Source organism: Gelidibacter sp., from assembly GCF_053579655.1.
This window is the reverse complement of record NZ_JBMDWE010000007.1, coordinates 57672-115342: the sequence shown is the minus strand read 5'-3', so window position 1 is coordinate 115342 and position 57671 is coordinate 57672. Positions and strand designations below refer to the sequence as shown.

The 57671-nt window shown below is 37.8% G+C and carries 47 protein-coding genes and 1 pseudogene (2 of these 48 cut by a window edge); 28 read left to right on the top strand and 20 right to left on the bottom strand.

Going from position 1 to position 57671, the window contains the following annotated elements; translation table 11 throughout:
- Positions 1-2038, bottom strand: the 5' portion of a protein-coding gene (locus ACOH2D_RS05760) for a phosphodiester glycosidase family protein (RefSeq protein WP_449534658.1). It extends 1748 nt beyond the left edge of the window; 2038 of the gene's 3786 nt are visible here — the first part of the coding sequence; the start codon lies at positions 2036-2038; its stop codon lies beyond the left edge, outside the window.
- Positions 2039-2559: 521 nt separating this feature from the next.
- On the opposite strand from ACOH2D_RS05760, the gene ACOH2D_RS05755 reads away from it, so the two are divergent.
- The 12 genes from ACOH2D_RS05755 to ACOH2D_RS05700 all read left to right on the top strand — a co-directional run bounded on the left by ACOH2D_RS05755 (position 2560) and on the right by ACOH2D_RS05700 (position 12339).
- A complete protein-coding gene (locus ACOH2D_RS05755) occupies positions 2560-2937 on the top strand; it encodes a hypothetical protein (RefSeq protein WP_449534657.1) in 378 nt (125 codons plus the stop codon).
- A 338-nt stretch (positions 2938-3275) separates the two neighbouring features.
- Entirely contained in the window at positions 3276-3578 is a 303-nt protein-coding gene (ureA, locus tag ACOH2D_RS05750; RefSeq protein WP_348038820.1) for an urease subunit gamma, read from the top strand.
- Between the two features lie 17 nt (positions 3579-3595).
- Entirely contained in the window at positions 3596-3967 is a 372-nt protein-coding gene (gene ureB / locus ACOH2D_RS05745; RefSeq protein WP_348038822.1) for an urease subunit beta, read from the top strand.
- A complete protein-coding gene (ureC, locus tag ACOH2D_RS05740) occupies positions 3964-5685 on the top strand; it encodes an urease subunit alpha (RefSeq protein ID WP_348038824.1) in 1722 nt (573 codons plus the stop codon). The genes ureB and ureC overlap by 4 nt, the downstream gene beginning before the upstream one ends.
- A 353-nt stretch (positions 5686-6038) precedes the next feature.
- A complete protein-coding gene (gene ureE / locus ACOH2D_RS05735; RefSeq protein ID WP_348038826.1) occupies positions 6039-6542 on the top strand; it encodes an urease accessory protein UreE in 504 nt (167 codons plus the stop codon).
- Position 6543: 1 nt separating this feature from the next.
- Positions 6544-7233 carry an urease accessory protein UreF gene (locus ACOH2D_RS05730; protein ID WP_348038836.1) on the top strand — a complete coding sequence of 230 codons (690 nt, stop codon included), beginning with the start codon at positions 6544-6546 and terminating at the stop codon, positions 7231-7233.
- Between the two features lie 15 nt (positions 7234-7248).
- Positions 7249-7887: an urease accessory protein UreG gene (gene ureG, locus ACOH2D_RS05725; protein ID WP_348038828.1), complete on the top strand. Its 639-nt coding sequence runs from the start codon at positions 7249-7251 to the stop codon at positions 7885-7887.
- A gap of 4 nt (positions 7888-7891) precedes the next feature.
- Entirely contained in the window at positions 7892-8689 is a 798-nt protein-coding gene (locus tag ACOH2D_RS05720; protein ID WP_449534656.1) for an urease accessory protein UreD, read from the top strand.
- Positions 8690-8696: 7 nt separating this feature from the next.
- The gene (locus ACOH2D_RS05715) at positions 8697-9395 is read left to right on the top strand and encodes a hypothetical protein (protein WP_449534655.1); all 699 of its coding nucleotides are present in this window, start codon (positions 8697-8699) and stop codon (positions 9393-9395) included.
- Between the two features lie 36 nt (positions 9396-9431).
- Positions 9432-10364 (top strand): urea transporter, encoded by a 933-nt coding sequence (locus ACOH2D_RS05710; protein ID WP_449534654.1) that lies wholly within the window; start codon positions 9432-9434, stop codon positions 10362-10364.
- 24 nt (positions 10365-10388) lie between these two features.
- Positions 10389-11444, top strand: coding sequence for a TonB-dependent receptor plug domain-containing protein (locus tag ACOH2D_RS05705; protein WP_449534653.1), 1056 nt, complete (start codon positions 10389-10391; stop codon positions 11442-11444).
- Between the two features lie 91 nt (positions 11445-11535).
- Positions 11536-12339: a DUF2490 domain-containing protein gene (locus ACOH2D_RS05700; protein WP_449534652.1), complete on the top strand. Its 804-nt coding sequence runs from the start codon at positions 11536-11538 to the stop codon at positions 12337-12339.
- A 16-nt stretch (positions 12340-12355) separates the two neighbouring features.
- On the opposite strand, the gene ACOH2D_RS05695 is transcribed toward ACOH2D_RS05700, so the two are convergent.
- Complete coding sequence (locus ACOH2D_RS05695; RefSeq protein ID WP_348036990.1) at positions 12356-13237, bottom strand: helix-turn-helix domain-containing protein; 882 nt, start codon at positions 13235-13237, stop codon at positions 12356-12358.
- 246 nt (positions 13238-13483) lie between these two features.
- On the opposite strand from ACOH2D_RS05695, the gene ACOH2D_RS05690 reads away from it, so the two are divergent.
- Positions 13484-13624: a hypothetical protein gene (locus ACOH2D_RS05690; RefSeq protein ID WP_348036988.1), complete on the top strand. Its 141-nt coding sequence runs from the start codon at positions 13484-13486 to the stop codon at positions 13622-13624.
- Positions 13625-13899: 275 nt separating this feature from the next.
- On the opposite strand, the gene mgtE is transcribed toward ACOH2D_RS05690, so the two are convergent.
- Entirely contained in the window at positions 13900-15210 is a 1311-nt protein-coding gene (gene mgtE / locus ACOH2D_RS05685; RefSeq protein WP_449534670.1) for a magnesium transporter, read from the bottom strand.
- A gap of 521 nt (positions 15211-15731) precedes the next feature.
- Here mgtE and ACOH2D_RS05680 point away from each other — a divergent pair.
- From ACOH2D_RS05680 to ACOH2D_RS05670, 3 genes are all read left to right on the top strand, one after another.
- Entirely contained in the window at positions 15732-16445 is a 714-nt protein-coding gene (locus tag ACOH2D_RS05680; protein WP_348036986.1) for a glycosyltransferase, read from the top strand.
- On the top strand, positions 16442-17065 hold the full coding sequence (locus ACOH2D_RS05675; RefSeq protein WP_348036984.1) for a lipid-A-disaccharide synthase N-terminal domain-containing protein: 624 nt from the start codon (positions 16442-16444) through the stop codon (positions 17063-17065). Before ACOH2D_RS05680 ends, ACOH2D_RS05675 begins: the two co-directional genes overlap by 4 nt.
- Positions 17066-17163: 98 nt before the next feature.
- Positions 17164-18810 (top strand): ArnT family glycosyltransferase, encoded by a 1647-nt coding sequence (locus ACOH2D_RS05670; protein ID WP_449534650.1) that lies wholly within the window; start codon positions 17164-17166, stop codon positions 18808-18810.
- Between the two features lie 566 nt (positions 18811-19376).
- Here the strand turns inward: ACOH2D_RS05670 and ACOH2D_RS05665 are convergent.
- From ACOH2D_RS05665 to ACOH2D_RS05655, 3 genes are all read right to left on the bottom strand, one after another.
- Positions 19377-21839, bottom strand: coding sequence for a glycoside hydrolase family 95 protein (locus tag ACOH2D_RS05665; protein ID WP_449534649.1), 2463 nt, complete (start codon positions 21837-21839; stop codon positions 19377-19379).
- Between the two features lie 224 nt (positions 21840-22063).
- On the bottom strand, positions 22064-24133 hold the full coding sequence (locus tag ACOH2D_RS05660; protein WP_449534648.1) for a family 20 glycosylhydrolase: 2070 nt from the start codon (positions 24131-24133) through the stop codon (positions 22064-22066).
- Positions 24134-24371: 238 nt separating this feature from the next.
- Positions 24372-25322, bottom strand: coding sequence for a ClpXP adapter SpxH family protein (locus tag ACOH2D_RS05655; protein ID WP_449534647.1), 951 nt, complete (start codon positions 25320-25322; stop codon positions 24372-24374).
- A gap of 181 nt (positions 25323-25503) precedes the next feature.
- Between ACOH2D_RS05655 and ACOH2D_RS05650 the strand changes: the two genes are divergently transcribed.
- Entirely contained in the window at positions 25504-25860 is a 357-nt protein-coding gene (locus tag ACOH2D_RS05650; RefSeq protein ID WP_348038223.1) for a winged helix-turn-helix transcriptional regulator, read from the top strand.
- Between the two features lie 164 nt (positions 25861-26024).
- Here ACOH2D_RS05650 and ACOH2D_RS05645 read toward each other — a convergent pair whose 3' ends face one another.
- The 7 genes from ACOH2D_RS05645 to ACOH2D_RS05615 all read right to left on the bottom strand — a co-directional run bounded on the left by ACOH2D_RS05645 (position 26025) and on the right by ACOH2D_RS05615 (position 32518).
- Positions 26025-26747: a YoaK family protein gene (locus ACOH2D_RS05645; protein WP_449534646.1), complete on the bottom strand. Its 723-nt coding sequence runs from the start codon at positions 26745-26747 to the stop codon at positions 26025-26027.
- A gap of 202 nt (positions 26748-26949) precedes the next feature.
- Positions 26950-28122, bottom strand: coding sequence for an MFS transporter (locus ACOH2D_RS05640; protein ID WP_348036798.1), 1173 nt, complete (start codon positions 28120-28122; stop codon positions 26950-26952).
- Between the two features lie 113 nt (positions 28123-28235).
- A complete protein-coding gene (locus tag ACOH2D_RS05635; protein WP_348036796.1) occupies positions 28236-29483 on the bottom strand; it encodes an amidohydrolase family protein in 1248 nt (415 codons plus the stop codon).
- A 195-nt stretch (positions 29484-29678) separates the two neighbouring features.
- Positions 29679-30296 (bottom strand): alpha/beta hydrolase, encoded by a 618-nt coding sequence (locus tag ACOH2D_RS05630; RefSeq protein ID WP_348036794.1) that lies wholly within the window; start codon positions 30294-30296, stop codon positions 29679-29681.
- Positions 30297-30307: 11 nt separating this feature from the next.
- Complete coding sequence (locus ACOH2D_RS05625; RefSeq protein ID WP_449534645.1) at positions 30308-31240, bottom strand: ring-cleaving dioxygenase; 933 nt, start codon at positions 31238-31240, stop codon at positions 30308-30310.
- 21 nt (positions 31241-31261) lie between these two features.
- Complete coding sequence (locus ACOH2D_RS05620) at positions 31262-31597, bottom strand: pirin-like C-terminal cupin domain-containing protein (protein WP_449534644.1); 336 nt, start codon at positions 31595-31597, stop codon at positions 31262-31264.
- A gap of 348 nt (positions 31598-31945) precedes the next feature.
- Positions 31946-32518 (bottom strand): MliC family protein, encoded by a 573-nt coding sequence (locus ACOH2D_RS05615; RefSeq protein ID WP_348036790.1) that lies wholly within the window; start codon positions 32516-32518, stop codon positions 31946-31948.
- Positions 32519-32847: 329 nt separating this feature from the next.
- Here ACOH2D_RS05615 and ACOH2D_RS05610 point away from each other — a divergent pair, with 329 nt between their 5' ends.
- Complete coding sequence (locus tag ACOH2D_RS05610) at positions 32848-33036, top strand: transposase (RefSeq protein WP_449534643.1); 189 nt, start codon at positions 32848-32850, stop codon at positions 33034-33036.
- Positions 33037-33428: 392 nt separating this feature from the next.
- On the opposite strand, the gene ACOH2D_RS05605 is transcribed toward ACOH2D_RS05610, so the two are convergent.
- The 3 genes from ACOH2D_RS05605 to ACOH2D_RS05595 form a co-directional block, all read right to left on the bottom strand.
- Positions 33429-34010: an ankyrin repeat domain-containing protein gene (locus ACOH2D_RS05605; RefSeq protein WP_449534642.1), complete on the bottom strand. Its 582-nt coding sequence runs from the start codon at positions 34008-34010 to the stop codon at positions 33429-33431.
- An 87-nt stretch (positions 34011-34097) separates the two neighbouring features.
- A complete protein-coding gene (locus ACOH2D_RS05600; RefSeq protein ID WP_449534641.1) occupies positions 34098-35438 on the bottom strand; it encodes an amidohydrolase in 1341 nt (446 codons plus the stop codon).
- A 274-nt stretch (positions 35439-35712) separates the two neighbouring features.
- Entirely contained in the window at positions 35713-36462 is a 750-nt protein-coding gene (locus tag ACOH2D_RS05595; RefSeq protein ID WP_449534640.1) for a phosphatase PAP2 family protein, read from the bottom strand.
- A gap of 348 nt (positions 36463-36810) precedes the next feature.
- On the opposite strand from ACOH2D_RS05595, the gene ACOH2D_RS05590 reads away from it, so the two are divergent.
- From ACOH2D_RS05590 to ACOH2D_RS05545, 10 genes and pseudogenes are all read left to right on the top strand, one after another.
- Positions 36811-37224: an HYC_CC_PP family protein gene (locus ACOH2D_RS05590; protein WP_449534639.1), complete on the top strand. Its 414-nt coding sequence runs from the start codon at positions 36811-36813 to the stop codon at positions 37222-37224.
- A gap of 119 nt (positions 37225-37343) precedes the next feature.
- Entirely contained in the window at positions 37344-41123 is a 3780-nt protein-coding gene (locus tag ACOH2D_RS05585) for an efflux RND transporter permease subunit (RefSeq protein ID WP_449534638.1), read from the top strand.
- Complete coding sequence (locus tag ACOH2D_RS05580) at positions 41120-42349, top strand: TolC family protein (RefSeq protein ID WP_449534637.1); 1230 nt, start codon at positions 41120-41122, stop codon at positions 42347-42349. The genes ACOH2D_RS05585 and ACOH2D_RS05580 overlap by 4 nt, the downstream gene beginning before the upstream one ends.
- 63 nt (positions 42350-42412) lie before the next feature.
- Positions 42413-44806, top strand: a complete 2394-nt coding sequence (locus ACOH2D_RS05575; protein WP_449534636.1) for a multicopper oxidase domain-containing protein — start codon at positions 42413-42415, stop codon at positions 44804-44806.
- Between the two features lie 57 nt (positions 44807-44863).
- Complete coding sequence (locus ACOH2D_RS05570) at positions 44864-45442, top strand: DUF3347 domain-containing protein (protein WP_449534635.1); 579 nt, start codon at positions 44864-44866, stop codon at positions 45440-45442.
- Positions 45443-45532: 90 nt separating this feature from the next.
- Positions 45533-45984: pseudogene (locus ACOH2D_RS05565) on the top strand (heme-binding domain-containing protein).
- A gap of 101 nt (positions 45985-46085) precedes the next feature.
- Complete coding sequence (locus tag ACOH2D_RS05560; RefSeq protein WP_449534634.1) at positions 46086-49091, top strand: heavy metal translocating P-type ATPase; 3006 nt, start codon at positions 46086-46088, stop codon at positions 49089-49091.
- Between the two features lie 9 nt (positions 49092-49100).
- Positions 49101-49688: a DUF2911 domain-containing protein gene (locus tag ACOH2D_RS05555; RefSeq protein ID WP_449534633.1), complete on the top strand. Its 588-nt coding sequence runs from the start codon at positions 49101-49103 to the stop codon at positions 49686-49688.
- Between the two features lie 59 nt (positions 49689-49747).
- Positions 49748-51496 carry an efflux RND transporter periplasmic adaptor subunit gene (locus ACOH2D_RS05550; protein WP_449534632.1) on the top strand — a complete coding sequence of 583 codons (1749 nt, stop codon included), beginning with the start codon at positions 49748-49750 and terminating at the stop codon, positions 51494-51496.
- Between the two features lie 721 nt (positions 51497-52217).
- A complete protein-coding gene (locus ACOH2D_RS05545; protein WP_348036040.1) occupies positions 52218-52394 on the top strand; it encodes a BF3379 family histone-like protein in 177 nt (58 codons plus the stop codon).
- Between the two features lie 511 nt (positions 52395-52905).
- Here the strand turns inward: ACOH2D_RS05545 and ACOH2D_RS05540 are convergent.
- The 4 genes from ACOH2D_RS05540 to ACOH2D_RS05525 all read right to left on the bottom strand — a co-directional run.
- Positions 52906-53958, bottom strand: coding sequence for a CNNM domain-containing protein (locus ACOH2D_RS05540; protein ID WP_449534631.1), 1053 nt, complete (start codon positions 53956-53958; stop codon positions 52906-52908).
- A gap of 637 nt (positions 53959-54595) precedes the next feature.
- Positions 54596-54991, bottom strand: coding sequence for a YkvA family protein (locus tag ACOH2D_RS05535; protein WP_449534630.1), 396 nt, complete (start codon positions 54989-54991; stop codon positions 54596-54598).
- Positions 54992-56143: 1152 nt separating this feature from the next.
- The gene (locus tag ACOH2D_RS05530) at positions 56144-57400 is read right to left on the bottom strand and encodes an MFS transporter (protein ID WP_449534629.1); all 1257 of its coding nucleotides are present in this window, start codon (positions 57398-57400) and stop codon (positions 56144-56146) included.
- Positions 57401-57671, bottom strand: partial view of a copper-translocating P-type ATPase gene (locus tag ACOH2D_RS05525; protein ID WP_449534669.1) — the final stretch only. Its footprint extends 1835 nt past the window's final position; only the last 271 of its 2106 coding nucleotides appear in the window; its start codon lies beyond the right edge, outside the window; it ends in the stop codon at positions 57401-57403. It abuts the gene before it with no gap.

The following is a 57671-nucleotide window of genomic DNA, read 5'->3' as shown; positions in this document are numbered from 1 at the left end:
CTTGCGTTAACCAAGAACGCGCTCCAGAGCCCGCAGCGCCCGTATTGAGCAGTTGTAGTTTGCCACGTTTTCCGGGGTAAAAAGCATGTTGATGCCCACTTATGTAAGTATGGACATTATAGCGTTCAAGAAGCGCGCGCAATCGCTCAGGATTCTCGAGGACATCGCCTTTAGAATCACGTTCCTGGGCCACGCTATAAAGCGGCATGTGACCCATCACAAAACGGAATTTAGCGTTTTTTGCTGCAGGAAGTTGAAATTGTTCCTCCATCCACTTTAAATTTTCTTCGGTAATTATAGGGGAGGAGGCTTCCCATGAAACGAAAAAAACATCATTTTTCACAAACGAATAATAATTTGGGAAGTGGCTGTCATCGACAAAATCGAGATCTGGCTTGTTGACACTTTGATTCCAATAGGCTCTGGTGAAATCATGTTCTATTTTATAAGAGCGGGGGCCATCGTGATTGCCCAAGGTAAAAGCAAAAGGAATTCCCTTTTTGTTAAGGGGTTCAGCGATATGTTTTGTAAAGCCATCCCACATTCTTTGTAAATGCTCGGTTTCTGAAATGCCCATCCCAGCAATCAAATCTCCACCTGAAATAACCAGGTCGGGTTTCCAAATGCGGGGAATCCTTTGAATGATGCTATCCACCTGCCATTCGTAATCGACAGCACCAAGTCCAGAATTGAGATCAGAAATTACCGCAATACGCAGGTCGCCACGCTGAGGTGTTTCAGGAATCTCGACGCTTGGAATCAGTCGAATGGCATCGCTGATAAATTGTTTTCCGCTAGGGCTTCGAATTTCCAAGAAGTCTTCTGGTTTTAACTGAAAATTTCCTAAAATGGTCCATTTTCCCAAGTTATTCAAATCCGATTGATCCACTTTTAGGGTGTCGGTTTTTGTTGAACGGTGCAGAATGTACTCGACTTCACTTGAGTTTTCAGCTGTATCTACGGTAAACCAAGCACCTAATTGATATTTTTTAGGGCTGAGGTCTGTAAAGTGATAATAAGCTTTATTCATTGGGTTTGCTACGGCGACTCGTGAAGCCGATGTGCCGTAATAATTAAATAAATTGCTGTCTTTCCAAATTCCGATTTCGGAATACGTAGCATCTTCAGTATCTAAATAAATGGGTGTCTGAGTCTTTGAAGACACTATTTCAGATATGATAAGTGCCCCTGCGTTTTTTCGCAACTCGTTGCGATTGCCACCAGAAATGTTGACCGGAACGTTGACGACTTCATTGGCCGCTATCATCGCCGATGAGCCGCCGCCGTCTAAATTAACCGCTGCTTTCGCTCCCAGTTTTTGCATGATTTCGGCCAGTTCTATAAGAGTGGCGCCTGCACTGGCTTCCTGGCGACCATCGACCACCAGAATTACCATCGTATGATCATTCTTATAGCCAATAGCCGACCGCGGATGACGAATGGTATGGCTGTTTGCAAAACCCTCTTCACTAGCTGTCAATTGAATTTGACCATTGATCAGTAATACAGGTCCGCCGCCCACTGCTTGGGAAGCTAGCCATTTTTGTGAAGGTTTTTTTTCATTGATAGTACTCAGCTTATAGACGAAATCTCCAGTCGAAGCGGGTGTTGTCCAGACCACTTCAGGTTTTCCGTTTTCCATGCCAAAGGCACCGCGAGGTGTTTTATGACTTCCTTTTGAAATGATTTCTCCGTCTTCGATGATTAAACTCACTGAAGAATCGCTCGCAAAATAGCCGCCATTTATCGCTAATATGCCATTGTTTTTTTGATAGGTTTCCGCTGTGGTTTCTCTATTGCTATGACTTCCTACAGAACGAAATTTTAAATTCTTATCGCGCAGATCTATTTCCGCATACATGGCTCTGAGCGGTTTTCCGTCGGGTAAACTGCCATAGCTGTCATATATTTTTATTGAAGACGGCAATTCGGTATTCAAATCTTTTCGGGGTTTCCAATTGAGGTTGATCTCTTGACTTTGAATGCTATCAGCCCATAAAAGGCCTAAAAAAATGAAGATGATTTTTGAGATGTTCATGAAATGACTGGATAGTTTTATTTGGTACATAGATGCTTTTTATACAGCTTATTAAATGGCTTTTAGCTTACTGAAAAACGAGGTGTTCAAATTCTATTTCTTTAAACAACGCGCTCCTCGCAATTAATTCGGAAGTTTTTAAGCGCCTAAAGATAAAGCGTTTTTTCGAGACGCTTGTGGTAAACCAATGGATGAAGCATTGGTCATAGATTTTTTAGTACTGAAAATCTCAATCTATCGTAGGTTTTATCTTTTTCAAGAGCGAAAGGATACTTATAGACTTTGAAAAGGAGTTTCTTAAATATTATTTAGCATTGCTTTACAATCCCTGACGCCACTAAAATTCACGAAATGATTTCTGGATAGAAATATAGAATATCTAAAAAACGACTTAATTCCAAAATCGGAAAGGAAAGTCAAGATTTGTGCTACTCAAATAATATGCGTTTAAAGTAATTTTACTATCACAAATAAGCTTTATCCTACGCTTTGCAATGGCACGAAAAAGTATTTTTTTATTAATGACGATCTACATGCTCGGTATCTTTGTTGGCGGCAACGTTTGCAATGCAGCTGAGATGAAAAATAGCATCGAAGTTCAAGTAAAAAGTGAGGTCATTAACTATGATGAAACTGCTGCGCTTATAGAAAATCCTTCTGAAGCCACTTACCACCCTAATTGTATTTTATCAGAAAACACTAATGAAGATAATCAATCTGATATCTCCTTTATAAAATTATCCCCATCGCCCACGGTTGCTTTTTGCAAGCGCTCAATTTCTAATGATCTTGTGGAACGCTGTAAATTGAAAATTGACGGATTACTAAAGGGGAATATGCCGCCGATATATAGTGTGTCGCGAACTATTCTCTTTCATAGTTTACAAATTAATTTCTAAATTTTTGTAACAGCACTTAGTGCTGGTTTAGCTTGACGTGATTTTAATTAAGATGTTTTTTAATCATAACATCACTTTAAGATTGCCACCGTACTAAATTCAGAATGACACCTTAGTTATTGTATTCAAGTTTTTTCTAAACGTTTTTTAGCAAAGTAGCTCTGAATACAGACTCCTGGTTTCTGAATATTAACGAATCGTTTATCTTATTTTCAAAGTTTTCATTTTAAGGGTTTTATCCCTAGGATTCTGTGGCTATTGACTTTTCGGAAATATGACTTGACAATACTACTATCGCAATTTTCAACCCATTTAATAATCAAATAAAATCCAATATTATGCATTTAACACCCAGAGAGATTGAGAAGTTGATGCTGCACCAAGCAGGTGAACTGGCTCAAAAGAGAAAAGCCCGCGGCTTAAAATTGAACTATCCTGAAGCCATTGCGCTTATTAGCAGTGAGTTGATGGAACGTGCCCGCGATGGTAAAACGGTTGCCGAATTGATGCAATACGGCGCGACACTTCTTCGCAGAGAAGATGTGATGGAGGGCGTTCCAGAAATGATTCACGATGTCCAAATCGAAGCCACATTTCCTGATGGAACTAAATTAGTAACGGTGCACAATCCAGTGCGATAATCTTAAAACATAGCATTATGATTCCAGGAGAAATTATCCTTAAAGACAAGGCCATCATTTGTAATGAAGGCCGAAAAACGATAAAAATAAAAGTCACCAATACGGGTGATAGACCTATTCAGGTAGGATCTCATTATCATTTTTTTGAAGTAAACAGAATGATGTCTTTTGACAGAGAAAAAGCATTTGGTATGCGCTTAAATATTATTGCGAGCACGGCGGTAAGATTTGAACCAGGAGAAGTGAAAGAAGTGGAGCTAACAGAGTTTGGTGGAGGCCAACGTCTTTTTGGTCACAACAATTTAGTTGATGGCGATCTATCGCCACAAAATAAAGAGACTGCAATGGAAAGATTAGAAGAAGGTAAATTTAAAAATGTCAAATCATGAGTTTAAAAGTAAGTAGAAAAAACTATACGAGCATTTTTGGTCCTACTGTAGGAGACCAAATACGTCTTGGAGATACCGACCTTATTATTGAAATTGAAAAAGACTTCTGCTCTTACGGTGACGAAGCAAAATTTGGAGGCGGAAAAACAGTAAGAGATGGCCAGTGTCAATCTTCAAAAGCATTGCGTGATGAAGGCGTGCTTGACTTTGTTATCTGTGGTGCAACGATTATTGACCACTGGGGCATTGTGAAAGCGGATATCGGCATCAAGGATGGAAAAATCGTCGGCGTTGGTAGAGCGGGAAATCCTGATATCACAGATAATATCACACCCAATATGATCATTGGTGCGGCAACCGAAGTACATGGCGGTCATGGGTATATTGTGACTGCCGGTGGTATTGATACCCACATCCATTTTATCAGTCCATCGCAAATGGAAACTGCTTTATACAGTGGTTTGACCACCTTGATTGGTGGTGGAACAGGTCCTGCTGACGGTACAAATGCGACCACTGTGACGCCAGGTAAATTCAATATTAAAAGAATGTTGCAGGCAGCAGAAGCTTTTCCTGTAAATGTGGGGTTCTTTGGAAAAGGAAACGTTTCAATTGAAGCTCCCATTGCTCAGCAAATTGAAGCAGGAGCCTTAGGTGTAAAAATCCACGAAGATTGGGGTGCCACTCCGGCGGTTATTGATGCGGCTTTAAGAGTAGCGGACAAATATGATGTTCAGGTGGCTATCCATACCGATACCCTTAATGAGAGCGGATTTTTGGAAGACACCATGAATGCTATTGCAGGACGTGTTATCCATACCTTCCATACTGAAGGCGCGGGTGGTGGTCACGCACCAGATATCATCAAAGCAGCGATGTATCCTAATGTATTGCCAGCATCGACAAACCCAACCAGACCTTTTACAAGTAATACTATTGATGAGCATTTAGACATGTTGATGGTTTGCCATCACTTGAGTCCAGAAATTCCTGAGGATGTTTCTTTTGCCGATTCGCGTATTCGTCCTGAAACAATTGCTGCCGAAGATGTGCTTCAAGATATGGGCGTGTTCAGCATCATGAGTTCTGACTCTCAGGCCATGGGCCGTATTGGCGAAGTAGTGATTCGTACCTGGCAAACTGCAGATAAGATGAAGAAGCAAAAAGGGTTTTTGGAAGAAGATAAAGATTCCAAAAACGACAATTTCCGCGCCAAACGCTATATTTCTAAATATACCATCAATCCTGCCATTGCTCACGGGATTTCAAATTATGTTGGCTCAATAGAAGCTGGAAAAATTGCCGATTTGGTTATTTGGAAACCAGCTTTGTTTGGTGTGAAACCAGAAATCATCATGAAAGGTGGTTTGATATCCGCCAGCAAAATGGGAGATGCCAACGCCTCTATTCCTACGCCACAACCTATCATCATGCGTAATATGTACGCCACTTATGGTAGAGCCTTGACAAAATCGGTGTTCAATTTCGTATCTCAGGTTTCTATTGACAAAAATATTGCCGAGGAATACGGATTGCAGAAAACACTTCTTCCAGTTTCAAACTGTAGAAATATTGGTAAGAAAGACATGATTCACAATAATGGGACACCAGAAATCATGGTAAATCCTGAGAATTATAAAGTAAGTATTGATGGTAAGGTGCTCACCTGCGAACCGGTAGACGTACTTCCGTTAGCACAACTTTACTTTTTGTTTTAAGACCTAGAGATTCTTCAGTTTCACTGCGGCAGTACCATTTGGCGTAGTGAAATCGGGGGAAGGTCGACCTAACCTTCTCCTTAAGAGTTTTATGGATGAGAACAAAATCAATTTGACTTTAATTTAAATCTTGTAATTGTGTGCGCAGTTTTTTCAGAGCTACAAGTGCAGGACAGCGTCCTAATGCGTTAGGATTCTTCAACCAAAAAGAACAAAACCAATAGTGAGAGCAGATGTGTGATTGACACAATGGGCGGAGCTGTTTTTTAAATGACGATGCCGTATTGTGGTTATTGACAGATCTGCTTCAGGTATTGGTGCTTCGAAAAACATCGCTTTAAAAAGAAAAAACAATGATTATACAACAGATCATAGGAAATATAAAAACACATCCGATTGTAGGCCTTGATGTTGATGTTCTCGAAATTGAATGGTTTGAAACTACGAAGCGCATTCAGCGCAAACGCACTAATTCAGGGATGGAAATTGCCATAAAGTTTATTCAGGAAGGACAACGCCTGCATCAAGATGACATTCTCTATCAGGATGATAAAAAAGTGGTGGTCGTTCACATCAAACCTTGTGAAGCTATCGTAATGACGCCGGCTTCTCTTTTAGAAATGGGAACCATCTGCTATGAAATCGGAAACAAACATCTGCCGTTATTTATTCAGAATGATCAGATAATGATGCCTTTTGAAATGCCGATGTTTCGCTGGTTGGAAGCCAGTGGGTATTCCCCAGAAAAAAAGGAAGTACAGCTTTTGCATTTGCTGAAATCAAACGTGACTCCTCATGGACATGGCGGTGGGTCACTTTTTACAAAAATCTTAAATATCGCATCTTCAAATGACTAATATAGAAAACACATACTTGGGAAGTTTGCTGCATCTGGCCGATCCGACCTTGCCAATTGGCGGTTATTCCCATTCCAACGGATTAGAGACTTACGTTCAAGATGAGGTCGTGCACAGTGTGAAGTCCACTAAGGTATTTGTCACCAACATGTTAAAGTACAACCTTAAATACAATGATGCGTCCTTCTTAAAACTGGCCTATGAAGCAACCGCTGCTAACGATTTGGAAACCATTATTAAACTTGATCAGGAATGCAGTGCTTTAAAAAGTCCGCGTGAAATAAGAGAGGCTAGTCAGAAGTTGGGCATTCGATTAATTAAAATCTTCCGACGCCAAAAAGCTTTTGATATCGTTACTCAATATGAAAAAGCAATCTACAGCAAAGAAGTAACGGCGCACTATTGTATCGCTTTTGGGATGTATGCACAACTGCTTCAAATTCCGTTGGCCGAAGCCTTATTTGCCTTCTATTACAACGCCGCCATCGGGATGATTACCAACTCGGTAAAGTTGGTGCCTTTAGGACAATTGGACGGGCAAGACGTTCTTTTTGAACTCCAGCCACTAATCAGTCAATTGGCAAAGGAAACATTAACCATTGATAGAGACCTTGTGGGGTTGTGCAATATCGCCTTTGATATTCGCTGCATGCAGCATGAGCGCCTTTACTCAAGATTATACATGTCTTAAAAAACAAATAGAATAATGGAAACAAGAAAATATATCAAAATTGGGGTCGCAGGCCCCGTAGGTTCAGGTAAAACTGCCTTATTGGAACGTTTGAGCCGAAAAATGTTGAACGATTACAATATGGGTGTGATCACCAACGACATCTATACCAAAGAAGATGCAGAATATATGGTGAAAAACAGTTTGTTGCCAAAAGAAAAAATCATCGGTGTTGAAACTGGAGGCTGTCCTCACACTGCAATCCGTGAAGACGCCAGTATGAATTTGGAAGCGGTGGACGAATTAGTATCTCGCTTTCCGGATATTGAACTTATTCTGATCGAAAGTGGTGGCGATAACCTTTCTGCAACCTTCTCTCCAGACCTTGCCGATGTTACGATTTTCGTAATTGACGTGGCCGAAGGTGAGAAGATTCCACGTAAAGGTGGTCCTGGTATCACACGATCTGATTTATTGCTGATTAATAAAATTGACTTAGCGCCCTATGTTGGTGCAAGTTTGGAAGTTATGGAAACGGACGCCAGAAGAATGAGAAAAGGCGCACCATTTGTATTTTCAAATCTTAGAGGAACTGAAGGGATTGATGAGGTTATTGGATGGATCAAAAAATATGCATTATTGGAAGATGTTGAAGAGCCTAACTTAATCCGTTAATTTCATGGTAAGCAACTTAAGAATAGAAGTAGAAGAGCGGGATGGACAGTCTTTTTTAAGAGATGCCTATGTAACGCAACCATTCCGGATTGTTCCTGTTGGTCAGTATGAAACTGATGGCGCGTCGTACTTAATGATTATGAGTTCGTCGCCAGGGATTTTAAGTGGGGATAAATACGATATTCAGGTGAATATCAAAAAGAAGGCACGTTTACAGTTGCAGTCGCAATCCTACCAACGTTTGTATAATATGGATCATGACGCTTCGCAGATTATGACAGTCAAAATGCACAAAGGCACTTCTTTTTCGTATGTGCCGCATCCTGTAGTACCGCATGAAGATTCGACGTTTAAAAGTCATAACAAAATATATATCGACGATGATTGCGATCTGACTATCAGTGAAATAATTACTTGTGGGCGCAAGCATTCTGGCGAAGCTTTTAAATATGCTCATTTTCAGAATCTTGTTGAGGTTTATCATCATGACCATTTAATTTTAAAGGATAATGTCCTGCTCAAACCAGAAATTATGCCGTTGGAATCTTTGGGATTGTTGGAAGGGTATTCGCATCAAGGCACGCTTATTTATCTCAATACCAGAAACGAAGATGTTTTGGATCATATCGAACACTTTTATAAAGAATTGGAAGAATTAGAAGGTGTTTCCTTTGGGATCAGTGAGCTTCAGGCAAAAGGATTTGTGATCCGGGTTTTAGGAAACGGCGGCGAGCAGATGTATGATTTCTTCAAAAAAGTGCAACGTGTACTTTGGGAAGAAAAGGTAGAAATAAAAATTTAATAAACCTATGGATTCAAATTTAATAGCATTATCGATCACGGCTATCAGCATTAGTTTTTTTCACACGGCTTCTGGACCTGATCATTATTTGCCCTTTATAGTGCTTTCGCGTTCGCGCAAATGGAGCATGCCCAAAACGATCATGCTCACAATTGTTTGCGGTTTAGGTCATATTTTAAGCTCGGTAGTTTTAGGACTTATTGGTGTGTTCGCAGGATGGCAATTAAATAAGATTACGTTTTTTCAAGACTTCCGTGGCAATATCGCAAGTTGGGCATTATTGCTCTTTGGCGCCATTTACCTTATCTACGGACTTTGGGCCGCCTACAAAAACAAAGCACACAAACACTTTGATGTGATGGGCGATGATGTATTTGTTTACACCCATAAACATGGCGAAGTGGTCATGCCCAAAGATCGTGTCAAAGTAACACCACTAGTGCTTTTTGCCATATTCGTAATGGGACCAAGCGAACCGCTTATTCCATTGCTATTTTATTCAGGACTTAATCGCTCCATAAGTGAAATCATGACCTTGATTAGTGTCTTTACGGTGAGTACGGTATTAACCATGCTCGGCATGGTGCTTTTGGGAGTTTATGGCTATTCGTTTTTCAAAACAGAAAAACTCGAACGCTATACGCCAGCTATCAGTGGGGCTGTGGTGTTAGTGTGTGGTGTGGGCATGGTCTTTTTAGGCTGGTAATTCAATACAATTCATAGCCATAGAATTTAAAAGAAAATGAAAATAATAGAAACCATCAAAATAATAGTGCAAACAATACTTAAGGGTATCGGGCAGATTATGCTTCAGGATAGTGCCTGGACGGGCTTACTGTTCCTAATAGCAATAGCACATGACTCTGTCCTTATGGGAGTTGTGGCTTTAGTGAGTACAATTATCGGAACGGCGACGGCTAAAATCTTGAAATTTGACGACACTAATATAAAAGCCGGATTGTATGGATTTAATGCAACGCTAATTGGCGTTGGACTCATATCTGTCTTCGAGTCTAGCCTGCTTATTTGGATTTGTATTATTTTAGGCTCCATACTATCCACCTTATTGATGGAGTTTTCGATTCGAAGAAAGCTTCCATTTTTCACATTTCCTTTTGTCGTAGTGACCGTAATTGCTGTTTTGGCCATAGATCATCTCAGCCTCGCTGGTCATAATACAATAGAAGTAGTAGAGGAAATGTTTGAACTGCAGGATCTTGTCGTCCCAGCGCATGCGTATAGTGAAGTCATTTTTAAAGGCACAATGGTCGCTGGCACACTGTTTTTTTTAGGTGTATTTGTCAACAATCCTACTGCAGCTTTATATGGGTTTGTTGCCGCTTTAATTGCAGGTACCATAGCGCATTTCCATCAGAATAACGTGAAATTAATCGATGATGGGATGTTTAGTTTTAATGCCGTTTTATGTGGTATTGCTTGTAGTGGCATCAAACCTCGGGATGGACTTTACGTGCTTTTATCTGTTGTCATTGCGACCTACTTTGATATTTTCATGATGAATCATGGCTGGATTACTTTGACCTTTCCATTCGTGTTATCTATGTGGATTATTGTTCCGCTAAAAAAGCTTGTGAGTAATTATGAAGAGAAAAGAAGAAGGGATAAAAGAAATTTTTTGATAACGAATCACAAAAGTGAATCGACGAATAAGTAATAGAAAAAACCAACCAATATGATAATGAGGATCTTAGCATTGAGCATACTGATGTTCATGAGTCAAAAAGGGTTTTCCCAAGAGAGAAATAAACAAGAACCCATAAAGACAGATTTAGATACCGTTTATTTAAGTAAAATTTTAATTCAAAATGAAGATTTTAGAAAACAGGTGTTACATGTCGATTTAAAAAACAACCCTGTAAATACGGCGCAGGATTTATTACGAAAGGTCCCCGGATTATTTATTGCACAACATGCCGGTGGTGGAAAAGCGGAACAAATTTTTCTCCGTGGTTTTGATAATGATCATGGCACCGACGTTAGTGTGACCGCCGATGGTATTCCTGTGAATATGGTGTCACATGCCCACGGACAAGGTTATGCTGATTTGCACTTTCTGATCCCAGAAACCATCAAGGATATCGATTTTGGTAAAGGCGCTTACTACGCTGACAAAGGCGATTTCAATACCTCGGGCTATGTCAACTTTACCACTTTTGATAAGTTGAAAAATAATCTTGTGAAGTTGGAAGGCGGTTCTTTTAATTCGATGCGCGCAGTAACGATGATTAATTTGCTAAACAGGGATGTGGAAGATAAAAACTTTTATGTAGCGAGTGAATTCAGTTATTCTGATGGACCTTTTGATATCAAACAAAATTTCAATCGTGTAAATATTATGGCAAAATATAGTAAGTGGATCGATAACAAACAGTATCTGTCTATCCTAGGATCAACATTTAGCTCGGGGTGGAATGCATCTGGACAAATTCCGGAAAGAGCCGTAAAAGAAGGACTTATTAGTCGTTGGGGTTCCATTGATCCTACGGAAGGAGGAAGTACGTCGCGATCCAACTTTGCTATTAACTACAGAAATATACGCAACGATGATGAAGAAATATCAAGTAATTTGTTCTATTCGAAATATGATTTCAACCTCTTTTCAAACTTTACATTCTTTCTGAATGATCTTGTTTATGGCGATGAAATTGAGCAGACCGATAACCGTTCCATTTACGGTTTTGATAACAAATACATCCGACGCTTTGATTTGGAAAACAGTTCCAATCCGAAATGAGCCTAGTGCTATTTCAGAATTATGCTATGCACCAGGAACACCACTTACAGTAAAGGCAGGAATAAGTTATAAATTCTAAATTTTAGAACTCATGAAAAAAATATGTTTTCAAAACAAAACATTACTATTAGCGGTCATTTTTATGGCCGCTTTTTCCAATTCATACGCACAATTAAGTCCTCCGGGATTGGGGAAGGCAAAAACCGCCGCTTGGTTTGCGTTTGGTATCAAGCAGTCCTTAGATTCGCTGGAGCACAAAGTTTCCACAACCTATGTAGGTTTGGGATATAAAAGCGATCCTGATAATACCAACCCATTTACAAAAATGGGCATTTTGGTTTTGAATGAGGAAATCTCCAACCGTTTTCATAAAAACTGGGAATATTCCTATGCGCTGAGTTATAGACGTTCCAATCTTTACGATTCGTCTGCGCCCTATGAGAAATTATCCCCGGCAATCGAACAGGAATTTCGAGTTTATGGACGTTTTTCTTATATCACGGGCACGGATCACATCACATGGAAAAATACGATTAGACAAGAGTTTCGGAAATTCTATAATCCTGATTTCACTAAAACTGATGAGAATTTTCAGTTGCGCACCCGTTTAAAAACCCAATTGAATTTTGATCTTGGTACCCAGAAAATCCATCATATTATTGGAAGTGCCGAAGCCTTGTTTGCCATCAGTAAAGAGAATTATCCAAAAAATAACTATTCAAATTTCCAATATAAAGAAGCGCGTTTGGGACTTTATTATACCATCACGCCGCAGGATATTCCATTCACCTTCGATTTGGGATATATGCACAATATCATCGGAAAATCAAATGTGGTGGACGTCAATTATTTAGCAATTGATGTGGTTTGGAAAAATCCGTTTGGCAAAAAGTAAAGGAGCAGAAAAACGTCTAAGAAGATCTTGACGAACGGTATTCAGTAGGTGTCAATCCAGTAACTTTTTTGAACAATCTCGAGAAATAGGAGCCTGACTGATAATTGAGCTCAAAAGCGACTTGTGCTATTTCTTTTGAACTGTCCTGCAAAAGGATCTGACTATGAAGAATACTGATTTCATTGACCCATTGTTTTGGCGGTTTTCCCGTGGTTTCCTTCACGCATTTATTCAGATAATTATCAGAAAGATTTAATTTTTGCGCATAAAATCCAATCTCTTTGTGATCTACGTGGTGCTTATGAACGAGCTCACGAAAACGAAAAGAAATCGAGCTCATATGAGATAAAGCCTGATAGTTTTTATTTTCAGCACGTATAATTTTCAATAAAATGGATTCAAAGAGTAAGATACAGATGGTCTGGTTGGATTCAATATCCCGCAATTCTTCTTCAAGTAATCCAAAAATTCTAGTAATCCAACTTATGGTTTTCTCTTTGACAATCAAAAATGGAGTGGTATAAAAAAAGTTGAGATCCTTGCTGTTCAGAACGATTTTATCAACAATTTCATTTTCATAAACCACAAAATAGCCTTCCACGTCATCGGAAAGTTCTAAAGTAGCAGTGTAGTTTCCTTGTCTTATATTGATTGCGCCGTTGGCTTTAACCTCAAATACTGAGTTTTCCAGTTGTTGTTTTATCCAGCCCTTCGTCACGAAAATCAAAAAATTAAAGGACGTTTGATAGGGCGTGACGGGAATTACAATGTGCTTAAGATATCTTTCAATGCGATAACTCTGCAGGCTTGAAAAATTAAAAAGATCATGCCGCGAGACATTGGGCAAAAACATTTTTTTGTAGTCGTAGTTACTTATCAATCTTGAATTTGTTTTCATGTCTGAGCAGCTTTTCTCCCAAATTTACATAATACGATGCGTAAAAGGTATTACAAGTGCTAAATAATTGAGAATAGGTTGGTTGATGCCGTCTTGATTGTTGTATCTGGTTAAATACAAATCGGAATTTAAATTTGATGACCGTAAGTTCATACTTTTTGGTAGTGCTTGTGCGAAACGATTTTAGATTTAACCTAGAATAGAATCTCGTCATCAACCAGAATTATATCAAAAGCACACCAACAATTGGCGGGAGTTATTTCCGTTTCAGGAGCTATTTTAGACAGGTCCTTAATCACAACGTTTAATACTGTTCCGGGTGTGTTTTATCATGGCACTGCCAATCCTGTTGTTCCGTTTGCCATCGGTGCGCACCATCTTGCATGAGCAATGTAAACGGTTATTTAGTGGCATATGGCTCTAAAGGCTATTGTTGAAAAATTGGAACCGCTAAATGGTAGTTTTTTATTTCACAGCTATTTGAACAGGAAACCTGACATTTTAATCTTCCTCCTGAAGATTTGCACCAGGCTTTTATTTTTATCAATAAAGTTGTGTTTGATAACGAGTTTTATCAAGCAAAGATTTTAAATAGGTTCTGAGTTTTTGATTGTTTGGCTTGTGTGAACCTTAGTTTATATGTGTGTTTGCAATAGTTCTTCTCAAAGCAATTTCCCAGAAAGAAACATGGCTGCAATTGAAAAATAAATTACCAATCCGGTAACGTCTACTAAGGTTGCTACAAAAGGCGCTGATGCGGTTGCCGGATCTAAACCGGTTTTCCTTAAAACGAACGGAATTAAAGATCCTGAAAGCGTTCCCCAAAGCACAATAAAAACCAATGAAGTAGAAACACTCAATGCCACTGGTATCCAATAACGCCCGTAGTCATAAATGCCTGTTTTTTGCCAAATTAGGATCCGTATAAAACCAATGACTCCAAGAATAGTACCCAGCAGTAATCCCGAAAATATTTCTTTTTTCATCACATACCACCAGTCTTTGAGTTGTAATTCTCTCAAGGCCATGGCTCTAATAATCAATGAGGCCGCTTGGGAACCAGAATTACCGCCACTTGAAATAATGAGCGGTACAAACAAAGCTAAAACGACCGCTTTTTCTATTTCTCCATCAAAATGGGCCATTGCCGATGCGGTGAGCATTTCTCCTAAAAACAAAATCACCAGCCAACCCGCTCTTTTCTTTACCATTTCCAGCATCGGGGTTTTAGTGTAGGATAGATCCAAGCCCTCAACACCTCCAAATTTGTGAATGTCCTTGGTATCCCGATCTTTCATTTTGTCTAAGATGTCGTCAAAAGTAACAATGCCTACTAAAATATCATTACTCGTGATGACGGGCAAAGCAGAGCGGTCATATTTATCAAATATATTGAAGGCATCTTCAATGTTAATATTGGTATGGATAGCAATAAATCTCTTGTCCATAAGTGTGGAAATTTGCGTATCTGGCTCTGCCATTAGCAATTGACCAATCCTTAAATCATCGATCAGATGGTTGTCTTCATCAACGACATATACAAAATTGAGCGTTTCGGCTTTTCTTCCGAATTTTTTAATGTGGTCTAAAACTTTCGCCACGGTCCAATTGGGCTTCGTCTGTACATAATTGGGCGTCATTAATCGGGCGATACTATCTTTTTTATAACCTATTAAATTTAGGGCAATATCTTTTTCTGAATCCGATAAAAGATTTATTAAATGCCTGATAAGTTCATCCGGAAAATTTTCAAAAAGAGCCGTCCTATCGTCAGGATTCATATTGTTAATGAGCTCTTCAAGCTCCTTGTCGCCAAGGCTTTTTACAATTTCATGTTTTAACGAATCGTCCAAATAACTAAAGACTTCAGTTCTTTTATCTTTAAGCATTAAGAACGCCATATCTCTTTCCTTTCGGTTTAACAAAGCAAGATGTTCTGCGATATCAGCGGGATGTCTATCTTGAATTTGAATCATTTTGATAGTTTTTAAAGTCAAGTCTTAAAATAGGGCTTCAGGTAAAATTTTCCTGATAGGTATCGGAATTTCGCTGTTAATTGATCAATCGTATTTGGAGTATGATACTATAAAGATAAATGTAATCTTATTTCGATGTTCAGTTTTATTGCTTTTTTTGTGGCTTTGACTAGTGCTTAATTATAATTTGTCGCAAGAATTATCTCGATCAAACTGATATGAAATCTACACACTTGCGCTATAACAGGTTGATAGTCTACATTTTTAGGAGCTAAATGGCCGTTGACGAAATGATTTATAATAATCTTCTCTTAATAATTCAATTGTATTAATTTCATAAGAACTGAAACACAATCTCATTAAAAATATAACGAATACTTATAGGTCACTCATCGGTTGGAATTGATGGAAAGTTCCAAAAGACTTCTTAAAAAAGTATGTATAAATTTCGCTACACTTTTAGTTTTCATTAGAATCAATTACTTATCTTAACATTGTGTAAATCATCATGAAATTTTATGAGACACTCAATGACCATTGTAGTACCCGTCTATAACGAAATGGGCAACCTCCTTCGTCTCAGTAAAGAATTACAGAAGTTTATCGATCAATCAGAAATTAAATCGACTGTGATTTTTGTAAATGATGGTTCCACCGATGATAGTTTGAAAATCGTTAAGCAATTATGCAATGATAACTCAAGCTTCAACTATATTGATTTCGATAAAAATTATGGCTTAAGTGCGGCAATTAAAGCTGGTTTTGATTTTGCTGAAAGTTCTCATATAGCTTATATAGATGCGGATTTACAAACAAGCCCGATGGACTTTAATCTCTTGCTCCCATTTATTGATGACTATGATTTAGTCACTGGTGTAAGAATTGATAGAAAGGATAGCGTTATAAAGAAAATATCCTCTAAGATAGCGAATGGTATTCGACTTGGATTTACTCATGATGGTATAGACGATACTGGCTGTCCGCTCAAAATTATAAACTCAGTGTATGCAAAGCGCATCCCTATGTTTAAAGGACTGCATCGTTTTTTACCTGCTATGGTGCTCTTGCAAAATGGAAAAGTGAAACAAATTCCTGTTAGGCACTTTCCAAGAATCTCAGGAGAAACAAAATTTGGACTTTGGAATCGAATTATTGGCCCCTTAGCAGATTGCTTCGCATATTTATGGATGAAAAAAAGGTATATCAACTACCAAGTTTCAAGTAGAGGATGAGTCATTGGCTTATATATAGCATTGGTTTTTGTGCACAATTTTTGTTTTCAAGCCGTTCGATTTTACAATGGATTGCTTCCGAAAAAAAAAAGAAAGTATTGACACCTGTATTGTTTTGGCAATTGAGCTTGCTGGCTTCTTTTTTACTTTTTATATATGGCTATTTGCGTAATGATTTTGCAATTATGTTTGGTCAGATATTTACCTATTTTATTTATATAAGAAATATGCAATTACAGGATAGTTGGCGATTGTTCCCTAAATTATTTCGATGGTTTCTTTGTGGTTTCCCACTTTTGATTTTGTTTTTTGGATATAATAATCAAGTTTACGATAGGGAATTGCTTTTTAATAATTTAGAGATCCCCTTTTGGCTTTTATGGTTTGGTATTTTAGGGCAAGTGGTTTTTACATTGCGGTTCGTTTATCAATGGCTGTATTCTGAAATAAGAAAAAAATCATCCTTGCCTATGGGTTTTTGGGCTATGAGCTTATTTGGTTCTGTTTTGATATTAATATACGCCATTCTGCGAAAAGACCCTGTCTTGTTTATTGGGCATGCCTTGGGTGTTTTTCTCTACGGTAGAAATATTATTATTATTCGTAAACAGGAAATCTGATGGCGAATTCATGTTCAGTATTGGCATTGACAGAAGAACTTTATATAATCTTTAGATTCTAGTCAGAATTTTAAATTTTCAAATTAAATGTTTAAGAATTGAAAAAAACCATCGACTCTTATTTTTTATTATTCGTTTGTTGTGCATTCGGTGTTCTAATTTTAGGATTGGGTAATTATGGTCTCGCGGAAACAAGTGAAGCGAGATATGCTGAAATCAGTCGTGAAATGTTTGTTTCGGGCGATTATCTTAACCCAAAACTACTAGGTGTCTTTCACTTTCATAAACCACCAATGGTTTACTATATCACCACCTTGGGCTACCGTATTTTTGGTGTAAATGAATTTGGTGCCAGATTTTTTTTGCAGGTGGCCATTGCCGTTCAATTGCTGCTTATTTATGGTATGGCTAATTTGCTTTTCACAGATAAAAAAATAGCATTTGTTTCTGGTATAATATATTTTACAATGCCTATCGTGATTATTTCAAGCAGAAACCTTACAACAGATGCTTTTTTGACCACTTTTATATTGGCCTCAATTTACTGTTGGCAATATTATACCATCAAGTTAAAGGTGCTTTTTTTATATCTTTTTTATGTATTTGTGGGCTTGGCTCTACTGACCAAAGGTCCTGTGGCATTACTGTTTATTCTGACCTACATCATTGCTTATAAATATTTTTTTAAAAAGAAATCCAACATTAATGTCCATCATATCATTGGTTTTCTTTTGTGCCTTACAATTGGCGCAAGTTGGTATCTTATGGTAATTGCCGACAATCCGAAGCTGTGGGATTATTTTGTGGAAAAACAATTAGTCGCACGCATGAATTCTAAGGCCTACAACCGTTCAAAGCCCTTTTGGTTTTATTTACCTTTAATTGTCGGGTTGTTGTTCCCTTGGTGGCTTGGGATCCTTCCAAAGTTGAAATCAAGATTCAGCCAGCTTTCAGGAATGAACCAACAGAATAGGCTTTTGTTGATGGCGGCCTTTGCGCTGTTCATCTTATTTTCGATGTTTAGTACAAAGCTCATCATGTACATTTTACCTGTTTTCTGGATGTTGGCGATATTTATCGCTTCACAATTGCAAACTATGCCTTTAGTATCCAGAAAGATTATTACAATTGGGTTTTTGTCTTTTTCCGCCCTTTTGTGTGCTGCATTGGTTATATTTTACGGGTTGGATTTGGAGAGTGTCCATGTTTCAATATTGCCGGTCATTGTTGGTTTTCTGGCCTTAGTAATAGCGTTGGTTGTCAATTTTTTTATTCAAGATAGCCACCGCTTAAAACCTGTTTTGTTGGCTGCTGTTTTTAGTGTTTCCCTACTGTTGATTTCAAGTCAAATATTCAATAAAAACAACTCATTGATAAATTCTACAAAGCAAATTGTGGACTTCACAAAATCGATGTCTGGCGATAATAAAAACACCATTTTTGTATATGACTATCTCTTAAGTTCGATTCCATTTTATACCGATGCCGAGTTTATAACCCTCAAATTCAATCACGATACTACAGAAAGAGAGATTCAATTTCAAAACGACGATAGTTGGAAGGAGCATCTTTGGGATATGAATGATAAACAGATCGTTAGCAAGGTAAATGAACGTTTTAAATATAAAAACACCTATCTATTTGTGAGAAATGCCAAGGACTTGGATCAGGAGTTTTATTTTTTAAAGGAAAATTTCAAAAGAAAAAAAATGTTTCCAAAATGGACTATTTATTACAATGATTAAAACTTAGGATTTACTTGATATTCTCTTTAAAATAAATTTAGATATATATTAAAGATCACTATTGTCCGGAAAAGAATTATGACACTTCGACAAGATCAGTAACCGCCGCTCCGCTGATAGAACCAAGACTAAACACGTAATTAATTGAAAATATGGGCTGTAAAATTCATAATTAGAATGGATTATGATGTTTTAGAAATAGTTTTCAAAAACCGAGAAATGAAGGGGATTGAGGATCAAAAACGTTGAAAGAACTTTATTGATCACTATTCTCAGAAAATCAACGCAACTTTAATCGGACAACAATGATTAAAGATATAAAATAGCGAAACATCCTTTTTGATAAGAATACTTATTCTATATCTGTTGTTTGCCATATCATAGGAATTGCAATTATTTTGGGTAAACTCTTTGCTACATATTTGGTAGAACTGAATGATTTAGTTGAACATAATTACATTCAACTTCGTTTTTTCGCTATGGAAATTATCTTCCTTTTTTAATATCCGAAAACTCTTCTTATCTTTTTCATAAAACTGGAGCTCCTAAAACCATGGTTTGGTCGTTTAATTTCGGGAACTGGAAATCTCGTCCATTATTTTTCCATTCTTAACAGGAGAATATGTCATTCCACTTTTAGTTTGTAAGACCATTTCTCTCCCTGCATAACGAAGTTTGCAGATCCCGCCGTTTTTGGACATAACTTTTAGATCCATAAGTTTTCCAGATTCCCATTTTATATCAACTATAAAACCTCCTCTTGCAGCCAAACCTTTTACCTCTCCATGCGCCCAATCTTTAGGCAACGCAGGAAGTATTGATAATTCATCGGATTGGCTTTGAAGTAACATTTCTGCAATTCCTGCCGTACTCCCAAAGTTGGCGTCAATTTGAAAGGGTGGATGAAGCCCAAACAAGTTCGGACTTAAACTTTCTGAAATGACTTTGTGCAAGTTGATTTTTGCTAGTTCTGCATCTCCCAATCTTGCATATTGATTGATCAGCCAACTTGCACTCCAACCCGTGTGTCCGCCACCATTTTTAATTCTAAAGTCCAAGGATTGACGTGCGGCTTGAGCCAATTCGGGTGTTTTGTTGACGTCTATTTGATATCCAGGATGCAATGCGAATAAGTGAGAAATATGACGATGTCCGGGCTCCACTTCTTCAAACTCTTCATTCCATTCCATTAAGCGTCCATCACTGCCAATTTTTGGTTGTGATAATTCTTTTTGTGCAGCCTTTATTTTAGTTAAGAACTGGTCGTTAATATTTAATGCTATTGAAGCGTCAATATAATTTTTAAAAAGTTGCCAGATGACCTGTTGATCATGTGCTGGCGCCATACATATTTGGCTATGGCTGCCATCTGGTGCCACAAAAGTATTTTCTGGAGAGGATGAAGGGCCAGAAACTAATTCTCCTGTTTCAGGATCTTTAATTAGCCAATCCATATAGAATTCAGCGGAAGCTTTTAATAGGGGATAGGTTTTTTCTAAAAACGCCTTGTCTAAAGTAAAGTAATAATGTTCCATAATGTGAGTGCTTAGCCATGCGCCCCCACTGATGTGCATTCCCCAACTCGAATCCTCTCCAGGAGAGGTGTAACCCCAAACATTTGTAACCGGATGTAAAATCCAACCTTTGGCATTGTAATGCACTTGAGCTGTTTTAGCGCCCGGTTCTTGAATAGACGCTAACAAATCAAATAAAGGCAAATGCATTTCACCTAAATTGGTTGTCTCGGCTGGCCAGTAGTTCATTTGGACGTTCACATTGGTATGATAATCTCCATTCCATGGCGTTTGGATTTTATCTGTCCAAATTCCTTGTAAATTTGCAGGTAATGTACCTGGTCTGGAGGAAGATATTAACAAATACCTTCCATATTGGAATAGTTTTTCAATCAGATAGGGATCTGAAGGGTTGGTTTTAAAATTTTGAAGACGAACGTCTGTGGGTATGGTATCGGGTTGGGATGTCAAATTTAAACTAACTCTCTTGTAATAATTTTGATAGTCTTTTTTATGAGTATCTAAAAGCACATTATAGCTTTTTTGTTTGCTTTGTATTAAGTTGGTATGAGTAATTGTTTTGTAATCTCTGCCTTTATAGGTAGGATAATCTAAAAGGTAGTCGGTTGAGGCGCTCAAAAGCAAAGTCACTTCATCGGCATTTTCCACGGTAATTCCAGCGTCAGAATAGTCAATATGACCTTTTTTATGGACAGCAGTTAACCGCGTCATGTATTGCAATCCTTCACCTCCTTTGCCATCGGATAATGTGCCCTGCATAATCAATTGCTCATTTGAGGCCGTAGTTGTGAATTTTTCTGGTCTGGTAAGCTGGCCTTTAAAAGAAATTTTTCCTGGTTGATCAGCAGTCAGTTTAACCACCATCACTTGATCAGGTTGGCTTATAAAGATCTCTCTTTTAAATCGAACTCCGTTTTGAGTGTAGCTTATCCTTACCACGGCATCCTCCAAATCCAGTTCACGATGATAGTTTTCAAAAGAAGTGTCATTATCAAAATCCAACCACAAATCTCCTAAGGTTTGAAACGAGCCATAAGGTATATTAGCACCGTTGCCACCTGTTCCGACACCTTTGCTGATTTGGGTTTTCTGCGTTAAAGCGCTAGCTTCTTTGTATTTTCTTTCAAACAGCAACGTTCTAATAGTTGCTTGGGCCGGATAGGCATAAGGATTGTTATTATCATCCTGGCTTCCTGACCACATGCTCTCCTCGCTAAGTTGTATCCGCTCTCGATTAACATCGCCAAAAACCATAGCGCCCAACGAGCCGTTACCCAAAGGCAAGGCCTTTAACCACTCTGGATCCTCCTTCAAGCGGTGTGGCTCATTAATTGCTGGTGCTTTAGCAGGCTGTTTGTACCAGAGTTTAATAGAGGGTGAAGAGACAGTGTTTTTAGAATGTAGGCTGTTTTTATCTGAACAAGAAGTTGTGGTGAGGATAACCCCCATAAATAACAGAAAAAATATTTTTGAAGTGATTTTAATAATATTCATTTTGCTAATAGTTGATTAGTTTTTATCTAGATGGCGTCTGTTTGGTAATCTTATTTTTTTCAACACCATTCATTCCTCAATGTAAGATTTTCAATGCACATGTTTTGTAACCAAAATCCGAGCCGAAACTAAGTTTTTTAGAGCGCAAAAGAAGGTTGGTCTTTATTTTTAACCATTTATGCCTCTTATTCTATACTTTGTTCATTTAAGATGGCGTATCGATTTTATGGCGTAATGTAGGTTAATTTTAGGTTTTTGATCGCTCCTGAAAACCCATTTTTTTGATCACCTATTTTTTCGAGAGGGAAGGCCAGTGTTTGTTGAAAATTAAATCCATTTGGAATGCCTTCCGTTTTTTTGTAAGCCGTTAACTGTTCTTTTTGCTCACCGTCAACATAAAGTGTAACACTTTGGTAATCGGCCATCAAACGAATGGTTTGCCAACTATTACTTTTAGGAATAAAATTAAAGGTATAGGTATAGCCGTCACGTGAAAAGCCTAATTTACCTGAACCTGCTGTGTTTAGTGTCACATTTCCGTAGTTGCTTTGGAAGAGGACGGCATTTGTTTGGTTGTTATTTTTTGGTTTGATCTCAAAAGAAACGTCATAGTTGTATCCTAAATTGGTGCCACCTAAGTCCAATACTTTAGTGCCATTAAAGTGAGCGGGCATTTTGCCAACTTTAGAGGCTATTTTATTTAATTCGACCTCTTTGTAACGGCCGCTTAAGTTTACTGAAGGGCCTTCAGAAGACGTTTCAGCTAACAGAAGATAGTCTTCAAGTGTTTTACTTGGCGCCACCTTCCAGTTTTTGGTACTGAGTACTTTTAGTGCAGGGATAGTACGGTAATGCACGTCTAATTGGGAAATTCCGTTGCCAGAGATGTCATTCCAGACGGCAAAAGTGGAGCCTAAAAGTCCTTTTTGAAAATTCGGCAAGGTTAACACAGTATTTACTTTTTCTGGTCTATAGTTGGTATAAAGCCAATTAATGTCTAGGAAATCTCTGTAGTAACCTGCGGCTGGTACAATATAAAGCCAACTGTCTGGTGTAGAAATGATCTCAAACCCATCCGTCAACATTTTTTCAGCGTTCACCCAATCTTTACTCCAAGCATTCATGACAGCTTTACCTACCGGTTTTACCTCAGTTGATGGCGTATCTTTTAACCATTCCAAGCCGCCCCATAATCGTGGCGTTTTTCCTAATTGAGCAATATGATTTAGATAATGATTGGTAAATTCGCGAAAACGCTTGGCTTGCGCATTATCAACATCCCTACCGTTGCCTTCCTTAATATATTCATCGGTGCCTATATGGACATCCGGTCCGATAAAAACAGGATTTTCACCTTTTATATATTCATCAAAAAGTTTATCAAAGAAATCATAGATGACAGGAAGTTTTTCATCATCAAGTATGGCCAAATGATCATCTGCATAAGGTGCAGACGCTTTCAAGGCCGGGTTATAGCGTGTAAAAGCCAAGGCATGTGCAGGAATATCTATTTCTGGAATCACATTGACTCCGTAGGTCATTCCTAAGCGTTGCAGGTTCCGAAACTCTTCTTTTGTATAATGACCATCGTCAGCAGCCAAACCGGGATAGGTATCACTCTCCAATCGAAAGGCTGCATAAGTCTTTGACCAATCATTGTCATAATAGGCTTTAAATGCGTTATCATTTAAATGAACATGAAACTCATTCATTTTATAATAGGCTAGAATTTTCACATAATCTCTTAAATAGTCAATAGTAAAAAATTTTCTACCAACATCGAGCATAAATCCGCGACTTGGATAGTCAGGATAGTCGGTTATTAATCCAGATGGTATATTATTTTGATGGTTTTCAATCAGTTGGATCACTGTTCGCGTAGCCCAAAATACGCCGTTTCTGGAAGCGCCATTAATAGTTATGCCTTTGATAGAATCTAACTCCAGGGTATAGGCTTCACTATTTTTAAGCGGAGTTTGACTGTAGGTCAAAAGAATTTCGTTTTTTCTAACTGATTTTGTTTCATTGGTAACTGAGATGGTCGCTACAGTTGTAAACATGCTTGCGAGCTCCTCTTTTAATTGCGTGGCAATAAGCATTAAACTGTCGTCTTTATTGGTGTTTACCTTTATTTCTATAGAGGGAGGTAATTCATAAAGACCATTGCTAAAATCAAATTGTTGTACTTCAGGGATTACCTTCAGTTTGCTTTCCTGGGCGTAAATTTTATGTGTAGAAGCAGCAATAAACAGTAGGCATAAGTAAGCGTTAAAAATGTGATTAGGAAATTTCATAGTAGGGAATGATCGTTATAAAAGTAGAAACAAATATAAGTTAAATCAATAGAGTTCACCGATGATCCCTTTGAAACTTAATTAGACGCTCATTCCCGTGAAGATTTAATTGTATAGTTAATTGATCCTTGGTGAAATATAGGCAGAAAACAAAACAGGGTCAATATGCGAAAAATAAGAATTGATGAAACTGACTTCCTGAAATAAACTCCTCAAAAATCATGTTTTTTATAGCCCTTTAATTGGAGGAATGGAATTTAGCGTTTGTGTTCAATGTCCACATAGAACCATTTTTGGTTGTCAATTTTTCCAATTCTCCATTTTCAGAAAGTTTGTTTAATTGTTTTTCACTTTCGACCCTTGGTGAGCCGGACAGTTCGGAAAACTCTTTTGCCGTGAGGGAAGGATAGATGGAGAAGAGTGTTTTCCAATCTTTACTATATTCACTTTTGCTGACATTCGGATTCAATTTTAAAATGGCCATTTCGTAAAAGGCATAGGGCCTAGTGCCATATACGGTTTCTTGATTCCCGGTTTCGTCAATAAAGAATATAGTTGGAAATCCTCTTACGCCCATTTCTTTTGCTAATTTTAAGTCTTCATGGAACAACGTTTTTGCTTTGCCTTCAAAATCAGTTTTTAACTGTTCGACGTCAAGTCCTACTATTTTGGCAGCAGTAGCTAAATGTTCCCATTTAGCGATGTTTATCTTTTTCAGAAACACCATTTCCCGTATTTCCCGCATAAATAAAATGGCTTTTTCTTCATCCTGCATTTGTGCGGCTTTAAAAGCGATGGATGGCGGATAAGAAGACTCTAAAGAGTCTTCCAGCCATAAATCTCCATCTATAGGCATATCATAATGCACACTCACTTCATCCCAATGAGAAGCAACGTCTGAAGGTTTACCAATGCCTCCACTGTTGTAACTCCAATCTGGCAATAAACCTCCCATTCTATATTCTATCTCGATGGCATTGCCATATTCCAATTTAAGTTTGCGCAATTGTGGTTCTATGCCCCAGCATGATGAGCAAATAGGGTCTGTAAAATAAATTAGCTTTATGGATTTTTCAGCGGATTGCATTGTGCTTTTAGAAGCTGCATCTGTATTTTCAACAGTTGTTTCACACATTCCGGTTTCTATGTCGCATATAAGTGGATTGTTTTTTGATGTTTCGTTACTCATGATTTTTTGTATTTAAGGATTAATTTCAGTCAACATTTTCTCCAAACTCCTGCTCATTAACTGATTGCTACAAATATAAAGAAAATAAGTGTATATTTGACACTGAATTCCTTTTGGAAAGTGGTTTCCTCTAAGAAACTACCTTGAAGGTGTTTTACATTTAATTCAGAATTTTTAATAAATGAAAAAGGAATCAGTTATAAACGATAATCCTGTTTGTCAAATTAGGATGCAAGCCATTAGCGATACGATGAGCATTTTATCTGGAAAATGGAAATTCCATATTTTAGGAACCCTTATAGAAGGCAACAAATTGGGATTTATGGATTTGTTGAGAGAGATTGAGGGCATTGGGAGCAAAATGCTTTCCAAAGAACTTCAGGATTTAGAATGCAACCATCTCATAAGCCGAACAGTTAAAGACACTAAACCCATTACAGTGAAATATGCCATTACCAAACATGGTGCAACACTTTCGCCACTTATCGAGGAGTTGGCAAAGTGGGGGGTAGCCTATCGAAAATCCGTTCACGGTTAATATGAATTTAGTTTTAGAACATTATCAAATCTGCTTCTATAAGAAAGCTTAAAACGCAACAGTTTCCTAAGGATTATTTTAATGACTCTTCAGCTATTTGTTCGGAACCACGGGAAATCAGATTTGCCTTTTGTAAAAGCCGATAATTGTTGGAACCAATACGATTATTGGCGAATCTTTTTCTGCAATAACCTTAACTTCAATTTGATGTTTTCATAAATAATGCCCAAAATTAAAGTAACCGAACCGATAATTAAGGTGTAGATCCCCATTTTGGTATAAGCGAAACCACCTATAATTCCACCGATAAAGAAGAAACTAATGATGGTAAGTCGCAGCTTTATAATTTTGGTCAATTCCTCTCTTGAGTCTTTATCTGTATAAAAGAATAATTGTGAGAGCTCGATCCCCAAATCGGTAAAAAGGCCAGTGAGGTGGGTGGTTCGTACAACCGCATTTGAAATTCTTGTGACTAATGCGTTTTGTGCCCCCATGGCAAAGAGCAAAATGCAAGCAATTAAATCAGGATTTCCCGGAAGCAAGTATTTTCCGAAAATTCCGAGAAATAAAAGGATTAAACTTTCTACAAAGGTGGGAATGATGTACACGTAATCAGAATCCCTACGCGAGATCTTTTCTATGGCGAAATTGGAGAGAAATGAGCCGGCTAAAAAGAAAAGGATATACAAAAAGTAAACAAGGCTGTGCCAGGGGTTTAGACTGTAAACTTCATCGACCAAAAAAGCAAAATGTCCGGTCACGTTTGTCGTGAGTTGGGCCACGGCTAAAAATCCGGTTACACTAACCAATCCAGCAACAAAAGATAATAGAGAAGCGATTTGTAAGTTGTGGCGGGCTGTTCTTTGTTTACCTTGTCGTATAAACATTTATTCCAACTTTAATTTGTTAAGGTAAGCGAAAAGTAAAATACAGTTTATGCCGGTTAGGTCAATTTTTCCCACATTCAAATTTTCTTTAAAAATAATAAAATCCAATTAAATTCCCGTTAATCCCTCAGTTGGTTTGAGAGGCAATCGACGGGGTATTAATGATCAATTTTACGTACAATTATCAATTAAAAAAATATATTCAACTTAAAGTCTTTTTTGAGAAATAGGCAATAATCATTCCTGGGATGGATAAAGCAATTGCAAAATAGACCAGGCTCATTGGCGAATATATTCCGAGCAACAATCCTGCTACTGAAGAAGCAATCATAATAGATAAATTGAATACCGAAGACTGAACCGAAGTAGCTACATCTTTTGCAGTTTCTACCTGTCTGCTCACGCCAGCTTGCAACAAGGTTACTAATGGACCAAATGAAAGTCCCCATAAAAAGAAAGCAAAATGTCCCAAACCTTTTGTTCCACCGAAAAGTGGAAAAATAGCCATAGAGATCATTAGAATGGCAAACATTAATATGGTGAGGAGCCGCAAATGCTTATCGGTATATTTTATGGCCAACAACACGGAAATCAATGACCCGATTCCAAAATACAATAAGGCACTTTCCACACCTCCAGCCAACTGAATTTCATCAACAAGACTTGTGATATAAACATAAACCCCATAATGTGCAATGACACCAAGTAGTGTAAGTAGTAAAATAAGTAAAACCCCAGGTATTTTTAATAGCGCAAATGGGGAAGAACTTTTAGTCAGTTTCTCTCCTGGTGCTGAAGGCAAAGCAAAAAAGCTAATTAACGCAATCAGGATAATAAAACATCCAAGACCTATGAATTCTGTTCGCCAGCCATATTCATTGCCGATGGAAGTCATAATTGGCATTCCAATACTAATTCCTAAAGTTGTTCCTGCCATAATTACTGCGATGGCTTTTCCGTGATCTTGTTTATCTACCAATCGCATTCCATAAGCAGCAATCATCGGCCACATAACCCCAGCGCAAATTCCACCGATAACTCTTAAGATTACAATAATCGTATAATCATGTACAAGACCTGCAATAATATTAGAAATAGCAAATCCACCAAGCAAAGTGAGCAGCAAATATTTTCTGTTAAACTGCATGGTCATTGAAATAAGCGGGATTGCAAAAATAGCTGAAGCTATCGCGTAGTAACCCACTAAGTTTCCAGTTTGCACTTCGCTGATACTCAAATCGCCCATCATTAGAGGAAGCACGCCAGAAGGCATTAATTCTGACAGTATTCCCACAAAAGTTACCGACGACATTAAAATCATTATCAGCCACGGAAAAGCTTTTTTGGCTTGTTTAGTGATATTTTGATTTCTCATAACTTTGTTTTTTATAAATTTTGGAAATATAGTAAGTACTTCACTTCAATTATTTTCAATTTTTTTACTGAAATAATCAATAGTGAAGTACTTAAAAAAGCTTTTAATTTAGATTAAAAACTTAAAGGAATATCATATTCCATTTCCTTTTTACGGAATAAGAAATTACCATTACGCACAGATGCTAAAACATCTACTCTTCTGCGAATAGCCTCATAAACTGAAGTTTCATTTAATACAATAAAGTTTGCTGCTTTTCCTACTTCAAGACCATAGCTGTCTTGAATATTTAAACACCGAGCCCCATTATAAGTGATTAAATCAAAACTTGTTTTTATTTCTTCTGGAGACATAGTTTGAGCCAGGTGGATTCCATTGTCAAGAATATTCATCATGTTTCCATTCCCCATTGGATACCATGGATCATTTATTGAATCTTGGGCAAAAGCAACATTGATTCCCAGCTCTATAAACTCTTTAACTCTGGTTAATCCACGGCGTTTTGGATAAGTATCTTGACGACCTTGTAGATAAGCGTTTTCTGTAGGACAAGCAATAAAGTTCATTTTGCTCTTTTGGAAAAGATCCATCATTCTAAATGCATAAGAATTATCTGCGGAACCAAACGAACAGGTATGACTTGCAGTGGTTCTGGTGCCGTAATCTTCCATAAGGACGAGAGCATTCAGTAATTCCACAAAACGGGAGTGTGTATCATCCGTTTCATCACAGTGAACATCGATCATTTTGTCGTATTTTAAACCAAGACGAACAATATCGTGAACGGATTTTTCCCCAAATTCCCTAGCAGGTTCGTAATGCGGAATTCCTCCAACAGCATCAGCTCCCATTTTCAATGCTTCTTCCACTAATTCAAGTCCGCCTTTATAAGTGTACATTCCTTGTTGTGGGAAAGCAACAATTTGGATATCCACTGTATCTTTTAGATCTTCCTTCATTTCCAACATCGCTTTTAATGCTGTGAAATTAGGATCTGTGACATCAATATGTGTTCGAATGTGCTGTACACCTTGAGAAACCTCATCCTCAATTCCCTTCATCGCTAATTTCTTTACACTTTCTACCGTCAAGGTTTCTTTGAATTTTGGCCATAATTCAATAGCTTCAAACAAAGTACCTGAGCCGGCACCTTCTTGTCCTAGTTCAGATAAGGTGTAAACATAATCCAAGTGCAAATGTGGATCTACATAAGGAGGTAACACCAGCTTGCCGCCGAGGTCTATTTCGTCATCACATTTTGGTAAATTAGTTCCAATTTGAGTGATTTTTCCATTTTCTACAATCATTTCCGTTGCAGCTTCGTTGCGATAAAATTTCGCATTAAAAAACTTCTTCTTCATTTTAGATTAATTTTAATTTATTAATATATTCCGTAATTGTTCATGTTTAAAAACCAAACATGGCTTCCGCTCTTAAGCTCTAGATAGCTGTGCTGAGCAAAGTTATGGCTATATTTTCTGTTTTATCCTGATTTATATCAGTGTACCCGATATTTTAAAAAAAATTATTCCTCACTAAATATTTCTGTGATTAAATTATTTAAAAATGAATTTATTCACTTCTTCTATCTCCTCTTGGGAAATAGTATGAGGTCGACCATCATATACCTCTAAGGAGACTTTTGCATTCATCTTTTGCAGAATGGCGACACTTTCATTTACACGTTCTAGCGGTACATGCGGATCGGGATTTCCAGTTCCGATAAATATGGGAGTTCCGTTAAAGTCGCCGGAATAATTCTCCGTGTTTAATTTATCGCCAATAAGTCCCCCGGTAAATGCCGCTACGCCGCCAAATTTCTGCGCATTACGGGCAACAAACTCCAATGTAAGACAAGCGCCCTGCGAAAAGCCGAGGAAGTAAATGTTTTCGGCGGAGATTCCGTGGTTAGTTACCTCATCTAAAGTTTCTTTCAATATATTAAGAGCAGATGAAAGCCACGGCTCATTTTGCTCTGGTTTGGCCAAAAAGGAATATGGATACCAAGTGTTATTTGTGGCCTCAGGGGCAAGTAAGGCGTATTCAGATACATTGAAATACGGAGCAAGACCAAGAATATCACGGGCATCCGCTCCACGACCATGTACCATAATTAAAACCTTCTCGGCCTCTTTTAAAGATTTACCTGCCGTTTGTATATTTTTCTTGTGCATTTTTCTTGAAATTACATTTTAAGTTTTGGCAGTGCTTTTTCAATCTTAGCTCGCATCGCTTTATATTGATCTGGTAATTGCAGTGAACCTCCCAGGTTTTCTACCGTTTCATCCGTTGCGAATCCGGGATTGTCGGTCGCGATTTCAAATAGTATACCACCCGGCTCACGGAAATAAAGCGAAAAGAAATAGTCTCGGTTTATTTTCTCGGTGATGTGAAGACCTCTAGCCATAATTTTTTCTCTCATCGACATCAAGTCCTCTTCATCTTTAACACGAAAAGCCACGTGATGGTTTGTACCTCCCGCATTTAAACCTCTTTGGGCCTGAGGCATTTCCAATAAATCTACTAAAGCTGCGTTTTCTACAGCATCCGTTTTATAGCGATATAAATTGCCTTCTTGTGCAATTTGTTTGTAACCGAATACTTCAGTTAAGATTTCCGCTGTGGCTTTAATGTTATTCAGGGTCAAGGTGACCGTGTGAAATCCTTTGATTGCAACTTCAGACTTTATTTCAGCGCTTTCAAGCCCGTTTCGCCCATCTTTATTTATCGTTTCAATTATAGTGAGCCACAATCCATCAGGATCCTGAAAAGAAAGTTGTTTTTCTCCAAATTGTTCATTAAGGTTGAAAGAAATATTGAGATTTTCAAAACGGGCTTTCCAGAAATCCAAGCTTCCTTTTGGTATGGAATAGCCGATATCTGTGGCCATACCGGCACCGTTCTTTCCTTGCCTCACATTTGCCCACGGAAAAAAGGTAAGGATGGTTCCAGGTGAGCCAACTTCGTTCCCGTAGTAAAAATGGTAGGTTTGTGGATCGTCAAAATTAACGGTCTTTTTTACCAGACGAAATCCAAGTGTTTTGGTATAAAAGTCGTAGTTACGCTGCGCATCGCCAGCAATGGCGGTGATGTGATGTAATCCTAATATTGTATTCATAATTTTTTAATTAAATTTCTTTTAAAATCTTGGTGTTGGGTAGGGAAAGTATTCTGTTTCATCTCCTTTAATTTTAGCAAACGATTGCTCCTTACATTTTGGCTTGGCTTCTTCAATAAGTACTTTATTTGATGAAACAAAGTTCCAGTCAATAAATCGTTCCTCAGGAAAAGGTTCGCCACCAAAAATATAGATGGTGTTGTTTTCCTGAATGGTGAATTCGCAAAGTGTGCTGTCTTTTGCCGCTAATAATTGTTTGGGGTCATAAACATTTCCTTCGCTTTCAATGGCACCTTCAAGAATATATAAACCAGATCCGCCATAAAGTTCGTCACCAATATTCACCGTCTGTTTCAAGCATAAACAGTTTACTGCATAATGCTGCCTTCAAATAAAAATGTTAGTGTAGAAAGACCAATGTGCGGATGTCGCAAAACATCAAAATTTTACCGTTTACTTAATTTAACTGGGCCCATATGATCTATGTAAATGAACGGCCGAGTAATTTATCTGGATCTTCTAGGGGCACTTTATCATCAGAAACGATTAACACGGGTATGATCCTGTTTTGAAAATGTTCATTTTTTTTCAAAAGATCTGCCCTTAACAATAGATCTTCAGCAAGTTTCATTTTTTTTATGGCTTGATCTGATATTTTTTTGCTTTATTTAAATAGTTGTGGGAAAGGAATTTGACTCCACAGTTCTAATTCTCAAAAACGGTGTCTCGGCCTTTGGTCAGGATATAATGATCTCCTTTTCCTCTCAACTCATACGCGTCGTTTTCATACCAAATTCCAGATGCGGCTTTTTTCTGTTCCAAATCAATTTGTTCGCCGCCGTTTAAATAGGCCTTAACCGTCCCGGCCGTGTTGTTAAAAGTCATTGTTAAAACATCGCCCTTGTCACTTTTCACTTCTACGTTTACCTTATTGTCCTGATGTTCGAAAATCACTTCGCCGTCTTTTTTAAGCCAGATATCGTTTCCTTTTCCGCGCAAGTCATAGTGCTCATTTTTATACCAAATACCCGATGCGGCCATTTCCTGGTTCAAAGCAATGCTTTCCCCATTAAAATTTACGGTTGCCTTTCCTTTTGAATTGTCAAAAGACATTTCAAGGGTTTCGCCATCTTTATTGGTCAGTGACTGGGTAACCACATCATTAGAAATTGTTTGCTCTGTGGCGGTAGAATCGATGTTTCCTTGTTTCTGCTTATCCTTACAGGAAATAACTACTGTTGTTGTTAGCATTCCGATTACAAAAAATCTTTTTATCATTTTCTCGTTTTATTTTTAAGGTAGTTGAATTATAAAATTAGCTCTTAAAAATTAAAGTTATAAAAAACTTGTCATCAAAGCAGGTCAATTAAATAAACATTAACCATTTTAGCGGCTTTTTTACTTCTTTATTAATTCTTTTTTTTTATTTAGCCTGCGCAGGTAGTTCCATAGAGATTTCTATTAAAAGTATTTCAGAATTTTTAAGGGCTCCCAATTCAAAAGAATCGGATTAGGGCGATGTTCAGAGCAGTAAGGCATGTGAAATTCTTCCTCTACAGATTAACTAAATTATATGCATAATCTGTGATGCTCCCTAAGTATATTCCATGATCTTCCATACCATCGCAAGGTCCATACAAATGCATTACCAACCTATTTTGAAATATTTTAACAACAGAAGCACCAATGCTTCCGCAAAATCTTTCAATGCTAAAATCAAAGAATTTAGGGTGGTGTTTCGAGGAGTAAGAGATGCAAAATTCTTCCTCTATAGATTGACTAAATTATATGCTTAATTTGTGCTACTCCCCAAGAATATTCCTTGATCGCATAATGGTCAGTCGATATGCAGTTTGTTCGATAATTAATTGTTTTTTAAATTACCAAATATCTATGTCTGTTGAAGCAATGGGGTATACTCTCAAAATTGATTCAATAGCAAAATTGAATTGGTAGATTGTATAATTTTCTTAAAAATGCCTTAACTAAACTAATTTGGCCAAGGGTTTGTGGCAAATTAGGTACATTTTTTATTACGGCGAAAGGTAAATTTATAACCTTGAAGGAACAAGTTGTTTTGATAAAGTATAAAACTCACATTCATAAACATTCGATTTATTAAAATAGGATCTACCAGATTTTTTAAGCGAACTACTACATTATACTATGAATTGCTAAATTCAATTTATTAATCCATTATACGGACTATTTCATGAAACCCTCTTGCCTTTGCGTGTTGCAGTGGAGTGATTCCATCAAAATCAGGTATATCCATTCGTGCTCCTGCATCTTTTAAGATTTTTACAATTTGCTGGTACTTTTTGCTCCCGTCACCTAGAATAACAGCTTCCATTAAGGCAGTCCATCCCAATCTGTTCACATGATCTATGGGGTAATTTTTGGTGTTAGCTAATAGTTTTACTGTTTCTACGTGCCCACGCTCGCAGGCCGGTATTAATGCTGAACCATTGTAGCGATTAAAAATATCAAAACGTGCTCCATGGTCTAAAAACACTTTTAAAAGTTCAGTTTGTCCCGTAGCACCTGCATAAAGGAATGGACTATCTAAGTTTTTAGCTTGCTGGTTGACATCTGCTCCATGTTTTACCAACAATGTTGCCATTTCTATATACTGTTTCTGTGTGGCAATAAGCAATAAAGAGTTGTTTTGTGAATCTGTGGTGTTGACGTTTGCGCCATTTTTTAATGCAGCTTCTACACCAATTAGATCATTTTCATGAACTAAGTTTAATAGATTTGACGCGGTCATAGTGTCTGTTCTTTCTGTATACTGTGACGAACCACAGTTAAATAGGAATAATATTAATATAGTAATCGTTTTCATATAAAATAATGATTAGAACACAATTTTTCCATTGTGAATTAATGATTTTACTGGAGATATCCGTGATACAGCTTCTGCAGAGCAACTAGCGTCAATTAACACAAAATTTGCAAGGTCTCCTGTTTTTGGCCATTGTTGACTACCATTATCATCTAAAGGAATTGGTCCTGCCGTTGCTAGTTTTAGCATTCGCGATAAATCAAATTCTGTTGCTCGTCCATATAATTTAGCGGCTAGATTAGCTTTTTCAAGGACACTTCCGGTACCAAAAGTATTCCAATGATCGACGATACTATCATTACCAGTAGTTACACTGACACCGTGCTTTAGCAAAGTAGGAATTGGCATTATAACTCCCGCAAAAGGAATGGAAGAAACAATCCCTATTTGCGACTCCGCAAGTTTCTCAGCTATTTCTTCTTGTTTGTTTTTATCTAATTTTCCAAGAACAAAGCAATGACTCAAATACGTTTTCCCTTTGAGCTTGGTGTTCTCATTGACTTTTTTAATAAGGTACTCAACTGTATCTAATCCAGATTTACCTGATTCGTGTAAGTGGATATCAATACCTTTATTATTATCTAAAGCAAGTTGAACGGTAAAATCGATTGTTTTTTCAATGGCGCCGTCAATGGTAAAAGGGTCCAACCCACCAATGAAATCGATGTCCATTTTGGCAGCTTCCTTAAGATATGGAACAGAATCCGTGTAAAACACACCATGTTGCGGAAAAGCTACTAATTCTGAATCAAAACCATTCTTTTTATTTTCTAGCGCTACCTGCAAATTTTTTAAAGACTGCAATTTTGATGTTGGATCAATATTTACATGACTTCTAGCAAACGACGTTCCTTTAGATTGCAATAATTCAATAAGTTTCTCGGCTTTGTAAGTTGAGTTTTTCAACATTTCGGGAATAATTTGCTGTTCCAGAGCAATCATTCCTTTAACGCCATCACTTCTCTTTTTTACCGCTTGCCATTTATCTCCGTAAAATGTTTTATCCAGATGGATGTGCATATCTCGGAAAGCAGGAAGCATTAATAATCCTTTGGCGTCAATAGCGTCTGCCGTGGGTGTGTTGCTTGATATACTTTTTATTTTACCTTCGGCGATTTCTACAGTAAAAAGATCTGTTTTTGTCCCGTTAACTTCTCCGTCTTTATAAATGAAGCCAGTTTCGAGTCTCACATTTTTTAATATATGGACATTGAAGGTTTTTTTTATATTTGGCTCGGTTTCAAGAGGAGCAGCGTTTGCAGTGTTCAAAAAACTTGAGCCCACGGTTAGGCCAGCGACTCCAATAGCAGAGTTTCTTAAAAAGTTTTTACGTGTTATGCCTGAATTTTTCATTTTTTTTTAATTTCTACAAATTTACCACTAAAATAAAAGCGAAGTGTAGAGTAATCATTCCAACGCTTGTAAAATTTATAACTGATTGCGAAAATCAGTGGGGAATATGCTAGTTTGAGTTTTGAAGAAATTAGAGAAATAAGCAGGGTCCATATACCCTAACTCAAAGGCGACTCTTTTTAGTTCCACACCTCAATACAGTACAGCAGGTGTGATCATTACTTTTTAATTTTTCTGTTTTGGACTTTTCTTTTTTTTAAGTGATTTTTTATTTTCAAAATGTCATTGATAATCCCAAGCCATATTCTCTTCCATTATAAAAAGGCATCACAATGCCGTTGGTATTTTCGTGGTCTTTAAATAGTGCATTCTTAATAAGGGGATGAATCCAATAAGCAATTTTTGTACTTAAAATTCCCATTCCAGCTCCTGCGGCCACATCAGTGAACCAATGCCTATTATTATACATTCTAAAAAGTCCAGTTCCCGTGGCTACTACATACCCTGAAATGCCATACCAAATGGAAACATCTTTGTATTCTTGGTATAAAAATTCAGCACCCATAAAAGCGGTTGCGGTGTGTCCAGAAGGGAAGGAGTTGGTGGAAGAGCCGTCGGGTCGTTCAACATTGCCAGTTTTTTTTAAGATATTTACCGTACCACCCATAATGAGATAGGCTGTCCCTAAAATGAGGGTTCTGTCCTTAAAATTATTTTTCCCTTTAATACCTAGGGCATTTAAACCGTATACGGAAAGAAATGGAGCGTACTGAGAAAAGTCGTCAATTGTTATTTTATTGTCAATGCTTTCCGTTATTTCGTCCCTGGTTTGTGTGTTTATTAATTGCAGGGTATGACTTTCGAGACCTACAATGCCATACCCAATCAGGACGGTGGGAACAATTAAAGACTCATATTTAAATTTGAGCTGTTTGTTGGGTTGTAAAGAGTCCATTTTTGTGTTTTGACAAAAAGCGGTTGAAGTTCCTAAAATTAGAAGAATCAAAAGTTTTACATTATTCATAGCGGTGGTTCAAATGCTGACGACGGTCAAATTTAATTAATATTAGTTATAGATTGTTTCCTTGTTCTATTATTGTGACTTGAAGTATTTGGTTGTGCTTTCTGGCACTATTCCTTCGGTTCAATATAATTGACCACATGTCCTATACTTGTTGTTTCCTGGCATAAATATCTCGAGTTCACAGGTTTGAGGAGGGGGATGGTTCAAGCATTAATAAATTATAGTGAATATTATGATGATCCCTTCTGATTTTTTATGGAATCACTTTTATAAAAAAAAATAACTTAGCTCATAATTTATTGTTAATAGATGGCGATGACTTAAAAAAATATTAACTTTGTATTTCCTATGAAACAAATATCCCATAAAATAATGTCCTTGTCAATGGCATTTGTAGTGTTATTCTCTACAATGTCATTTACTATTGATATGCATTATTGTGGGGATAGTTTAATGGATTCTGCCATTTTTCATAAAGTAGAAACCTGTGGCATGGATATGGAAAAGCCTGCATCAGAAAGCTGTTCTGTGACTAAAAAGGATTGTTGTAAAAATGAACAAGTGGTTGTGGATGGCCATGATGAATTGCAGCTTTCTTTTAACAAGATTTCATTTGAGCAACAACTGTTTATTGCCTCATTTGTTTACTCTTTTATTAATCTTTTTGAAGGGTTCAATGAAAATATCATTCCTTTTAGAGATTATAAGCCTCCCTTTCTCATACGGGACATACAAAAGCTACACGAGACTTATTTAATTTGATTTTCAGACAGTAAAAAGTTTGCCCTGCGGTATTTCCGTTTTGGGCACGTTTTGTTGTGTTCAATATTCTGATTTAATCAGCATGTTACACGAAGTTCAACTGTTTAAAATCAATTACAATGCTAAATAAAGGCATAAAATTTCTCATAGAGAACAAGCTGGTGGCGGTTTTGTTGCTCGCACTTTTTTTAGGTATGGGTGTCGTCAATGCGCCCTTTAACTGGGATACTGGCTTTCTCCCAACCAATCCCGTGGCTGTTGATGCCATTCCTGATATCGGCGAAAACCAACAAATTGTTTATACCGAATGGGAAGGCCGTTCCCCACAAGACATCGAGGATCAAATAAGTTATCCCCTTACCACAACCTTATTGGGTATTCCTGGAGTAAAGACGATCCGTAGTTCTTCGATGTTCGGTTTTTCGAGTATTTATATCATTTTTGAAGAGGATGTGGAATTTTATTGGAGCCGTAGTCGCATCCTGGAAAAACTAAACTCTTTGCCTTCTGGATTACTTCCCGATGGCGTCAATCCTTCTTTGGGGCCAGATGCCACTGGATTGGGGCAAATTTATTGGTACACCTTAGAAGGGCGCGATAAAGATGGGAATGTCACAGGAGGATGGGATTTGCACGAGCTCCGAAGCATTCAGGATTACTATGTGAAATATGCGCTTTCTTCAGCAAGTGGTGTTTCTGAAGTCGCTTCTATTGGTGGCTATGTTCAGGAATATCAAATTGATGTCAAGCCAGAATTGATGCGTCAATATAATATTGGTCTGGCCGAAATCGTGAAAGCGGTTAAGGAAAGCAATAAGGATATCGGCGCCCAAACCATGGAAATCAATCAGGCTGAATATTTGGTGCGCGGTCTGGGATATATCAAATCGGTTGCTGATATTGAAGATGCCGTGGTGACTTCTGAAAACTATGTTTCCATCCGGATTAAGGACATTGCCAAAGTAAGTTTGGGACCTGCTCCGCGACGAGGGATTTTGGACAAGGAAGGTGCGGAGGTTGTGGGCGGAGTCGTCACAGCGCGCTATGGTGCCAACCCTATGGAAGTGATAAATAATGTAAAAGAAAAGATAGCCGAGCTTAAAGCCGGTTTGCCTTCCAAAGAACTTTCGGATGGCACAATTTCTCAACTTACTGTCGTCCCTTTTTATGACCGATCCGAACTTATTCAGGAAACTCTGGACACGCTTGACGAAGCATTAAGCCTCGAAATACTCATTACCATATTTGTGATTATTGTGATGGTCTTTAACCTGAGAGCATCCATACTTATTTCCGGACTTTTGCCTGTTGCGGTACTCATGGTGTTTATTGCGATGAAATTCTTTAATGTCGATGCCAATATTGTGGCATTATCTGGGATTGCCATTGCCATTGGAACGATGGTCGACATTGGAATTATTCTTACAGAAAACATCATAAGGCATTTGGATGAGGAGAAGGAACGTCATGCTGAAACCGGCATAAAAGAGCCTATTAATACGATTGTCTATAATGCAAGTGCCGAAGTTTCAGGAGCCATTCTTACTGCCGTACTGACTACGATTATCAGCTTTATTCCGGTGTTTACTATGATCGGTGCGGAAGGAAAACTATTCCGCCCTCTAGCATTTACCAAAACAATGGCCATTACAGCCTCGTTTATGGTGGCTTTATTTCTTATTCCGCCATTTGCGGCTTATTTATTCCGCAAAAGAAGCATTAAAAAAGTTACTGGTAATCTGATTCAAGGGCTGCTGATAATTCTGGGCATTACAGCCATCATTTTTGGATATTGGTTGGGCCTTATTTTAATTGGATTTGGCATCACCGGTTTATTGAAGGACGAGAAGATTGCTTCTAAGATTTCAGACAAAATCACCCTATCCGACAAGCGTGCCAATACCATGAACATATTCATTGCGGCGTTTGCCGTGGTCTTCCTGTTGGCGGAATTCTGGCGTCCGCTTGGCGTAGATAAGAGCATCTTTTGGAACCTGTTATTCGTGGGCCTGATCTGTTTTGGACTATTAGGAAGCTTCTGGTTGTTTCAACATTACTATACGCGAATTCTGCGCTGGGCCTTACGGAATAAGCTATTATTTTTATCGCTACCAACGCTTATCGTTGTATGTGGGGTCTTGATTTGGCAGAATACGGGTAAGGAATTTATGCCATCCTTAAATGAAGGATCCTTTTTATTGATGCCGACCTCGATGCCGCATTCGGGCGTGGAAGAGAATAAACGCATATTGCAACAATTGGATATGGCAGTAGCCAGTATTCCAGAGATTAAAACAGTGGTCGGGAAGGCAGGACGTACCGAATCTGCGCTCGATCCAGCGCCTTTATTGATGTATGAAAATATCATTAATTATAAGTCGGAATACGCACTTAATGAAGATGGCAAGCGCCAACGATTTAAAGTGAATAAAGATGGGTTATTTGTTTTGAAAGATGGTAGCCTGGTTGTTAATCCAAATACGAAAGCAGCTAAGGAAAATCAAAATTCAGAAACTACAGATACCTTTTTTGTATCCGACCAAGATCTTATTCCTGATAATGATGGCGAATTTTATAGAAACTGGCGACCGGAAATAAAATCGCCAGATGATATTTGGAATGAAATAGTGCGGGTGACTAAACTTCCAGGAGTGACTTCCGCGCCTAAATTGCAACCTATCGAAACCCGTTTGGTCATGTTGCAAACTGGAATGCGAGCCCCGATGGGAATTAAGGTCAAAGGTCAAGATTTGCGCGAAATTGAAGCTTTTGGGATTGAACTGGAAGAAATTTTAAAGCACGCCGAAGGTGTGAAAGTATCGGCCGTTTTTGCCGATCGTATTGTCGGAAAGCCTTATCTACTCATAGATATTAAACGCGATCGTCTGGCGAGATATGGTGTGACCATTGGCGAAGTTCAGGAAATTCTACAGGTTGCAGTTGGTGGCATGCCATTGACGCAAACGGTAGAAGGAAGAGAGCGTTATGGTGTCCGTGTCCGATATCCACGAGAGTTACGTGCGGATCCCGAAGATCTAAAAAATATTTATGTGCCCGTAGAAAAGGGCAAGCCGGTGCCCTTGGGGGAACTTGTAGATATCCGTTACGAGCAAGGGCCATTGATGATTAATAGTGAGGATACCTTTTTGATAGGACACGTTTTATTTGACAAACTTGACGGTTATGCCGAAGTCAATGTCGTTGAAAATGCCCAGGCCTTGATCAAGGATAAAATAGACAATGGTGAGCTGACGGTTCCCAAAGGCATCAGTTATCAGTTTACGGGAACTTATGAAAACCAGTTACGGGCAGAAAAAACACTTTCTGTGATCGTGCCAATGGCCTTGGTGGTCATTTTCTTGATCCTTTATTTCCAATTCCGTTCGGTTGCAACCTCGTTAATGGTGTTTTCTGGTATCGCAGTAGCGTTTGCCGGTGGCTTTTTGATGATTTGGTTTTATGGTCAGGATTGGTTTTTGAACTTTAACTTTTTTGGAGAAAACTTACGAGAGATGTTCCAAATGCACACCATCAATTTAAGTGTTGCCGTCTGGGTTGGATTTATTGCGCTCTTCGGGATTGCTACGGATGATGGTGTGGTAATGGCCACGTATCTTACCCAAACTTTTGATAAAAACGAGCCAGATAATGTGGCCGAAATACGTTCGTCAATTGTCGAGGCAGGAATGAAACGGATCCGTCCATGTTTGATGACCACCGCCACGACCATGTTGGCATTATTACCAGTTTTAACCTCTACAGGACGTGGGAGTGATATTATGATTCCTATGGCCATTCCAAGTTTTGGTGGGATGCTTATCGCATTGATCACCTTATTTGTAGTGCCAGTATTATTTAGCTGGAGAGCTGAAGTTAAACTTAAAAGAGCAAAAAAATGAAATACATTAAATCACATATTAAAGCCCTCCTAATGCTTAGTACCTTGAGCTTTGTTCTTACAGTTCAAAGCCAAGATTTGCAGAGCCTCATTGACGAAGCATTAACTAATAACCCTGAAATTCAAAAGTTTGATTTTCAGTATCAGATTGCTTCTGAAAAAGTAAATGAAGCCAACAGTTTGCCCAATACCGAATTTAACCTTGGAGTAATGGCTATAATGCCGGAAATGGATATGCCGATGGAACTTTTTAGGGCATCCGTTATGCAAATGTTGCCTTGGTTTGGAACGATAACGGCGCGGGAAAACTATGCGTCCTCCATGGCCGATGCCCAATATGTTGAAGTGACTATCGCCAAACGAAAATTGGCACTTTCCATCTCCGAGTTTTATTATCAGCTTTATGAAATTAGAGCGAAACAAATCTTTCTTGATAAAAACATAGCGCTATTACAGTCCTATGAACGTTTGGCGCTTAATTCTGTAGAAGTTGGAAAGGCGTCGGCCGTGGATGTCTTACGACTGCAGATGCGGCAATATGAACTTATTCAGGAAAAAGAGATTCTAATTCAGCAAAACAAAGGCATTCAGGCAGCCATGAACAGTTTGCTGAACCGGGGTTATGATAAAGATGTGTCTGTAGCTTCTATTCTGGAAATCCCAGCAGACGATAATTTTCAAAGCTACGATGCCTTGTCATTAAACCCAGAATTGCTCAAATACGACAAACTGTATGAATCTATTGAACAGTCTGAGGTATTGAATCAGAAAGAAAGTAGCCCGATGGTAGGTTTTGGAGTGGAGTATATTAAGCAAGATAATAGCCCCATGATTACCAGTTCCTATAAAGATATGGTAATGCCAATGGTGTCGCTTTCGATTCCCATTTTCAACAAAAAATTCCGTTCTCAAACCAGACAAAACGACTTGCGTAAGCAGGAAATACTATCTGAAAAGGACGAACGCTTAAACATGCTGACTTCTGAATTATCAAAAGCAATTTCCCAACGCAATCAGGCACGAATTAAATTTAACACCCAAGTAAAGAATCTGAAACAAGCGGAAGATGCGGAAGACATCTTGATCAAGAATTATGAGACCGGAACCATTGATTTTAGAGATGTATTGGATATTCAGGAGCTACAGTTAAAATTTCAAATGGGACAAATTGAAACCACGCAACTTTATTATATGCAATCGGCACTTATTAACTATTTGGCGAATTAAAAGTTTATTTAGATGGGTTAATATATTAGGAATACTTGAAGTAGATTTAATAAAAAACTGAAAATGAGAACTGTAAAACACATGTTGATACTTGTTTTATTGGGATGCCAAACCATTTTGGGTCAGAATAATTATGAGCAGTCCAACGAAGGAAACAATAAAAATCTACCCGTTCACGAATACACATTGACGATTAAGGAAGAAATGGTTAACAAAGCAGGAAAAGAAGTCAAAGGAATGACCATTAACGGCACGATTCCAGGGCCCACTTTGGAATTTACAGAAGGCGAATATGCGGTTATTTATGTGAAAAATGAGATGGATGTGGAGACTTCTATACACTGGCACGGCATTCTGTTACCTAATTTTTTTGATGGTGTCCCTTATTTAACCACGCCACCAATAAAACCAGGAACAACGTTCAAGTATGAATTTCCTATTAGGCAATCAGGTACGTATTGGTATCACTCCCATACCATGCTCCAAGAGCAAAGTGGTGTTTTTGGATCCCTATTAATACGTCCTAAAGAGAAAACACTGGAGTATGATCACGATTTGGTTTTGATGTTATCCGATTGGACGAACGAAAATCCGCACAGTGTTATGCGTAACTTAAAGCGTGGCAACGAATGGTACCAAATGAAAAAGGGTACGGCAACTCCCTTAAATAAGGTCATTGCACGTGGTGCTTTGGGAGCACAAATCGATTTTTGGCGACAACGAATGGGCGGTGCTGATATCGCAGATGTGTATTATCCTGCATTCTTGATTAATGGAGAGCAATCTATGGAATATCCCAATTTTAAACCTGGGGAAAAAGTGCGTTTACGTATTATAAACGGTTCTGCTTCCTCACAATTTTGGATGACCTTTGGTGGTAAACCGCCTTTGTTGGTGTCTGCCGATGGAAAGGATGTGATTCCGGTTGAACACACTAAAACCTTTATCGCTACGGCTGAAACCTATGACTTTATCATCACTATTCCTCAAAATGGAAAAGTTGAGTTACGAGCCATGGTACAAGACGGTTCTGGAACGACCACAGCTTATTTCGGCAAAGGCGAAACACTTCCTGCTGAAGTTATTCCGAAACCTGACAAAATAAAAATGATGCAACAAATGGCCAAAATGGATATGAAAATGGGTGCACATGCCTTAAAATTTCAACCCAAAAAAGATGAGCGTTTCAAGATGAAGGAAGAATATGGAATGCAGATGGACGACATGAAGATGGATGACATGAAAGGCATGCACATGAATGATGGAGAAATGAAAATGCCTAAGGATTCTGTAATGAATGATAAAATGGATCACTCTAAGATGGATCACTCTAAAATGGACATGAAGAAGGACACGATGAAAATGGATCACTCTGAAATGGATATGAAGAAAGATTCAAAAGTGAATATGGATCATATGCATATGGACGGAATGAACATGTTTTCCGAATACAATTACGATTATCTTAAATCGCCACAAAAAACGGCTTATGATAAAAATCTTCCCGTAAAGGAAATCCTATTGAATCTTACCGGAAATATGCAACGCTATATTTGGAGTATCAACGGCGTCCCCTTGAGCGAAGCTGATAAGATCGAAATAAAAGGTGGCGAAGTGACCCGAATGACGTTCAATAATTTGACGATGATGCATCATCCAATGCACCTTCATGGTCACTTTTTTCGAGTTATCAATGAAAATGGTGATTATTCCCCATTAAAACATACGGTCAACGTTCCACCTATGGAACAAATAACCATAGAATTCAGCGGCAACGAGGGCGATGAATATGGCGATTGGTTTTTTCATTGTCATATTCTCTACCATATGATGAGCGGAATGGCGCGGGTGGTCAGTTATGATACGCCTCGCGACCCACGAATGGCAAAGTTTCCAGTTAAAAACTTGCTTAATGAAGCCGATCGGTTTTATGTGTGGTCGATGGCGGATGTGGCATCCCATATGGCAGCGTTTAATTTGGTGGCTTCTAATCTCCGAAATCAATTTAATATTTCCGCAGAATATGGTTGGAACCAAAACTTAGAAGCAGAAGTCTCATACGAACGCTACCTGCATGATTATTTCAGGGTGTTTGGTGGTGTTAATGTGGAAAATGAAATGCACGATAACTTGGATGAACTTTCTGTCACAGCTGTTGCTGGAATTCGATTTCTAACACCCTATTTATTCAATTTGGATGTTCGAATGGATAGCAAATTGCGACCACAAATCAGTTTGAGTCGTGAAATAATGATCTTTCCAAGAACAGCCATTTTTGGAAGCTATGAATATCAAGCAGATTTTGGTTGGGTGGACTCTCTTCCATTTGGAAGTAATTATGCTAATGAGGTAGTTTGGAATGCAGGTGTCGAATATTTTTTATCCCGAGACTTTTCACTAATGGCGAGCTATGACAACCGTTTTGGAGCGGGTGGTGGATTATCTATACGATTTTAATAGCAAGTAACAATTTTATATAAACCAGTAATAATTTAAATCAAAATGACAATCAAAATGAGAAATTTAAGAGTAACAACAACAATTATGGCAATGGCTTTTGTAGGCCTAACAACAATGTCCTGTAAAGACGGCAAGAAGGAAGACTCAAGTACCACAACGGACTCTGAAGTGAGTCAAGAGCAAGCAAGTACCTCTACGTCTGATGCACAAAATCCTGAGTCCCAACGAGTAGTGGCTGATTATATGGCGCTTAAAGATGCTTTAGTTGCAACCGATGAAAAGGCTGCTGTCGATGCTGGAAAGAAAATTGAAAGTACGTTAAAAAGTTTTAAATTAGATAGCTATACATCTGACGAGCAAAAAGAGCTGCAAGAGATTGTAGAATCAGCAACAGAGCATGCTGAGCATATTGGCAGAAGTGACATGGCCCACCAACGTGAGCATTTTCAGATGCTAACTAAGGATGTTACAGATATGGTGGCTATTACCGGGACAGCTAGTACGCTTTACCAGCAATTTTGCCCAATGTATGGGGAAGGTGGTGCTTGGTTGAGTATGGAAAAGGAAATAAGAAATCCTTACTTCGGTAGCAAGATGATGAAATGTGGCGAAGTACAAAAAGAGATTAACTAGTACAATTATAGACTGATTGACTTAAGACATAAGACTAAGTGAAAGAAATTCAAAGGTCTTATGTCCTAAGGTCAATAAGAGAGGTGACTTATGAAATTTTTAAAACCCGTCGTGATAATTTTATTGGTTGTTTTTGTGGGGATCCAGTTTGTGCCTACAGAGCGAAACCAAACTGATGCTGTATTTGAAACCGATTTTTTGTTAGTGAACAATACTCCAAAAATGTTGCAGTCATTTTACAGACATCTTGTTATGATTGTCATAGTAATAATACAGTATATCCTTGGTATAATAAAATTCAACCAGCGGCTTGGTTTTTAGAAGATCATATAACGGAAGGGAAAAAAGAATTAAATTTCAGTGAATGGGACACGTATTCAGATCGTAGAAAAAACAGCAAGCTAAAATCTATCATGAGCCAAATTAGAAATGATGAGATGCCTCTTTTCACTTACACATTGATTCATAGGGATGCCATTTTATCAGATGTTGAAAAGCAGAGTATAATTGAATATATGAAAAGCGTTCAGGACAGCTTATAAATAAGTAGAGTACGGAGGAATGATTTTTCGAAAATGTAGGGGTTTTACTCCGTAGTTTTTTTCATATTTATAGGAACTTTAAGAATCAAAAATTTAAACAAATGACTCATACATATAGCATATCGGGAATGACTTGCAATGGCTGCAGAAGCCATGTGGAAAAAACACTTTCCAATATAGAAGGGGTAATAAGTGCCTCGGTTAATTTAGAGAAAAAAGAGGCGACCATCGAAATGGATAAGCATATTCCACTCGAAAAGCTTCAAAAAGTATTAAAAGATGATGGTGGGAAGTATAGCATCGATAATCTAGGCGATCAACCGCATCTTTCCGATACTATGAGACACAGCTATAGCATATCGGGAATGACCTGCAATGGTTGCAGAAGCCATGTGGAAAAAACACTTTCCAATATTGAAGGGGTAATAAGTGCTTCGGTTAATTTAGAGAAAAAAGAGGCGACCATCGAAATGGAGAAGCTTATTCCACTCGAAAAGTTTCAAAAGGTTTTAAAGGATGAAGGGGGGAAATATAGTATTCATAATTTGGGAGAGGATTTTAAATTGAAAGATACGGATGAGGAGATTCCTGCCTCCGCAGGAATTATGACACATACATATAGCATAGAGGGAATGACTTGCAATGGTTGCAGAAGCCATGTGGAAAAAACTCTTTCCAATATAGAAGGCGTGAAAAATGCTACCGTCAATTTAGAGAAAAAAGAGGCGACCATCGAAGTGGAAAACCATATTCCGCTCGAAAAGTTTCAAAAGGCTTTAAAAGACGATGGTGGGACGTATAGCATCTATAATTTGGGAGAAGCGCCTGCTCCTTCCGAAATTAAGAAGGAAAAACAACCAAAAGGTGTCGGTACTGGCGTCTTTTATTGTCCAATGCATTGCGAAGGTGATAAAATCTACGACAAAGCAGGAGATTGTCCTGTGTGCGGTATGGATTTGGTCGAAGAGCAAAACTTATCAGCTATAACCACTGAGCAATGGACCTGTCCGATGCACCCTGAGGTTGTACAAGATGAAGCAGGTTCTTGCCCCATATGTGGAATGGATTTAGTTCCGAAGCAACCCGATCTTTCGTCAGAGGAGAAAACTTATAAAAAATTATTGAAGAAGTTTTGGCTTGCCATTGCTTTTACTTTGCCAATCTTCATCATTGCGATGAGCGAAATGGTAGCGAATAATCCATTGTACGAGATTATGGAGCAGCAAAGTTGGAACTGGGTGCAATTTGCACTTTCGATTCCTGTAGTGTTTTATGCCACTTGGATGTTTTTTGAACGTGCCTACCGAAGTATCAAAACATGGAATCTCAATATGTTTACGCTTATTGGAATCGGTGCGGGAGTCGCCTGGTTGTTTAGTGTGGCTGGTCTGTTAATACCAGACGTTTTTCCTGATCAGTTCAGATCGCATTCTGGTGCAGTACACGTCTATTTTGAAGCGGCAACCGTTATTCTAACATTGGTACTTTTAGGACAGCTTTTAGAAGCCCGTGCACATAGTAAAACCAATTCTGCAGTAAAAGAACTTCTAAAATTAGCCCCAAACAAAGCCACCAAAGTGGTCGATGGTGAAGATGTTGAGGTCAGTATCGATAAGATTGAATTGAACGATATCCTAAAAGTAAAACCTGGCGATAAAATTCCTGTAGATGGCGTAATTACCGATGGTGAAACCACCATTGACGAATCGATGATCACCGGCGAACCTGTTCCTGTCGATAAATCTGAGGGAGATAAAGTGAGCAGCGGAACCATTAACGGAAATCAAGTCTTTTTAATGAAAGCTGAAAAAGTGGGGAGCGACACGCTATTGTCTCAAATTATTCACATGGTGAATGATGCCAGCAGAAGTCGTGCGCCGATACAAAATTTGGCCGATAAAGTATCTGGGTATTTCGTTCCTGTTGTTGTTTTAATCTCAGTAATCACTTTTGCGGTTTGGGCCATTTGGGGGCCAGAACCCGCTTATGTTTATGCATTTGTCAATGCTATTGCTGTGTTGATTATTGCATGTCCATGTGCATTGGGATTAGCAACGCCAATGTCTGTAATGGTTGGCGTTGGTAAAGGGGCTCAAAACGGCGTTTTGATTAAAAATGCTGAAGCACTTGAAAAGCTGGATAAGGTTGACACCTTAATCGTTGATAAAACAGGAACCATTACCGAAGGAAAACCAACGGTTGAAAAGATAGGGGCCTTCAATAATGGTTTTACCGAAAGCGAAGTGTTACAGTACATCGTATCCTTAAATAGCAATAGTGAACATCCACTAGCTGAAGCTACTGTTAAATATGGAAAAGAACAAAAAACAGAGCTTATAAAATCAGAGGTCTTTAGTGCCGTTACCGGGAAAGGGGTTGAAGCCACCATCAACACTAAAAAAGTGGCTTTGGGCAATCCTAAAATGATGGCGTATGCGCAAGCGGAAATAGCTTTAGAAATGCAGAAAGAAGCTAAATCCTATCAAAAACAAGGCAAAACAGTATCGTATTTAGCTATAGATAAGCGCGTGGTTGGTTATGTTGTTATCGGTGATAAAATTAAAGCCACGAGTGCAAAAGCAATTAAAGAACTTCAAGATAAAGGTATTGATGTGATTATGCTTACCGGCGATAATCATGATACAGCTCAAGCCGTAGCATCCGAACTGAATCTAGCCGATTTTAAAGCCAGTATGCTTCCCGAAGATAAACTTAAGGAAGTAGAGCGCTTACAAAAGGAAGGTAAGGTAGTGGCCATGGCTGGAGACGGTATCAATGATGCACCAGCATTGGCAAAAAGTGATGTTGGTATTGCCATGGGTACGGGTACAGATGTCGCCATTGAAAGCGCTATGATTACTTTGGTCAAAGGCGATTTAGATGGCATTGTTAAAGCGAAACATTTGAGCCATGCAGTAATGACCAATATTAAGCAAAATCTATTTTTCGCACTTATTTATAACACTTTAGGGGTGCCGATTGCGGCAGGCGTTTTATTTCCTTTTTTCGGATTACTACTATCCCCAATGATTGCCGCATTAGCTATGAGTTTTAGCTCAGTTTCTGTTATTGCGAATGCCTTAAGATTAAGAACAATTAAAATATAACTATAAAAAATGAAGCATTTAATCGCATTACTAGTGGTGGCCCTTTCGGTTTTGAGTTGTAAAAACGAACCAAAACAGAGCAATCAAAATGATCATCAACATCATAATTCTTCTGCAAATAATGATGACGGAAACAAAAAGAAAGTTTTAAGTCCACATACATCAGCTATGGCCATGATTGGCGATGCACACGTTCATATCGATTATTCATCTCCTGGGGTCAGAGGACGGATTATTTTTGGAGGTTTAGTAGGTTACGATAATGTATGGCAAGCTGGTGCGCATTATGCGACATGGATTGAAACGGATAAAGATTTAACTATTGCCGGTGAAAAATTACCAGCTGGAAAGTATGGCTTCTTTACAATTCCATCTAAAAGCGATTGGACCATAATGATCAACAAAAACTGGGACCAACATGGTAAGGATGAGTACGATGAAAAGGAAGATGTGATTCGCTTCAAAGTAACGCCAGAAATCTCTGAAGACATTCAAGAACATTTGGAGTATAAGTTAACTGAAACCAGTGATAATTCAGGTATAATAAGTATGAGTTGGGAAAAAGTAAAAATCGAATTTCCTTTTGCCATTAATTAAGACCAAAATTAATAGAAGCATTTATCTAACAATCAGAAAACAATAAAAAATAAATAAAAATGAAAAAGAATATTATATACATAGCAATTGCCTTAGTTGTTGGTGTGCTTGGAGGATTTTTGCTGTTCGGTGGTGGCGCTTCGGGGAAGCCTGCAGGTAGTGACAACCACAATCATTCGGGAGAAATTGCTACTAATCAAATGTGGACTTGCTCCATGCATCCACAAATCATGCAACCCGAACCTGGCGATTGCCCTATTTGTGGCATGGACTTAATACCAGCTGATGCAGGTGGCGAAGGCCTTGCCATGAACGAAATAAAAATGACAAAGAATGCCATGGCTTTAGCTAATATCCAAACGGTTATTATAGGAAACGCAACAAGTACTGATGGGAATACCTTGTTGCTCTCAGGGAAAATTATGGCTAACGAAGAAGCCAATGCCGTGCAAGCCAGTTATTTTGAAGGCCGTATAGAAAAGTTGAATGTCAATTATACTGGCGAAGAAGTTCGCAAAGGGCAATTACTGGCAACCATTTATGCGCCAGAATTGGTTGCCGCACAACAGGAGCTTTTGACAGCAGCTTCTATGAAAGCCTCACAACCCGCTTTGTATAATGCCGTGCGTAATAAATTAAAACTGTGGAAGGTTTCAGAAGAGCAAATCAATCAAATTGAGACTTCAGGAAAAGTACGCGAAAACTTCCCGATTTATGCGACAGTTTCTGGAACCGTTTCAGAAAAAATAGCAGAAGAAGGGGATTATGTGAAACAAGGACAACCGATTATTAAAGTCAGTAATTTGGGAACGGTTTGGGCCATGTTTGATGCTTATGAAACACAACTTTCGCAGCTTAAGAAAGGGCAGAAAATCATAGTAACTACTAATGCTTATCCAAATAAAGAATTTGAAGCGACAGTAGCTTTCATCGACCCAAGTTTAAACACGCAATCCAGAACCGTTTCAGTAAGAGCAACTTTAAACAATAAGGAAGGTATTTTGAAACCGGGAATGTTTGTTACCTCAAAGGTGGAATTGTCAAAAAGCACAGCCAATGAATCGCAAATAAGAGTTCCTGCTTCTGCAGTCCTTTGGACGGGAACGAGATCGTTGGTATATGTCAAATCAAATCCTAATGAGCCAATTTTTGAAATGCGCGAAGTAACCTTGGGAGCAAAAAATGGTGACGTTTACACGATTGTTGACGGACTTAAAAACGGGGAGGAAGTGGTAAGTAATGGTACCTTTACAGTAGATGCCGCAGCACAGCTTCAGGGCAAAAGAAGTATGATGAATTCAGAAGGGCATGCGGAGCTTGATCCTAAAAACTATCTTGCCAAAACTGAAAGACTAACAGTGTCCTCAAAGTTCCAAACGCAGTTGAAAGCGGTTTTTGACAATTATATGATCATCGAAAAAGCCTTGGTAAACGACAATTCGGAAATGCCTAAAAAAGCTGCTGGTGACTTACTCAAAAGTTTGCAGAATGTAGACATGAAGCTTTTAAAAGAAGAGCCAGCACATAGCCATTGGATGAACCTTGAAAAGGAACTGAAAAAGTCCGCTACTGAAATCTCTAAAACTTCTGATATCAAAATGCAAAGAGACCATTTCATTCAGCTTTCGGCACATTTGATCAATGCGGTTAAAACCTTTGGCATAAACCAAAAAGTGTACGTCGATTATTGCCCGATGGTAAATAATGATGTCGGCGCATTTTGGTTAAGTACCGAAGAAGAAATCCTGAATCCATATTTTGGTGCGAGTATGCTGAGATGTGGAGAGATTTCGGATGAAATAGAATAGTTTTTTATTTAGATGAAACTTGTAAAAGGCCGATAAACATGAGTTTGTCGGCTTTTGTACTTTACAATTTATTAAAATTCTGCATAACGAATAATTCTTACTTGTTGCCATTATTATCAAGACTTTTATAGCAGAGGTCATCCCTCGTTTAAATTATTGATGGTATTATATTATCGTTATCCAAAACGTTTCATTTACCATGAAAATTTTACTGCTGAATATTTTATGATAATAAAGGTTGCTTTCAATTGAAAAGCGAGGCGTTTTTGTGGGACAACCTAAGAAACTTCGTCTTTCGAATTAATGTGTGAACACTGAAGATTCATACTCAAAATTAGAATTTACAACCCACTCAGCCCAATGCCGCTCCATTCCGCGAAAAGCTCACATACGTTCAAAGCGCTTCATTAAAAAGTCTTGGACACAATTCCAAAGTTTACGATTTTCATTCCTATTGTCCGCTCATTCACGTAAAGTTCAGGACGCAATCCAACATTATTCTCAAGGTTACCTCTGATTTAATCCTACCAGGAAATCGTTTAAGTAGTCCAAAGCCTAAGTATAACTTCGGCAATCAGTGGAGATTAGTTTAAGAGAAAAGTTAGAGACATATAAAGAAAACCATTATAGTTGCGACTTGTGGTCGTATTTTTATGTTAAAGACAGTTGTATTTACAACGAATAACTATATTTTCGGCTTTTTAAATAAAATTTAAATCTTATGAAAGAACTTATTGAAAACATGCAAAACACTTTTGAGTCATTTGAAAATGATGCTAAAATGCAATTAGAAAGTGGAAACAAAGCTGCAGGAACAAGGGCAAGAAAATCGTCGTTAGCTTTGGAAAAATTATTAAAGGAATTCCGTAAAGTCTCGATTGCTGATTCTAAAAAATAATCAAAGTAGTCATCTCATTTTTAGTTAATGAGATGACTGTTTTTAATTCATTAAATTTAGAGGGACCATCTCAAAGAGAGGGGGAGTACAAAATTTCATTTAATCTGAGATCGAAAATAAGTACAGATATCACTAGCCCATTGGCGCTCCATTCCACGAAAAACTCGAATACGTTCAAATCGCATCATTAGAAAAGTCCCCGACCCAACTCTAAAGTCTACGATTTTCATTCCACTTGCCCGCTCATTAACGAAAAAAGTCGGGAAGCGCGAAAACCCTATTTTAGTTTATCTCAATACAGACATTGCAATATGCAACTTTGAAGTCACGTCCGATCAACTCCGGTAGAACGATAACTTTTCATTTTTATAACACGGAAACACATTCCTCTTCATTACCAGAAAAGCTCCATTTCTGGAAAAGAGCTTCCTTGAAAATTCTTTTTTGTCATTTCTGAAAAAGTTTCATTAGTTGAGAAACCACATATGAGCCTGGATAACGTTTACTTATGTTATTCTTCATTTTTCAAGTGCTCATATTTTTTTTGTTTTTCTTGCCACCTTTTCAATGCGTACTGTTGCATGTCCTCAATCTTGTCTTTTTCATCTACAATCTCAAAACCAAGTAATGTTTCTATGATATCTTCAATTGTTGTAATGCCATCCATACCACCATATTCATCAACAACTAACGAGATGTGTTCTTTTTGGAGCAGTAGTTGTTCCCAAGCCTCAAAGAGAGTTATATTTTTTGGAAAAGTGGTAATATCACGTTTAATGTCTTTAAGTTTTAAACCAAACTGATCTTCAGCTAATTTTTCAAATACTGATTCACGGAAAATATACCCGGTTATGTTGTCCTTATTTTCTTGAAATATTGGAATTCTTGAAAAATGTAAAAATTCTTTATTTTTTAGAAATTCTTGTAAAGTCATTTCCTCATTTGCCGTTACGACAACAATTCGAGGAGTCATAACAGTTTTTATTTTCAAACCTTTTAATTTTATTAAGTTCTGAATGATTATATTTTCTTTATCCACAAATATACCCTCTTGGGTACCGATACTTGCTAATGCTGAAATTTCCTCCCTGCTAGTTGTTAAATTAGGTTTTTCTCTTGATAACATTTTTGTTAGTATAGAAGAAAGACAGACTAATGGATAAATAATAATAATCATCCCTTTAATAATTTTGGATGAGATGCCGACTAATTCCTTGTTATAGTTTGTACCTATTGTTTTTGGTATAATTTCAGTCAAAACTAAAATTAAAAGCGTAAATGTGGCAGAAACAATCCCGAAATACGCGTCTCCAAATAAAACTGTAGTTTGGGCACCGACTCCAGCCGCTCCAACGGTATGTGTCACAGTGTTCAAAGACAATATTGCCGATATGGGTTTATCAATGTCTTCTTTTAGTTTTAACATGGCACTTGCATTTTGGTCTCCAAATTCAGATTTTGATTTCAAAAATGAAATGGGGATAGATAATAAGACGGCTTCCACAATGGAACATAAAAATGAGATTAGTAGAACAACTAAAAGATAAATTAATAATAGTGTCATAGGGTTATTTAGCTTTTTTCAATTTTAATTTCAACGGCATTTTTTAAGAAATTGTCCTTGTTATTAAGATGAAATTAATGAAATATCTATCCCTTGATACTTCTGAGAGGTATGTGTATCAGTTATATAACAAAGATAAGCGATTTAAATGGTTTCGAGTTTATTAAATGAGCTCTCATTTTAAAGGTCAAAAAACAGCCACCAAAATCAACATTAGAATAAATAAATTTAATGTCAGTGGTAAACCAACCTTAAGAAAATCGCCGAATTTATATTTGCCAGGTCCAAATGCGAAGATGGTTCAAATGGAGCAATCAAGGACTTGAATAATTTCAACGGCAATTGCAAAAGTGGGAGGGTGGGCATGTAAAAGACTAATTGGCTTGGCTGATTTGGAAATTATTTTCAACAATTAAGGCTTGATGGCAATTTTCGAAAGATGAGAAAGTAATAAAGGATTTTCAATAGTCGAATCGACTCAATTGAAATCTAAAGGAGAGAAAAAAAACAACCATAAAAAAATGTCTTTCTACTAACCTATCCCAATGGATAAAGAATGGACGGTGTACGGATAAAGCATGGATCCTGTATGAAACAAATATTTCAGGATTGATTGTAGGCTTCCCCATTGCTGTGGTTAGTGCTTTCCGCTTTGTTTTTCATAAATTTTAAAAGCAACGTAAATAATGCAAATCCAAAATATAATTATTAATATAGCAAAAAACCAATTGTTCTTTTTAATTTTATCAGGATTAGTCTTTAATTCTTTTTTGGCATCCGATAGTACTATTTCAGGTAGCAATTTAATGGAAATACTTATTAGTATTGGAACTATAATTAAATCATCAAGTAGTCCTAAAATGGGTATAAAATCAGGGATTAAATCAATTGGACTTAATAAATATCCAACTGTCAAACCAATTAAGAGTTTTGCAATAAGAGGTGTTCGTTTATCCGAATATGCAATCCTCAAAATATGAACTTGGCTTTTTAAGATTTTTACTTTAGCCTTTAATTTGGTCAATATTTTCAAATGTGATTTTTTTTAGCATTAACCACAACCTTTATGTATAAGAATAGTTGTGGGTTTGTATGTGAAGACTTTCCGCAGGAATATCAGACGCAGCAAACGTGAAACTACCTTTGTATAAGCATTAAAGCGCAATTGTTTCTACACGGTGTGCCTGTTGCACAACTCTGTTGATAAAGTTAATTGAATAATACATTATCGGGCGAATAAAATCATAATTTGTTTATATGCAAGGCAAAAGGACTTATCAAAAAAAGTTGTTCACCCGATTTTTACTGAGTGAATGCGTTCCCGAGCACAACTTCTACCGCAGCTCAAAAGTGTACTGGATTTAAACTACCTGCACAAAGCGACCGCACCCCCTTTTTTATATAGACTAACAACAATTTATGCGTAATCTTAAAATCCCACAACTTTTTGACTTGATCCGGTATTCGGTGTCACTTGGGAAGTCTTGGAAGTGACACCGAATGTGCCCCTTATAAGTTGGTGTTATTTGTGATTAATTGCTATTTGTGAAAATTAAAAAACCCGATAAACATAGTGTTTATCGGGTTTTAGTGGAATTTGATGCATTCCTTGCGGAGAAAGAGGGATTATTATTATTTAATTAAAATTCTGATTATCAGTTGGTTATTGGTATGGATTCATTAAGCACGCACCGAATTACGCACCTCGATTTAAGCTACTCGTAATTAGTAGATTAAGATGTATTTTCATAAGTTTTGTTATTTGTTCAAATATATAAAGGGAAATTTACAGACGATGTTTGAATCAAAAATTAGTTTAAACAATATTCAGTTCTTGCTTATCTGAACACCTAGTGCTTTTTGGTTACAACCATCGATTCGGTTTTGTCCATTTGTATCCATCTATTATTTCAATAATATTATTGGGTTTAAAGTCCATAATATCAGGGTGGGATATTCCTGTATAACATTTACCGGGATTTAAGTCTTAAACCTAAAGCTCAGAAGGGTAAGGATTCTTGCTATAGCATTGTCATTATGTTGGCGAATAGTGAACTCAAACGTGAGATAATTCAATTACTTTCATGGTACAAATATGAAGGATCCAATTTTATGACTGTATTATTTATACGGAAGCCTTCACATGAATTGACTTACACAAAATATTCAGGACTTTAAAATTGGGCTAGTTATCAATAATTGCTGTCTGTGGATGGTCATCTATGTGCCTGTCTGGGGTCTTAAGGAAGAACACAAAGCCTATAGCAACCAAGGTAATGCTTCCAGAAATCATGAAAGGATAGTAAATACCACCAGCAAGAAGCCAAGTTCCTAAAACGGGACCTAGAATCTGACCAATACTATTGGTCGAGCTCTGTATTGATATATTTCGACCCGTGTTTTCTTTAGAAGTTAATGAAACGGCCGATAATAAATTAGGTATTACCATAGCAATGCCAGCAGCAAAAACAACGATTAGTCCATATACGAAAAATTCATTCTTAAAAAATGGAAAGATAATCAAGGATAGTCCGGATATGAATAATCCTAGTGTGATTTGTTTCTTTGTGGTTAAAAATCTTTCTCCATAAGTAGCAAAAACGGGCTGTAGAACAGCCATGATAGCACCACATAACATAAAGCCAATACCAACTTGTTTGCTGTTAAAACCTAAGTCATCTTTTCCGTAAATTGAAAAAACCGTTTCAAATAAGGTCAATATAAATTGGACTACAAAGGATAGTATTAGTAATACGATAAAGTATTTGCAAAATATGAATCGCAAGCCCACTTTATGTGCCGTGAACTTATTTACACGAGGGGTGTTTTTAAGCCATTTCAACACAATGGAAAGAACAATCAATCCGAGTAGGGCAGCGAATAAAAATGGTATAGAAAATCGGTCTAAATGTAGCAGGCCCATAGAATATTGTAAATGTAAATCCGTCTGGGAGAGAAAGCTTCCAATAACGGGACCGAAAATAACTCCTGAACTAATGGCAACACCAGACCAGGCCATTATTTTTGTTCTTCGTTTTTCAGAAGTAATGTCGCTTAAATATGCGTTGCTGACAGGAATAACCGAAGAAGTGAATATACCGCCAAAAATTCGAGCTACATATAGCATTGTCAGAGATGTGGCTAGACCCGTAAGTAATTGCATAATTACAAAACCAATAAGACCAATAATTATAATAGGTTTACGACCATATCTATCAGAGAGCTTTCCCCAAACTACTACAAAGAGAAGTTGAAAAAAAGGATAAATACTTGTGAGCAATCCTATATGAAAATTGATAAGGTCGGGATCGAGATTATCTGCTAAGGCTAATCTTTCGGTATAGTAGGGCAGGGTTGGTAACAATATGCCATAGCCCAACATCACTACAAATAAACTCAACAGGATTAAAAATATCCTGCTGAGTTTTTCTTTTCTTTTCATTTATTTTTTACCGATTTTCCGTTTTAATAATTGGGCATTAATGGCCACAATAATAGTACTCAAACTCATTAGTACAGCACCTACTGCTGGTCCTAAAACAAAGCCTGATGAGTATAGCACCCCAGCAGCTAGTGGAATGGCCACAATATTATAACCTGTTGCCCATATCAAGTTTTGAATCATTTTATTGTAGGTTGCTTTACCAAATAAGATTAGGTTAGCAATATCCTGTGGGTTGCTATTTACCAAAATAATATCGGCAGTTTCAGCA

What these genes read in the sequence shown, in the direction of transcription:
- ACOH2D_RS05755 (WP_449534657.1), top strand. Translation starts at nt 2,560, where the DNA reads ATGACGATCTACATGCTCGGTATCTTTGTTGGCGGCAACGTTTGCAAT.
- ureA (WP_348038820.1), top strand. Translation starts at nt 3,276, where the DNA reads ATGCATTTAACACCCAGAGAGATTGAGAAGTTGATGCTGCACCAAGCA.
- ureB (WP_348038822.1), top strand. Translation starts at nt 3,596, where the DNA reads ATGATTCCAGGAGAAATTATCCTTAAAGACAAGGCCATCATTTGTAAT.
- ureC (WP_348038824.1), top strand. Translation starts at nt 3,964, where the DNA reads ATGAGTTTAAAAGTAAGTAGAAAAAACTATACGAGCATTTTTGGTCCT.
- ureE (WP_348038826.1), top strand. Translation starts at nt 6,039, where the DNA reads ATGATTATACAACAGATCATAGGAAATATAAAAACACATCCGATTGTA.
- ureG (WP_348038828.1), top strand. Translation starts at nt 7,249, where the DNA reads ATGGAAACAAGAAAATATATCAAAATTGGGGTCGCAGGCCCCGTAGGT.
- ACOH2D_RS05720 (WP_449534656.1), top strand. Translation starts at nt 7,892, where the DNA reads ATGGTAAGCAACTTAAGAATAGAAGTAGAAGAGCGGGATGGACAGTCT.
- ACOH2D_RS05715 (WP_449534655.1), top strand. Translation starts at nt 8,697, where the DNA reads ATGGATTCAAATTTAATAGCATTATCGATCACGGCTATCAGCATTAGT.
- ACOH2D_RS05710 (WP_449534654.1), top strand. Translation starts at nt 9,432, where the DNA reads ATGAAAATAATAGAAACCATCAAAATAATAGTGCAAACAATACTTAAG.
- ACOH2D_RS05705 (WP_449534653.1), top strand. Translation starts at nt 10,389, where the DNA reads ATGAGGATCTTAGCATTGAGCATACTGATGTTCATGAGTCAAAAAGGG.
- ACOH2D_RS05700 (WP_449534652.1), top strand. Translation starts at nt 11,536, where the DNA reads ATGAAAAAAATATGTTTTCAAAACAAAACATTACTATTAGCGGTCATT.
- ACOH2D_RS05695 (WP_348036990.1), bottom strand. Translation starts at nt 13,237, where the DNA reads ATGAAAACAAATTCAAGATTGATAAGTAACTACGACTACAAAAAAATG.
- ACOH2D_RS05680 (WP_348036986.1), top strand. Translation starts at nt 15,732, where the DNA reads ATGAGACACTCAATGACCATTGTAGTACCCGTCTATAACGAAATGGGC.
- ACOH2D_RS05675 (WP_348036984.1), top strand. Translation starts at nt 16,442, where the DNA reads ATGAGTCATTGGCTTATATATAGCATTGGTTTTTGTGCACAATTTTTG.
- ACOH2D_RS05665 (WP_449534649.1), bottom strand. Translation starts at nt 21,839, where the DNA reads ATGAATATTATTAAAATCACTTCAAAAATATTTTTTCTGTTATTTATG.
- ACOH2D_RS05660 (WP_449534648.1), bottom strand. Translation starts at nt 24,133, where the DNA reads ATGAAATTTCCTAATCACATTTTTAACGCTTACTTATGCCTACTGTTT.
- ACOH2D_RS05655 (WP_449534647.1), bottom strand. Translation starts at nt 25,322, where the DNA reads ATGAGTAACGAAACATCAAAAAACAATCCACTTATATGCGACATAGAA.
- ACOH2D_RS05650 (WP_348038223.1), top strand. Translation starts at nt 25,504, where the DNA reads ATGAAAAAGGAATCAGTTATAAACGATAATCCTGTTTGTCAAATTAGG.
- ACOH2D_RS05645 (WP_449534646.1), bottom strand. Translation starts at nt 26,747, where the DNA reads ATGTTTATACGACAAGGTAAACAAAGAACAGCCCGCCACAACTTACAA.
- ACOH2D_RS05640 (WP_348036798.1), bottom strand. Translation starts at nt 28,122, where the DNA reads ATGAGAAATCAAAATATCACTAAACAAGCCAAAAAAGCTTTTCCGTGG.
- ACOH2D_RS05635 (WP_348036796.1), bottom strand. Translation starts at nt 29,483, where the DNA reads ATGAAGAAGAAGTTTTTTAATGCGAAATTTTATCGCAACGAAGCTGCA.
- ACOH2D_RS05630 (WP_348036794.1), bottom strand. Translation starts at nt 30,296, where the DNA reads ATGCACAAGAAAAATATACAAACGGCAGGTAAATCTTTAAAAGAGGCC.
- ACOH2D_RS05625 (WP_449534645.1), bottom strand. Translation starts at nt 31,240, where the DNA reads ATGAATACAATATTAGGATTACATCACATCACCGCCATTGCTGGCGAT.
- ACOH2D_RS05615 (WP_348036790.1), bottom strand. Translation starts at nt 32,518, where the DNA reads ATGATAAAAAGATTTTTTGTAATCGGAATGCTAACAACAACAGTAGTT.
- ACOH2D_RS05610 (WP_449534643.1), top strand. Translation starts at nt 32,848, where the DNA reads ATGATCTTCCATACCATCGCAAGGTCCATACAAATGCATTACCAACCT.
- ACOH2D_RS05605 (WP_449534642.1), bottom strand. Translation starts at nt 34,010, where the DNA reads ATGACCGCGTCAAATCTATTAAACTTAGTTCATGAAAATGATCTAATT.
- ACOH2D_RS05600 (WP_449534641.1), bottom strand. Translation starts at nt 35,438, where the DNA reads ATGAAAAATTCAGGCATAACACGTAAAAACTTTTTAAGAAACTCTGCT.
- ACOH2D_RS05595 (WP_449534640.1), bottom strand. Translation starts at nt 36,462, where the DNA reads ATGAATAATGTAAAACTTTTGATTCTTCTAATTTTAGGAACTTCAACC.
- ACOH2D_RS05590 (WP_449534639.1), top strand. Translation starts at nt 36,811, where the DNA reads ATGAAACAAATATCCCATAAAATAATGTCCTTGTCAATGGCATTTGTA.
- ACOH2D_RS05585 (WP_449534638.1), top strand. Translation starts at nt 37,344, where the DNA reads ATGCTAAATAAAGGCATAAAATTTCTCATAGAGAACAAGCTGGTGGCG.
- ACOH2D_RS05580 (WP_449534637.1), top strand. Translation starts at nt 41,120, where the DNA reads ATGAAATACATTAAATCACATATTAAAGCCCTCCTAATGCTTAGTACC.
- ACOH2D_RS05575 (WP_449534636.1), top strand. Translation starts at nt 42,413, where the DNA reads ATGAGAACTGTAAAACACATGTTGATACTTGTTTTATTGGGATGCCAA.
- ACOH2D_RS05570 (WP_449534635.1), top strand. Translation starts at nt 44,864, where the DNA reads ATGAGAAATTTAAGAGTAACAACAACAATTATGGCAATGGCTTTTGTA.
- ACOH2D_RS05560 (WP_449534634.1), top strand. Translation starts at nt 46,086, where the DNA reads ATGACTCATACATATAGCATATCGGGAATGACTTGCAATGGCTGCAGA.
- ACOH2D_RS05555 (WP_449534633.1), top strand. Translation starts at nt 49,101, where the DNA reads ATGAAGCATTTAATCGCATTACTAGTGGTGGCCCTTTCGGTTTTGAGT.
- ACOH2D_RS05550 (WP_449534632.1), top strand. Translation starts at nt 49,748, where the DNA reads ATGAAAAAGAATATTATATACATAGCAATTGCCTTAGTTGTTGGTGTG.
- ACOH2D_RS05545 (WP_348036040.1), top strand. Translation starts at nt 52,218, where the DNA reads ATGAAAGAACTTATTGAAAACATGCAAAACACTTTTGAGTCATTTGAA.
- ACOH2D_RS05540 (WP_449534631.1), bottom strand. Translation starts at nt 53,958, where the DNA reads ATGACACTATTATTAATTTATCTTTTAGTTGTTCTACTAATCTCATTT.
- ACOH2D_RS05530 (WP_449534629.1), bottom strand. Translation starts at nt 57,400, where the DNA reads ATGAAAAGAAAAGAAAAACTCAGCAGGATATTTTTAATCCTGTTGAGT.